Here is a 55,152-nt window from a genome sequence, read left to right as displayed (position 1 = left end):
GACCGCCGACGTCCGGCAGACCGTGCTCACCACGGACGCCGAACCGGGTCAGCGAGCGTTCTACGAGTCCCGCGGCTTCGTCGAGGCGCACGACGTCCAGCCCGCGCCGCTGCGGTCCTTCGTGCTGCTCCGCTGACCGTGGACGCGAGGTCAGGACTCGGGGTCGTCCATGAACTCGCGGACCTCCTGCGCGCACCGGCAGGACTCGGCGAAGCGTGCGGCCCAGCGCAGCGCCTCGTCACGGGTCGGGAGGTCGAGGATGCAGAAACCCCCGATGAAGGTCTCCTTGCCAGCCGGGACCGCGGGGTCGTGGACGGTGCCGTCGGTGTCGACGATCGCACCACTGGCGGCGTCGGGCAGTCCACCGCCGAACACCCAGACGCCGGCGGCCTTCGCTTCGCGCAGGACGGCGTGAGTGGCCTCGGACACCGCTTCGAGTTCGGACTCCGGGAACACCATCGCTCCCTCGTCGAACGAGATCAGGTACTTGGTCACGGGCGCGACAGTACGCTCGTCGCCGTGGACCAGCTCACCTCGACGGACCTCGTCGCCGCCGCGGCGGACCTGCTCCGGCGTCCGCTGGTGCTCGACCGGACGCTCACCGGCGGCCAGCACGCCCGGACCCTGCTCGCGACCGACACCGACGGGGGCGGTCAGGTCGTCGTCCGGTCGTTCCCGCACGGCGACGACGCGGTCGATCGTGAACGCGGTGTGCTCCCCCGCCTGGGCCCGCTCGGCGACCTCGTGCCGCGGCTCCTCGCCCACGGGACGGCGGGCGGGCACCCCGTCATCGTGACCACGGCGGTCCCCGGCACCGCGGCGGGTCCCGGGATCGACCTCGTGACGGCCGGCGAGCAGTTGGGCGTGGCCCTCGCGGCGATCCACGAGCTGGACCCGACAGGCCTCCCGGACGAGGACCGCCGACCGGTCCTCCGCGCCGGGCGCCTCGCGTCCGCCGCCCACGAGGCCTGGGCCGAAGCGGACCTCGACCGCGTGCTCACCCACGGCGACTTCTGGAGCGGCAACACCCTGTGGGTCGGCGACCGGCTCAGCGGTGTCGTCGACTGGTCGGGAGCGATGTCGGCCCCGCGCGGCGTCGACGTCGCGTGGTGCCGGCAGGACCTCGTGCTCCTCGGGTCGCCAGAAGCCGCCGACCGGTTCACGACCGCGTACGAACGGGCCGCGGGACGCCGGGTCCTGGACGTCCCCGCCTGGGACGTCATCGCCGCCGCGCGAGCCGACACGTACGTCGAGACCTGGGCACCGAACTACGCCGGGGTCGGGCGACCCGACGTCGACGGGGGTGTCCTGCGTCGGCGGCTGGACGCCTGGGTCGCGTCCCTCATCGGGTCGCGCGTCCAGCGCTGACGCACGCCGCGGGCCGACCGGGTCAGCGGACCGCAGGGTCGTGCACGGCCTCGAGCACCTCGGTGCCGAGGGTCCGCATCGCCTCGACGACGGCCAGGCGCCGCTGCAGCGAGGCGTCGTCGAACGTCACCGTCACGGCGTAGCTCACGGACGACCCCGGCCCGCGCAGGACTCCCGCCTCGGCACGGACCCCGGTGCTCGACCCGGTGACGGAGACGGCCTGGAGGCCGTGGTCGAGCGCCCGGTGTGCGAGCGGGTCGAGCCCGAACGACCCTGCGACGAGGGTGAGGTCGCTCGCGAGCGACAGCCAGCCGAGCACACGGTTCGACACCGCCTCGTCGACGACCTCGCCGAGGGCCAGTCCGCGCATCAGCCAGGCGAGCTCCCCGGTGGGTGCGACGGAGGCATCAGGGGCGTCGTCCGGACCACGGCGGTCCCGGACGCGGTCGATCAGTGCGGTCCGTTCGATCCCGAGGGACTCCGCTCGCTCGCGGACGGCGTCGATCCCGACGGTCGAGAGCAGCGCGTTCATCGCCCAGGCGTCAGCACTCGCTCCCACGAGCGTGGCGAGGTCGGAGACCTGCATGGTCGGCTCCTGCAGGAACTGCCACAGCCCTGCGCCGGTCGCGGTGTCGCGCGCCATCCGCTGCAGACGGTCGCCGTGCAGGCCGCCGTCCTCGAGCCGCGCCGCGACCTCGACCAGCAGCAGCACACGGCCGAGGCTCGCCACCGGCTGGACGAGCGTGTCGTCCACCGCCAGCAGCGCCTTCCCGGTCGACGTGTCGATGACCGAGGCACTGACCGACGCACCGTCCTTGGCGATCGTGCCCAGCGCCTCCAGGGTGGCCCCGAAGCGCTCGTCCGCTCCCCCGCGGTGTCGACCGCGCGCACGACCGTCGGCGCCGCCGACGTGCTGTCGGCGGCGCGACCGCCGTGCCGCTCCTGGATCGGACGACGGAGCCGCGTCCGGCTCGGTCATCACCAGATCGAGACGCGCTCGGCCGGGTCGAGGTACATCGCGTCCCGCTCGGTCACGCCGAAGGTGTCGTACCAGACGTCGATGTTGCGGACGACCTGGTTGCACCGGAACTCGTTCGGCGAGTGCGGGTCGATGCTCAGCAGGCGCGCGGCCTCTTCCGGGCGGATCGCCATGCGCCAGGCCTGCGCCCAGCTGAGGAAGAAGCGTTCTGCGCCGGTCAGGCCGTCGACCACCGGCGGCTCGGCCCCGTCGAGGGACAGCAGGTACGCCTTCCACGCGATCGACAGCCCGCCGAGGTCGCCGATGTTCTCGCCGATCGTCAGGGCCCCGTTGACGTGGCCGTCCGGCACCTCGGTCGGGACCAGGGCGTCGTACTGTGCGATGAGGGCCTTGGTGCGCTCCTCGAACGCCGTGCGGTCGGCCTCGGTCCACCAGTTCTCGAGCCGGCCGTCGCCGTCGTACTGCGAGCCCTGGTCGTCGAAGCCGTGCCCGATCTCGTGGCCGATGACGGCGCCGATCGCACCGTAGTTCGCGGCGGCGTCGCGGCCGGCCTCGAAGAACGGGAACTGCAGGATCGCCGCGGGGAACACGATCTCGTTGAAGCCGGGGTTGTAGTAGGCGTTGATCGTCTGCGGCGTCATGAACCACTCGTCGCGGTCGATCGGCTTCCCGATCTTGCCGAGCTCGCGGTCGACCTGGAAGCTCGCGATGGCACGGACGTTCCCGATGAGGTCGTCCGGCGCGACCGTCAGCGCCGAGTAGTCGCGCCACTTGACCGGGTAGCCGATCTTCGGCGTGAACTTGTCGAGCTTGTCGACGGCGCGCGCCCGGGTCTCGTCGGTCATCCAGTCCAGCGCGGTGATGCTGTGGCGGTACGCCTCGACCAGGTTCGCGACGAGGTCGTCCATCGTCGCCTTCGAGGTCTCGTCGAAGTGCTCCTGCACGTAGATCCGGCCGACGGCTTCCCCCATCGCCCCCTCGACGAGCGAGACGCCGCGCTTCCAGCGCTCGCGCTGCTTCGGCGCACCCGTCAGGGCGGTGCCGTAGAACGAGAAGTTGGTCGCCGAGAAGGCGCTCGTCAGGTACGCCGCGGAGGCGCGGATCACCTGCCAGCGCAGCCAGTCCTTCCACATGGCCAGCGGTTCGCGCTGCAGCAGCTCCGCGAGACCGGTCACGTACGAGGGTTCCCGGACCACGACCGTCTCGAAGGCTCCGGCGGGAGCGTCGATCGCGTCCCACCACTGTCGGAGGTCGATGTCCCGCGCCAGCGCGGCGACCTCGGACCAGGGCAGCTTGTTGTAGGTCGCCTGGCTGTCACGCGTGCGGACGTTGTCCCAGTGCGCGGCGGCGAGGGCGGTCTCGAGTGCGATGACGTTGTCCGTGCGCTCCCCGCCGTCGGCGAACCCGGCGAGCGGGAACATCGCCGCGACGAACTCCCGGTACTTCGTCCGGATGTCGGCGAAGCGTTCTTCGCGGTAGTACGACTCGTCGGGCAGACCGAGGCCGGACTGCTCGAGGAAGACGATGTAGGACTCGGGGTCCCCCGGGTCGTTGTCGACGAAGAGCTGCAGGAAGCTCGGCAGACCGAGCCGCTCGAAGCGCCCGACCATCCGGACGACGTCGGCGGTGGAGTCGATCGCGGCGATCTCGGCGAGCAGGGGTTCGATCGGCGCGGTGCCGAGGGCTTCGAGCCGGGCTTCGTCCGTGAACGAGGAGTAGAGGTCGCCGACCTTGCGCTCCTCGGTGCCCGGTGCGGCCTGCTGCGACCGCTCGATGATGTCCCGCACGGCGATCTCGGCAGCCTCGGCCAGCACCGTGAAGGAGCCGTACCGCGCCTTGTCGTCCGGGATCGGCGTCGCGTCGATCCACGAGCCGTTGACGTGGCGGTACAGGTCGTCCTGCGGGCGGACCCCGGCGTCCAGTTCGTCGATCTGGATCCCGGAGGCGCTGTGGACCCCGGAGGTGCTTGCGACGTCGGTCATGCGGTCCACGATAGCCACCGTCGCCCTGGGGCAGGCCGATCCGGGTCGTCACCTGTGGACGGCTGCCGCTACGGTCGTCGCATGGGACTTCCGTGGAAGCTGCACGGGGACGGCAAGACCGTCTCCGCGACGACGATCGTGGCGCCGGACGAACGGCTCGACTGGGGTCGGACGATCGGCCTCGGCGTCCAGCACGTCGTGGCGATGTTCGGCGCGACCTTCCTCGTGCCGCTGCTGACCGGCTTCCCGCCGTCCACGACGCTGCTCTTCAGCGGCATCGGCACGATCCTGTTCCTGCTCATCACGGGGAACCGGCTGCCCAGCTACCTCGGGTCGTCGTTCGCGTTCATCGCCCCGATCGCGGCGGCGACGAAGATCGGCGGCATCCCGCTCGCACTCTCCGGCATCATCGTGGTCGGGGCGCTCCTGGCGATCGTGGGCGCCGTCGTGCACCTCGCCGGCGCCGGCTGGATCGACCGTCTGATGCCGCCGGTGGTCTCCGGCGCGATCGTCGCCCTCATCGGCTTCAACCTCGCCCCGGCGGCGCGGGACAACTTCACGAAGGCACCGGTCGTCGCGGTCATCACCCTCGCGGCGATCATCCTCGTCACCGTCCTCTTCAAGGGGCTGCTCGGCCGCCTGTCGATCGTCATCGGCGTCGTCGTCGGCTACGTCGCGGCGCTCATCGGCGGCGAGGTCTCGTTCGACGCGGTCGCCAAGGCGGACTGGATCGGCCTGCCGCAGTTCACCGCACCGGCCTTCGACCCCGCGCAACTCGCGATCTACCTGGCGTTCGTCCCCGTCGTCCTCGCGCTCGTCGCCGAGAACGTCGGGCACGTGAAGGGCGTCGGGCAGCTGACCGGCCGCGACCTCACACCGCTCACCGGGCGGGCGCTCTTCGCCGACGGCATCTCGACCGTCCTGGCCGGGTTCGGCGGCGGCTCCGCGACCACCACCTACGGCGAGAACATCGGCGTGATGGCGGCGACCCGGGTCTTCTCGACCGCCGCGTACTGGGTGGCCGCGATCGTGGCCGTCCTCCTCGGGCTCTCGCCGAAGATCGGTGCCGTCATCTCCTCCGTGCCACCGGGGGTCCTCGGCGGTGCGACCACCGCGCTCTACGGCCTCATCGGCGTGATCGGCATCAGGATCTGGGTGGAGAACCGGGTCGACTTCGCCAAGCCGAAGAACCAGCTCACCGCCGGCATCGCCCTCATCATCGGCATCGCGGACTTCACGTTCTCGTTCGGTGAGGCCAGCTTCGGCGGCATCATCCTCGGTACCGTCGCCGCGATCGTCGTCTACCACGTGATGGACCTCGTCGGCCGGGCCCGCGGCACCGACGAACCCTCCACCGAGGTCGCCGACCCCGCACACGCCGCCACCGGCGCCGTCCCCGCGGAACCGCGCCGCGACTGACGCGTGTGGTCGGCTCGGACCGGCCCGTCACCCGAGGACGTGGGACCACCGGACCGGAGGCGCGGGGCGGCGCCGACCCGCGCCTCCCGTCCGTCACGGGGTGACGTCTCCCCCGCTCGGTGACCCCGTCGTGTCGGCAACGCCGACAGAATGGGTCGATGCCCCGACCGACGCGACCCGCTGTGAGCGCTGAGCGGCGCGCGGTCGACCGCGACATCGTGCGGCTCGCGGTGCCCGCGCTCGGAGCCCTCGTGGTCGAGCCGCTGTTCCTGCTCACGGACACCGCGCTCGTCGGGCACCTCGGGGCGACACCGCTGGCGGCCGTCGGGCTCGCGAGTGCCGTGCTGCAGACGGTGGTCGGGCTGCTCGTGTTCCTGGCGTACTCGACGACCCCGGCCGTGGCGCGCGCGCTCGGCGGTGGCGACCGTCGCGGAGCCGTGCACGCGGGAATCGACGGGATGTGGCTCGCGCTCGGGCTCGGGGTGGTGCTGGCGCTCGTCGGGTGGCCGCTCGCCGGGCCGCTCGTCGAACTGTTCGGTGCTTCGGCGGAGGTCTCGGCCGCGGCGACCGCCTACCTGACGCTCTCGCTCATCGGCCTGCCTGGCATCCTGGTGGTGACCGCCTCGACCGGACTGCTGCGCGGGCTGCAGGACACGAAGACGCCGCTCGTCGTCGCGACGATCGGGTTCGTCGCGAACGGGCTGCTCAACGCCGTCCTCATCTACGGCGTCGGCTGGGGCGTCGAGGGGTCCGCCGCCGGCACCGTCATCGTGCAGTGGGCGATGGCCGTCGTCTACGTCCGGATCGCGGTCCGGGCCGCTCGGTCGTCGGGGGCGCCGTTGCGGCCGGGTGCCTCGGGTGTGGCACGGGCGTTGCGGTCCGGCGCGTGGCTGTTCCTCCGGACCGCGTCGCTACGGGTGGCGATGCTCGCGACCGTCGGCGCGGCCGCCGGACTCGGGACCACCGGGCTGGCGACGACGCAGGTCGGGCTGACGGTGTTCTCGACGCTGGCGTTCGCACTCGACGCCCTCGCGATCGCCGGGCAGGCATTGGTCGGGCACGGGCTCGGTGCGCGGGATCCCACGCGGGTGCGGCTGGTGACGCGGCGGCTCGTGCTGCTCGGGATCGCGGGTGGTGTGGTGCTCGGGGTGCTGACCCTGGCCGTCAGCGGGGTGCTCGGGCCGGTGTTCTCGGACGCTCGCGTGGTGCAGGACGCGCTGCCGATCGTGCTCGTGCTCATCGCGGTCGGGATGCCCGTCGCGGGGTACGTGTTCGTGCTCGACGGGGTGCTGATCGGCGCCGGGGACGCTCGGTACCTGGCGATCGCCGGCGGGGTGAACCTCGTGGTGTACCTGCCGCTGCTGTGGTGGGCCGGTGGGACGCTCGCGGGGCTGTGGGCGGCGTTCGCGCTCGGGTACATCGGGGTGCGGGCGGTGACGCTCGGGGTGCGGGCGCATCGGCGGGGGTGGGTGGAGCAGGCGTTGAGGCGGTGAGGTCCGAGCGGCGTCCAGACGCCGTGGTGGGCCAGCGGCCGACGCTTCCGGTGCCGTCGCAGCGTCGCGGTCAGCCGGCGCGCGGAGCCGGCGGCGGGCCCGTCGTGTCCCCCACCCGCAACTCCGACGTGAACGACGCCGCCTGCGGCTCCGCCCCCTCGAGCATGGCCAGCGCAGCACGGGCGGCAGCCTGACCCTTCTGCACGAACGGCTGCACGAGCGTGGTCAGCTGCCGGATCGGCGAGCGGTGCAGCAGGCTGTCGTCCACGGTGATGCCGTCGAACCCGACCACGCTGACGCCCTCGGGCACACGGAGTCCCGCGTCGAGGGCGGCCGAGATCACCCCGACGGCGATCAGGTCGCTCTGCGCGATGACGGCGGTGGGCCGAGGGCCGTCCGGGGCGAACAACGCGGTGCCGGCGAGACGCCCCTCCTCCACCGAGCTGCCTTCGGTCTCGATCGCGACCGCGTCCGGGTAGACCTCCCGCACACCACGCAGCCGTTCGAGCGTCGTGAACGCGATCCCCGAAGCGAGACGGTCCTCGTCGATCGGCCCCCGTCGGCGATCGGCGTCGAGCGCGAGCGTCACGACCGTGACGTCGGTGTGTCCGAGGTCCCGCAGGTACGAGGCCGCACGGCGTGAGGCATCGCGGTTGTCGAGCTGGACGGGGACCGCCCCTTCGATCTCGTCCGCCTCGATGGCGACGACCGGGATCTGCCGGCGCCGCAACACTGAGACGGCGGGGTCGATCCGCACGTTGCACCCGACGAGCACCACGGCGTCCATCGGAGCGTCGACCAGTGGCCCGGCGCCCTGCTCGTCGTCGAGCGGACTCCGCACGAGCAGCAGGGACGCACCGGCGGCACCCGCGACCTCGGCGATGCCGTCGAGCGTCAGGACGTTGACCGGGTCACGGAACGCATCGCTCAGGCGCTCGTCCATCACGACGCCGATGACACCGGAACGACCACGACGGAGGGAACGTGCGCGGGGGTCGGGGCCGCCGTAGCCGAGCTCGGCGGCGGCTGCGAGCACGCGGGCCTTCGCGTCCTCGGACACCGGGCCGAGGCCGCTGAACGCCAGGGACGCCGTGGACGGCGCGACCCCGGCGGCACGCGCGACCGCGGCGAGCGTCGGGCGCGACGGACGAGCAGCGCCGCCGCGGGAACGCGACGCGCCGGATGCTGTTGCCGGTTCGTCCATCGCCCGTTAGCGTAGCCGGATCGCGGGGTCGAATCGATTCGACCCGAGCGCGACACGCACCGCACCACACGCACCGCAGCACGATGGGAACCACCATGACGACGCCGTCCACCCGCACCGTCCCGACCACCAGGGCCTGGATCACCGCGGTGTTCGTCGTGTTCACCCTGTCCGGCCTCGACATCGCGACGTGGCTCGGCCGCATCCCCAGCGTGCGGGACGCCCTCGGGGCCAGCACGTTCGAGATGGGCATGCTCGTCCTCGGCATGGCGGTCGGCTCGATCGCCGGCCTGACCTTCGCCGGGCACATCGTCGCGAAGCTCGGTGCCCGCCGCGGTGTCCAGGTCGCGGCAGCGTGCCTGGCGGTCGGCATGGTGTTCGCCGGTGTCGCGGTCACGCTCGGCTGGGGCTTCGCCGCGATCTGGATCGCGCTCATCGCCTTCGGGTTCGGCAACGGCCTGTGCGACGTGTCGATGAACGTGTCCGGCGCTGCAGCCGAGAAGGCCGGCGGGCGCACGATCATGCCGCTGTTCCACGCCGCGTTCAGCCTCGGCACCCTCGCCGGCGCGGGCCTCGGAGCACTGGCCGAGAAGCTCGAGATCCCGGTCTCCCTGCACTTCGTCGTCCTCGTCGTCGTCACGAGCGCCGCGTTGCTCGTCGCCGTCACGAAGTTCCAGGACGAGCACCGCTTCGAGGACCCGGTCTCCACCGACACCAGCCCGATCGCGGCACCGCTCACCCGGTGGCAGGTCTGGGCGCAGCCGTCCACGATCTTCATCGGCGTGATCGTGCTGGGCATGGCGCTGGCCGAGGGCTCCGCGAACGACTGGCTGCCGCTGGCGATGATCGACGGGCACGGGCTCGACAACGCCGCCGGGTCCGCCGTGCTCACCGTGTTCCTGGCCGCGATGACCGCGGGCCGGGTCGCCGGCAGTCCGCTCATCGACAGGTTCGGCCGGGTGCCGGTCCTGCGGGTCAGCGCGGCGGTCGCGGTGGTCGGCCTCGGCATGCTCATCTTCGTCGACGACGTCCCGCTCGCGATCGTGGGCGTCGTGCTCTGGGGCCTCGGTGCCAGCCTCGGGTTCCCGATGGGCATGTCCGCCGCGGCCGACGACCCCCGGACCGCGGCGGCCCGGGTCAGCGCCGTCGCGACGATCGGCTACGTGGCGTTCCTCGCCGGACCGCCGCTGATCGGGTTCCTCGGCGAGCACATCGGGCTGCTGCACGCGCTGCTCATCGTCTTCGTGTTCATCATCGCGGCCGGGCTGGCCTCGGGTGCGGCCCGTGAGACCGGCGCCGCCGCCCGAACGGTCCTCCGGACCACGAAGACGACGGGCGCGACCGCGACGACCGAGACCGCAGGCAAGGACGGCACGGCGGACCGGGCGGACAGCAACCGCCGCTGACTCAGCCGCCGTCGCCCGCCCGCGCCCGCGTCGCCAGGTGCAGCGCGAGCCGGGTCTCCGGGTCGGACAGGTCCACGCCGAGCAGCCGCTCGACCCGCGCGATGCGGTCGGCCACCGTGTTCCGGTGCACGCCGAGCACCGCCGCGGTCTCGGCGATCGACGACTCCGCGTCGAGGTAGGCGGCGAGGGTCGCGAGGAGCGCACCCCCACCGCGCTCGAGCGGGGCGAGCAGCTGCCGCGACGCGGGCAGGAACGTGTCGGTCTGCGTCCACGCGAGCAGCAGCTGGGCGAGCCCGAGCCGGTCCACGTGCACGAAGTGCCCCGACTCCGGGCGGCTGGCGGCGAGGCGCGCGGCGTCACCCGCCTCCCCCAGCGTCCGGACGAGCCCGGCAGGGCCCGCCTGCAGACTGCCGACACCCACGTTGGTCTCCACGGTGGTGCGGAGTGCGTTCTGCGCGCGCCGCAGCCGACCCGCGATGTCGGCCACCGCCTCCCGGCCGGGTTCCTCGGATCCCGACTGCCACAGCACCCAGCCGTCCGCCTGTTCGACGACGACCGGGTCGAGCCCCTCGGCACGCACGGCGGCGTCGACCTGCTGCCGGAGCGCGACGAGGTCGACGCCCTGCCGCGCGACCACCCGCGCACCGACGTGCCAGGCGTCCAGGCGCCACCCGGCAGCGATCGTGCGCTGGACGAGCTGCGGGGCCGGGGCACCGTCGGCGGCGCGCAGCTCGTCGAGCATCGCCATCCGGTACCGCGCGTCGCGCTCGTCGTCGAGCCGGGTGAGCAGCAGCCGGTGCCCGACGGCGACGGCCGCGACACGGAGCGCACTCGCGACGACCTGCTGTTCGGCGGCGATGGGGACCGGCAGGCCGACGGCCAACCATGCGCGCGGTCCGATGCCGGTGCCGACCGGGATGGCGACGAGTGTCTCGTCCGCGCCCTCCGCGGTGAGGACGTCGCTCGTTCCGGCGCGGCGGACGAGGACGGCTCGGGCCGCGGCGTCGACGGCCGAGCCCCGGAGCGCCAGGCCGGAGGCGTCGAGGAACCGCACCGGGTGGCCGAGCGTCCGGTCGAGTCGTGCGAACAGGTCGTCGAGCTCGGGGCCGGCGTCGAGCGCGACCCGCGAGGCGTCGAGGGCGGCGCGGGCCGCCGGCCCCATCCCGGTGCCGATGAGTTCGTGCAGGCGGACCGAGGCCGCCCAGGGGTCCGGGGTGGCGAGGACGGCGACGCCCAGGCGGTCCGCGAGGGTCGTGGTGCCGGGTCCGAGCTCGACGGCCCCGTCGACGACGAGCAGGGTCGTGCGCGAGGCGGACGCCCGTCGGAGCAACACGTCGAACCGGGCGTCGGCACGGCCGACCGGCGTGAGCAGCACGACGACGTCGTCACCCTGCGCGAGGGAACGGCCGACTTCGTCCGGGGTCCCCACGATCCCGCGGACGCTGCGGACCGGAGCCGTGCCGGGTCCGACGAGCAGTCGCGTGCCGCTCGGGAGGAGCGGCAGCAGGTCGGCGACGGCGTTCACCGGACCGGCTCCGGCACCACGTCGGCGTCGATGCCGAAGGCCCGCGGCGCCACGCGCTCGGTGCGGGCGGGGTCCGCCCACCACCACGGCGCCGACGGCAGCACGAGGACGGCGAGCTCGTTGCCGATCCGTGTCCGGTCGGTCGCGACGGGCTCGAGCGACCGCGCGTCGACCACCGTGATGATGCTCGGGGTGCTGGCGACCGGCAGGCCGTCGACCAGGCAGTGCACGTACTCGCTCCCCGCCTCGACCCGTGCGACCGCACCCGTCGCAGCATCGCGGACGGCCATGCTGCCGCGGACGAACGCGAGGGCGTCCCCCTCGCGCTGCACGTCGATGACCCGCCCCTGGGCGACCACACGGCCGCCGACGAGGGCGGCGAGCTCCGTGGCGTCCCGTGCGGCACCGGCGGCACGCCCGAGCCGGAGTGCCCGCTGCACGCTGCCGACGACGGCCCGCTCGCGGAGCAGCGCCACCGGGAACGGTCCGATCGCGAAGGCCGCCCAGCCGCCGCTGTGCGAGACCGCCTCGCGCCACACCGTCTCGAGGTCGAGCGGGTGCTGGGCGTCGACCACGATCCGCAAGCCGCTCGTGGTCGCCGCAGCGGCCGTGATCGTGGTGGTCCGGCCGTCGAAGACCGACAGCTGGTCGATGCGCGGGACCGCGCGGCCGACCAGGTCCGCGTCGACGAGCGGCAGTCCTGCGGCGTGGGCGGTGAGAGCGGCAGCCGGTCCGGTCACCCCGCCGATCTGCGCGGCGACGACGGCATCCGCACGGGTTCCCGTCCAGCGTTCGACCGCTGCGAGGGCAGCGGGCAGCTCCTCGCCGCTCGGCATCTTCTCCTCGAGCACCGTCGTGGACCCGATGAGTCCGACGGCCACCACCGACCCGAGGGCGGTGTCGTCGAGGCCGACGACCGGCACGCTCCGGTCGCCGAGTGCGAACCGGAGCGCGCTGACCATGTGGTCGACGCGCCCGCCACCGCCGCAGCCGAGCAGGGCGGTGCCGCGTCCGAAGACGGCCGCGTCGTCGGCCTGGAGGCCCGTCACGCCGCCGCCCCGCCGCTCACCCTGGTCCATGGGTCCATTCTGGTGCCGTGGTCGCGCTGTGCTCCCGGCCGAGCGTCCGACTCAGGGCGCGGCAGCGGCCACCGCGACGGCCGGACGGACGTGCTCGTGCAGGTCCTCGACCGGGACGAACGGTTCGTCGAGTCCGAAGCACGACGGCCCGAACACGGCGAGCGCCTCCGGGGTCCGCATCAGGTCGGGCGTCGAGATCCCGATCACCCGGACGCGCTGCCCGAACCGCAGGCGCTCGGTGGTGATCGGCTCGGCCGTCTCGGCGTCGAGGACGCAGATGAGATCCGGCACGACCGCCACGAGTCGGCCGTCCCGCCGGGCGACGAGGTTCTCGTTCTGGAACCGGAGCTCGAGCTCGGAGCCGTCCGCTCCCTGCACGGTCGCACGACCGCGGGCGAAGCCGTCGACGGTGCGTCGCTCGACGTCGACGACCTTGCCGTCGAACAGCTCGCGCAGGTGCGTGTAGATCGTCGCGCCGAACGCCTCGGCGAGGGCGTCGATCGGGTCGCGGTGGGTCTCGCGGGCGAGCCGGATGGCCCGGCCGACGGCGAGCGCGAGGGACAGAGTACGCGGGACGGCGGTCTCGCGGACCTGGCGGCCCGACATGGCGTACTCGGCGATGTAGGCGACGCCGCCGAGCCGGATGGTGACCCCGCGGGCGAGCCACTCCATCTGCTTGTTGTCCGTGCCGGTCTCGATGATGACGCCGTGGCCGTTCTCGTCGCTGATCGCCAGCGGGCTGCCGGGGACCCCGTAGACCGAGAACGTCTCCATCTGCAGCTCGGGGAACGCGCGGCCCATGCCGTCCGCGTCGACCACGGGCAGCCCGCCGGTCGCGCCGACGAGCAGCGGGATCATCGAGTTGATGCCGCCGCACTCGATCGGCATGGTCGCGGAGGCGGTCCGGCCGAGGTGCGCCTCGAGCCGCCGGAGCGCACCGAGGGGTTCCGGTCCGGCGGGGATCCGCTCGAGCACCACGGTCGGGGCGCCCATCTGCGCGGTCGGGATCACGAGGGCGTCGTCGTCGACCTCGGACGGGTCGAGGATCGTGACCGGCCCGTGCTGCTGGATCGCGGCGCGGACGAGGAGCATCCCGATGGTGGGGTCGCCCCCGCCGCCGGTGCCGAGCAGGGCCGCCCCGCGGGCGAGGTCGGGCAGGTCGTCGACGTCGAGGATCCAACTCATCGGGTCTCCTCCGTCGTCGTCTCTCCGGGGCTCGTGGTGCCGTCGTGCCGGACCGCGGGGGTGTCGTAGCCGAAGTACCGCGGGCCGGCGAGGCGGAGGCCGTCCGGGGTGTGCCAGCGCTCGTCGGCCGGGGCCGTGACGATCCGGATGCGCGCGCCGAACCGGAGGGCCTCGGTGGTGATCGGCTCGCCGGTCTCGGCGTCCAACGTGATGATGAGGTCCGGGGTCGTGGTGCGGACCTGGCCGGCCACCTCGACCAGCAGGTGCTCGTTCTGGAACCGGAGCACCGCCTCCAGGCCGGCGTCGCCACCGGAACCGGCGATGCGGGCGGTCCCGCGCGCGAACCCGGTCACGGTCTTGCGCTCGATGTCGGCGACCTTGCCCTCGAAGACGACCGTGCCACCGAGCACCTCGGTGACCGCTGCGACGGGGTCCGCGTTCTCGCTGCGGGCGCGGACCAGGGTCTCACCGAGCCAGACGCTCAGAGACAGGCTGCCCCGGACGAACGACTCCTTCACCTGTGCGCCGGACATGGCGTACTGCGCGGTGATCGCGGAGCAGCCCATCTCGACCGTGGCGGTGCGGGCGAGCCGTTCCGCCCAGCGGTTGTCCACCGTGTCGAAGACGACGGTGTTGCCCTTCTCGTCCGCCAGCGCCATGGGGGTCGCGCTGATGCCGGACAGGGTGGGCAGCACCATCTGCACCTCGGGGAAGGCGCGGCCCATGCCGTCGCCGTCGACGAGCGGCAGGCCGAGCTCGGCGGCCGCGACGATCGGCGTCGTCGAGTTCACGCCGCCCACCTCGATGCAGGCGAGGTGTGTCGGGGTGGTGCCGAGGAACGCCGCGAGGCTCCGGATCGCCGCGGCGAACTGGTCGGCGGACGGGAGCTTCTCGACCATGACGGTCGGGGCACCGATCATCGCGACCGAGAGGACCACGGCGTCGTCGGGCAGGTCCTCGACCTGGACGATCTCGACCGGGCCGTGGGCGCGGACGGCGGCCTCGGCGAGGAGTCGGCCGATGTACGGGTCACCGCCGCCGCCGGTGCCGAGGATCGCGGCACCCCGGGCGAGGGCGGAGACGTCGGCACCGATGGCGGTGAGGGGCGCGCTCGTGGGCCGCGTCGCGGTCTCGATGGTGGTCATCGGACCAGCGCCCCGAGTGCGAGGTCGCCGACGGCCTTCGCGCGGATCCGGGTCGCGTTGCCCGGCAGGTACGGGATCGGGACCTCGTCGAAGTCCACGATGTCCACCGAGCCGGGGTCGGCGCCGGCCGCGATCGCTCGGTCCACCGCCTCTTGCCGCGCCTCGTCGACCACCGCCGAGCGCCGGCCGTCGCTGATCGCGTAGACCTTGTCGATCTCGCCGCTGACCTGCGCGATCGCCGCGCCGATGGCGTTCGCGACCGAGTAGTGCTCCGGGCGGTGCACGGTGCCGAGCCCGGGGAGCGTGTCCGGCAGGAGCACCGAACCGCCGCCGACCGCCACGACGGGCAGCGGGTCGGACGAGGTGCGCATCCGCTCGACGATGTCGGCGACGCGCTCGGCGATGACGTCGAGCGCGCGGGCGGCGACCTCGGCGGGGACACCGGCGACGAGCGAGGGGTCGCCGATGACGCCGCGGCCACCGCGGACGGCGACGTCGGTGGCGGTCAGGGTCGTGCCGCCGAAGACCAGACCCTCCTCGGTCAGGCGGTAGCCGACGGAGTCCGGGCCGACGATGCTGCCGTCCTCGCGGATGCGGGAGCCCCCGCCGATGCCGACGGACAGGACGTCCGGCATCCGGAAGTTCGTGCGGATCCCGGCGACCGCGACCTCCCCCGTGGCCTCGCGCGGGAAGCCGGCGGTCAGGACGCCCACGTCGCTGGTGGTGCCGCCGACGTCGACCACCGCGCAGGTGTCGAAGCCGGACAGCACCGCGGCGCCGCGCATCGAGTTCGTCGGGCCGGAGGCGAACGTCGCGACCGGGTAGCGGCGGGCGTACTCGACGTCCATCAGGGTGCCGTCGTTCTGGCTGAGGAAGAGGGGCGCGTCGATGCCGCTGCCCGTGACCGAACCGGACAGGCCGTCGACGATGCGGTCGGCGAGCTCGCGGAGCGCCGCGTTGATGATCGTCGCGTTCTCCCGCTCGAGCAGGCCGATGCGACCGATCTCGGACGACAGCGAGAACGCCACGTCCGGCCCGAGCTCGGCGGCCAGGATCTCCTGCGCGCGCTGCTCGAACTCGTCGTTGATCGGCGAGAACACCGACGAGATCGCGACCGATCGGATGCCCGCGGCGGCGATGGCCCCCGCGTGGCGCTTGAGTTCCTCGGGGTCGAGCTCGGAGATCACGCGGCCGTCGAACTCGTGGCCGCCGTGGGCCAGGAACGGCTGGGCGTGCACGGCCGACACGAGGTGCGCGGGCCAGTCGGTGAAGGGCGGCAGGGACGCGGTCGCCGGCAGACCCAGGCGGACCGAGGCGGTGGGGGCGAGTCCGCGGGCCTCGACGAGGGCGTTGATGAAGTGGGTGGTGCCGATCATCACGCCGTCGATGTCCGCGGAGCCGAAGGCGTGCTGCTCGCGGAGTCCCTCCAGCGCGGCGACGATGCCCGAGGTGACGTCGGGGGTGGTGGACCGCTTGACCGCCGCGCGGACGGTGCTGCCGTCCATCAGGACAGCGTCTGTGTTGGTGCCGCCGACGTCGATGCCGATGCGCATGGGAGTTCCCTTCGGTGGTGCGGTGGAGCGGTGGTTCGTGGGGGCCGGGGGCCTGGGCCTTGGTCCTTGGGCCTTGGGCCGGGGACCGGCCGCGCCGTCACGCGGATCAGGTGCGCGACGGCACGACCGGCCGTTCGGGGCGGCCGGGGCGGGGTCAGGTGGTGGGCTCGGCGGACGTCGCCGGGGCCACCGGGGCGGCGGCGGGGGCCGGGGCCGATGCGGGGGCCGGGGTTGCCGCGGGTGCCGAGGCGCCGGTCACGGTCGTGCTCGCCGGTGCCGTCTCGGTCCGGCTGACGCCGACCCCGCGGACGAGGCCGATCTTGCCCGCGACCACGTAGAGCACGAAGGCGATGACGACGGAGTTGATCGACGGGATCCCGACGGCGACGAAGTACCCGATGAGCGACGCGATCGCCCAGATCACCAGGGTCGCCGGCACCCAGGTCGGCGAGGTCGCCGGGATGTTCTCGGCGTCGCTCAGCTCGCGGCGCCAGCGCTTCACGACGAAGTACTCCGCCACCATGATCCCCGCGATCGGCGGGAAGACCACGCCGAGCACCGAGAGGAACGGCGTGAGCGCCCCGAGGAAGCCGACCGCGGCGAGGACCGATCCGACGACACCCATCACGAGCGTCACGAGGCCGCGGTTCACCTGCCTGCCGAACACCGCGTCGATGAAGTTCGTCACACCGAGGCTCGAGCTGTAGATGTTCCAGTCGTTGATCTTGAACGTCCCGAGCAGGATCACGAGGATGCCGACCCAGCCGACGCTCGACGTGATCACGCGGGTGATGTCCGCCGAGCCGACGGCGTGTGCGAGCAGGACGCCGGCCAGGCCGATGACGTACTCGCCGAGCGTCACGCCGAGCACGGTCTGCTTGACCACGTCGCCGATCGACCGGTTGAAGCGGGTCATGTCCGGCGTGATGACCGCGCCGACGATGAACCCGCCGGCGACGAGGGTCGTCCCCGCGACGAAGCTCAGGTGCGGGCCGGCCGGGGCCCGAGCGGCGAGTTCGGCGATCGAGTGCCGGCTCAGCTCGACGACGACCGCCCAGCCGACCAGGACGAGGAACAGCGGCACGGTGATGTTCGCCAGCCACTGCATCGAGTGGAACCCGCGCAGGACGATCGCGGTGACGAGCAGCCCGAACACGAGCGACCACGCCCACGCGGGCAGGATCGGCAGGATCGAGACGAGCCCGGCGGCCGAGACGCCCGACTGGATGCCGAACCAGCCGATCAGGCTCAGGCCGATCGCCAGCCCGACCAGCGCCGAGCCGGCCTTGCCGAACCCGGTCCAGCGCGCGATCACCGAGGTGTTCAAGCCCTCCTTGACGCCGATGACGCCGACGAGCACCGAGACGATCTCGAGGATGACGGCACCGAGGGTGATCGCCCAGAAGGCGTCCCAGAAGCTCATGCCGAAGCCGAGCGTCGCACCGAGCAGGAACTGCGAGAGCGCCGAGATCTGGCCGAACCGCTGCACGGCGACCTGGAACCAGCCGTAGCGCGCGGACGTCGGGACTCGGCTGAGCGAGTAGTCGTCGACGACGACCGACTCGGAACGGGGGGTTCGTGGTGCTGACACTGCGGTATCGCTGGCCATCGTGGCTCCTCGGGGAGGGGTGTCGGCGTGGGCCGATCGGGGTGGCAGCCACGGTAGAACGACCGATGGACGCGGTACATGTGCAGAACGTCGTTACGACCATGTGAATCCGGGCAACCTGCACGGAAGGTGCCTCCGGTCCGGTCGGCGATGCGGTGGCGGTTAGGCTTCCGGGGTGCGTCTCGTCATCGCCCGCTGCTCCGTCGACTACGCCGGTCGGCTGTCCGCCCACCTGCCGCTCGCGACCCGTCTGCTCATGCTGAAGGCCGACGGTTCGCTGCTCGTGCACTCCGACGGCGGCAGCTACAAGCCGCTCAACTGGATGAGCCCGCCCTGCTCGATCGAGATCACCGAGCCGGACGACGAGCAGTCGAGCGCCGGGATCACCCAGGTGTGGACCGTCACGCAGAAGAAGACGCAGGACAAGCTCATCGTGTCGATCCACGACGTGGTCGCCGACGAGAGCCACGACCTCGGCGTGGACCCCGGCCTCGTGAAGGACGGGGTCGAGGCGCACCTCCAGCAGCTCCTCGCCGAGCAGATCGAGCTCCTCGGGGACGGGCACACCCTGGTCCGCCGCGAGTACATGACCGCCATCGGTCCGGTCGACATCCTCGCGCGGGACGACGCCGGCGCGAGCGTCGCGGTGGAGATGAAGCGGAACGCCAACATCGACGCGGTCGAGCAGCTGACGCGGTACCTCGAGCTGATGAACCGCGACCCGCTGCTCCGTCCCGTGCAGGGCGTGCTCGCGGCGCAGACGGTGGCGCCGCAGGCCCGCACGCTGGCCGAGGACCGCGGGATCCGCGTCCTCGTGCTCGACTACGACGCGATGCGCGGCATCGAGGGCGGGCACACCCGCCTCTTCTGAGCGCGTGCGGGCAGCCCAGGAGGCGCGGCTCACCCCCGCCGCGTCCGTCCCGGTGCGCGCCGGTAGGCTGGGCAGGACATGACCAGCCCGTTCAGCGCCATCCTCTTCGACCTCGACGGCACCATCAGCGACTCCGCTCCGGGCATCCTCGAGAGCCTCACGTACACGTTCACGAAGGTCGGCGTCCCCGTGCCCGACCACGCGACGCTGATGTCGTTCGTGGGCCCGCCGATCATGGACACCTTCCGGACGGCCATGGGCATGGACGCCGCGCAGGCCGAGCACACGCTCGCCGTTTACCGCGAGCACTACTTCTCCCACGGGGCGCTCGACTCCGCGATGTTCCCCGGCATCGACGTCGTGCTCCGCACCCTGCACGGAGCGGGCCTGCCGATCTCCACCGCGACGAGCAAGCCCGAGACGCCGGCGACGTACATCCTCGAGCACTACGGGCTCACCGGGGTCATCGACATCATCACGGGGGCGAGCGACGACGAGGTGCGCTCCTCGAAGGCCGACGTGGTCGAGGAAGCGCTGCGCCGGCTCGACGCCCGCGGCTTCGACGTGTCGCGCCCGGTGCTCGTCGGGGACCGCCTGCACGACGTCGAGGGTGCGGCCGTGCACGGAGTCCCTGTGGTCTTCGCGGAGTGGGGCTACGGCTCCCCCGCCGAGGCCGCGGGCACCATCGCGCAGGCAGCGACCCCGCTCGACCTGCTGCCGATCCTGCTGCCGTCGTCATGACCGGCGCGGCTGGTGACCGGGCGCGCGCGGGCCTCCGCGGCGCAGCGTGGCTCCTCCCCGCGGCGATCGTCCTCGTCGCGCTGAACCTCCGCGGCCCGATCGTCGCCCCCGCCCCGGTGATCGGGGACATCCGGGTCGACCTCGGTCTCACCGCCACCGTCGCGGGGCTGCTGACCACCATCCCGGTGCTGTGCTTCGCCCTCGCGACGCCGTTCGCCAGCTGGGTGATCGCCAAGGCCGACCCCGAGCGGGCGCTGTCCCTGTCGCTCGTGATCGTCCTCGCGGGCACCGTCGTCCGGTCGACACCCTCCGCGGCGTCGCTGCTCATCGGCACGGCGATCATCGGCATCGGCATCACGATCGGCAACGTGGTCATCCCGGTGGTGATCCGGCGCGACACCTCCCCGGAGCGCGTCGGACTCGTGACGGGCGTCTACACGTCGGCGCTCAACGTCGGGTCGATGATCACGTCGCTCGGCACCGCGCCGATCGCCGCCGCCTGGGGGTGGCCGGTCGCGATCGCGGTCTGGGGCGTGCTCGCCGTCATCGCCGGGCTCGCGTGGACGTACGCCGTCGGTGGCCGCGCCGCGTGGCTGCGCCCGGTCCGCTCGAGCGAGCCCGTCCCCGTCACCGGACCGATCGACCAGGTGCTGGGCACCGGCGCGATCCGGACGATTCCGTCGTCGACCGCGCCGGTCGAGCCCGTCCGACCCGCCCGTCGGCTCATCACGTGGGGCCTGACCCTCGCCTTCGGCGGGCAGGCGTTCTCGTACTACGCGCTCACCGCCTGGATCCCGACGCTCCTGCACGACGAGATCGGCTTCTCCAAGGCGTCGTCGGGCGCGAGTTCCTCGGTGTTCCAGATCCTCGCGGTCGTCGGTGCGCTCGGCGTGCCGGTGCTCGCCGCGAGGTGGCGCCCCCGCGCGATCATCTCCCTCGTCGCGTTCCTCTGGCTCGCGATGCCCCTCGGGCTCCTGTTCGCCCCGCAGCTGTGGCTGGTCTGGTCCGTCCTCGGGGGCGCTGCCCAGGGTGGCGGGATCACCGTGATCTTCATCGTGATCGTCCGGATCGTGTCGAGCGACGCCGACGCCCGCCGGATGTCCGCGTTCGTGCAGGGCGGCGGGTACCTGCTCGGTTCGGCGGGGCCCCTCGTCGCCGGGTCCCTGCACGGGGCGACCGGGGCGTGGACGGCTCCGCTGCTCGTCGTGCTCGTCGCGGTGCTGACCCTGGGGATCGTCGGGACGATCGCGGCGCGACGCGTGCCCTGAGCCGGCACGTGCCCCGGACCGGCACCGCGTCGGACGTGCGTCCCGGGGCGGAGGCGAGCCGCGCCTCCCGTCCGCGCGTCCGCGTTCAGCCCTCGAGCACCTCGCGCAGGGACAGCGGCCGACGGCCGGTGACCCGCTCCACGTCGCCCGACACCCGCGCAAGCGCACCCTCGGCGATCGCCGTGTAGGTGCTCACCCACGCGTCGGCCTGCCACGGCTCGGGGTGCCACTTCGCACGTGAGGCGTACGCCTCCTCCAGCGTCTCCGGCTGGTACGTGACCGTTCGGCCCCGGACCTCGGACACCGTCGCGGCCGCCTGTGCCAGCGTGATCGCCACCGGCCCGGTCAGCTCGTACGTCCGGTCCAGGTGCGCCGACGGGTTCCGGAGGACCTCCGTCGCGACCCGCGCCACGTCCGCCCGCGCGACCGCCGCCATCGCACCGTCGCCGGCCGGGCCGCGGATGACGCCGTCCTCGCCGACGAGGTCCTCGACGAAGTCCAGGTAGAACGAGTCCCGCAGGAACGTGTGCGCCATCGAGGTCGCCCGGATCGCCTGCTCCGTCGCCCAGTGGTCGCGCCCGAGCGTGAACGTCGCATCGGCCGCAGCGCCCGCGAAGGACGTGTAGACGACGTGCCGGACCCCTGCCGTCGCCGCGGCGGAGACGAACTTCCGGTGCTGGGCGAGGCGGTCCTCGGCCTCCGCCGCCGAGACCATGAGGAGCACGTCCACGCCCTCGAGCGCCGCACGGCTCGCGTCCGCGTCGTCGAACGAGGCGACGGCGACGTCCGCTCCGGGGAGCTCGGGCGCACGTGCGGCGTCCCGGACGAGCATCCGGAACGGCACGCCGTCGTCCGCGAGGGCGCGCGCGACGGCGCCGCCGATGTTCCCGGTGGCACCGGTGATCGCGATGGTCATGGTCGCTCCTGTCGTGGTGGTTCCGTTGGTCGTCGGGTCAGGTCCGTACGGTCCTGGAGGCACGGCCCACCGTGGACGCGACCCTCGCGGCGTTCACGCCGTCGACCTCCACCGCCCAGCTGCGGGCCGCCTCGTGGTCGCGTCCGTGCCGCATGTGCCGACCGACCAGGCGGTCGACGCGGACGGCGTCGTCGACCACGCAGAACCACGTCTCGGTGAGGAGGCCCAGGAGCGCTGCCCACGGTTCGGTGTCGTCGAGGAGGTAGTTGCCCTCCGACACCACGAGCCGGGCGTCGGGCGGGACGGGGATGCTGCCGGCGACGGGCTCGTCGACGCGGCGGTCGAAGTCGGGCGCCCAGACGGTGGGTCCGTCCGCGTCTGCCACCCGGCGGACCAGCGCCACGTACCCGTCGCCGTCGAACGTGTCGATCGACCCCTTGCGCCCACGACGCCCGAGGGCGTCGAGCGCTGCGTTCGACAGGTGGAAGCCGTCCATCGGCACCTGCACCGCGGTTCCGGCGCCGAGCGACGCATCCACCGCGGCGACGATCCGCCGGGCGAGGGTGGACTTGCCCGCACCCGGTGCGCCGGCGATCCCGAGGACCGTCCGACGTCCCCTGCCGGCGAGCAGCACCGCACGCTCGACCGCTTCGTCGACGGACATCTCGGGGTGGGGCACGGGTTCATCCTGACAGAGCGCACCGACGGGCGCCGCCGGTGGTTCACTTGCCGCATGGTCGATGCGACGAAGGCGTTCAGCGGGTTCTCGGTGCGTGACGTGCCCGAGGCGAAGGCGTTCTACGAGGACGTCCTGGGAGTCGGGGTCTCCGAGGACCACGGCATGCTCTCCCTGCACCTCGGCGACGGTCACCACGTGCTCGTCTACCCGAAGGGGCCCGCGCACGAGCCGGCGTCCTTCACGGTGCTCAACTTCCCGGTGCCGGACGTCGACACCGCGGTGGACGAGCTCGCCGCGAAGGGGGTGTCGTTCCTGCACTACGAGGGGATGACCGACGACAAGGGCGTGAACCGGAAGGGCGGCCCGCTCATCGCGTGGTTCACCGACCCGTCGGGGAACGTCCTGAGCGTCATCCAGGAGTAGCCGAGAAATACGGTATTCGGAAAAGTCGCATTCTGCGAACTCACGGTCCTACCCTCGGTCCTCCAACCGACGAGAGGACCATCATGACCATCCGAGTGGAGATCGCGGATCGCGACGAGCTGCGTGCGCGGCGTGCCGAGTTGTACCGGAAGTGGAACCTGGACGAACGCGAGTTCGCACCGATCGAGAGGTGGCGCGACCTCGACGTCGAGGAGTACTACGCGCGCGAGGACCTCGACGGCATCTCGTTCCTCCTCGGCGAGCGATGATGCGTGACCTGCTGGACGCTGCTTCTGTCCATGTGGACCGGATGCAGACGCTCATCGACGCTGCGCTGCCCGAGCACGACGTGCAGCTCTGGGCGCGCGCCGTCGAGCCGGACGGGTCCGCGCTCCTCCGGGACGCCGAGAGAGACGGCAACTTCGCGTCGATGCGGCTCCTCGCAGGTGGAACACACGTCGCGTCCTTGGCACTCTCGATGCGGTTCCGCTGGCAGCCGCACCACGAAGCGCTCGTCGTGGCCGAGAGCAAGTACACGCTGGTCCTGACCGGGGATCGCCAGCCACTCGCACGGTTCGAGTACGAGGAAGTCCTCACGTCCACACCGCGGTCGCACTGGCACCTGCATGCGGAGCGCGGCGCCTTCAGCGCCCTGCTCTCACGGACCGGAGACCGCGGCACCGGGCGGCGTGACTCGACCCGACTGTCGTCGCTGCACTTCCCGCTCGCCGGGCCGCACTTCCGCCCGAGCCTGGCGGACGTCGTCGAGTTCGTCATCCTCGAGTGCGGCGTCGATGCGCTGCCCGGCTGGGAGCGGGCACTGCACGAGTACCGGAAGGACTGGCGCCGCGACGAGGCCGCAGCGACGGCCCGGCAGTTCTCCGCCGAGACCGCCGAGACACTGCGCAGCCTCGGGTGGCAGGTCCGGCCGCCCGTGCGCGGGGACCTGCCGGCGCCGTTCGTGAGCGTGCTGAGGAAGTAGGCGGTTCAGACCGCGAGCGGGTCCGCCTCGCCCGCGTCGTGCACCCGGGTCGGACCCGTGTCGAGCGCCGACGCCGGCTCCGCGGCCGCGGTCCCCTGCCGGAGGGAGGCCGCGAGACGCTGTGCGAACCGACCGACCGCTTCCGCCTCGGTCTCGGTCAGCCCGTCGGTCACGTCGATCACCGGCCCGTTGATGTGCCCGTACGCGCGAGCGAGGTCGTCGCGTGCTGCTTCCGTCGGTGCGATGACCACCCCGCGCCGGTCGACCGGGTTCCGCCGCCGTTCCGCCCGCCCGTCGCCCTCGTTCCGTGCCCGCCGGTCCGCGGACGAGCACGCCGGCCCGGTCAGCGGGTCAGGGCACCGGCCCACCCGAGGGCGATCGGCACGACGAGACCATGGCGGTGGTGGGGTAGCTCGGCGATCGGCACCCACGCGGCTTCGTCGGTGGAGCCGTCCTCCTCGGACCGCAGTGCCCCGCCCGTGATCGTGGCGCGGAACACGACCTGCACGGCCTTCATCGGGCGACCCGTCGCGTGGATCCGCCGCTCAGCGGGGACGATGTGGTGCCGGACACCGAGCAGCGCGCCGACGGACGCCTCGAACCCGGTCTCCTCGCGGATCTCCCGCACGACGGCCTGCTCCACCGACTCGTCGAACTCGACCCCGCCGCCAGGGAGGGTCCACGTGCCGGCCTCGGGGAACCGGAGCTTGGCGAGGAGCACGTGGTCGCGGTCCGTGATCACGCCGTAGGCGGCGAGCCGGGTGTCGTAGTCCGTGTACTCCATCAGCCGACCATGCCAGTTCGCTGCTGGACCGGCGCCGAGCCGCGCCGGGACGCGCAGGTCAGACGGTCGCTGCGGCCGCGGCCCAACCGGCCCGCATCCGTGCCACGGCCCGGTCGAACCCACCGAGTGCATCGACGTCGTCGCGGAGCATCGACTGCAACTGGAGTCCCTCGTACAGGGCGACGAGCTGCTCGGCCGCGTGCCGGGGCGAGGTCCCGCGGGGTTCGCGCCCCGCGACGACGTCCCGCACGAGAGCGAGGGTGACGTCCTCGAACGAGTGCGTGTACTGGCTGCGGAACCACCCGGCCGCCGGGTGCTCGGGGCTCGACGCAGCGCTGAGGAGGGCGATCCGGAGCCGGACGAGTGCCGGTTCGTCGCGGCCGGCCTCGAGTCGGGCGCGGAGGTAGGCCACGGCGCCGGACCGCTCGGCGACGACCCAGAGCGCACGGCGGTTGCCGTTGTTCCAGCGGTCCATGACGGCGACGACGAGGAGTTCCCACATCGGGTAGACCCGGCGGACCTCGGACTCGGGGACCTCCGCGTGGGTGGCGACCTCGGCGGGACCGACCGTGTGGAAGTCGGCGACGCGGTAGGCCGCGATCGCGCCCGTCACGATGCGGGCGCGCAGGTCGGCATCGGATCCGGGCATGCCGTCGATTCTCCGGGCCACGACCACCGGCCCGCGACCGCCAGTTCTGGGGACGGACGCGCACGGGCGCCCGCCCGCCCCGACCGACGCCCACCGATGGGCGGACCGCCGGACCGCTCCGCCGGACCCGCCCGGTTTCAGCCCCGGTCGAACGTCAGCGTCTCGTCGTCGGCCGCCGTCACCCGCCCGGTGCGGGCGAACTCCGCCCAGATCGCCCGGAAGGCGGGCCCGCGGCGCTCGACCTCGGCCCAGTCCTGCTCCGTCACGAACCGGGACCCCGCCCACGCCGCACGCCCACCGAGGAGCAGGGGCAGGTCGCTCATGTGCACCGCTCCCGTCGGCTTCGTCGTCACGCCGCGGTGCAGTCGGTACGTGGTCGCCCGACCGCCAGCCGCTCGGTGCCGCGCGGCGAACCGTCGGACGTCGCGCCCGTAGATGACCTCGGACAGCGGCCGCACGAGGAGCCACCGGAGGAGCGGCCGCACGATCCGGGACCGGGCGATCGACCGGAGTCCGGGGACGAGCGGCACGTACATCCCGGTCTCGTCGTCGCCGGAGCCGATGAGGACGTCGATCCCGGGGGCGACCGCACTCCAGGCCGCGTCGAGTCCACGCTCGGCGGGCAACGGCGCGAAGCCGTACTGCGTGCCGTACGGCATCCCGCCCGACAGACCGAACGGTGCAGCGGCCCGTTCCCCGAGCGCCTGCCGCTCGAGCACGGCGTCGAGCGACAGGTCCGGCCCGACCACACCGACCGCACGGAGCATCGCGCGGTTCATCCGTGCGCGTCCGCGCGAGAGCCCGAGCGGAGCGCTCTGGATGATCGCCCGCCGGAACAGTCCGGCCGCCCCGTCGCTGATCATGAGGTGGGCAGCCGCATCGCCCCCGGCGGACTGCCCGGCGACCGTCACGAGCTCGGGGTCACCACCAAACGCGGCGATGTTCGCTCGGACCCAGCGCAGTGCCGCGACGAGGTCGAGGAGCCCGAGGTTCGCCGGCACCGTGGCGCCGTCACCGAGGAACCCGAGGACCCCGAGCCGGAACGTCACGGAGACGAACACGACCCGCTGCTCGGAGACGAGGTCGTGCGCGTCGTAGATCGGCAGGTCTCCGCCGCCGATGACGTACGAGCCACCGTGGATCCAGACGACGACCGGGAGCCGTTCACCGGGCGCGACCTCGGCCGGTGCCGTGATCGAGAGGCGTTGGCAGTGCTCGTCGACCACGAGCCCCTCCACCGGGTGGAGCAACTGGTCGACGAACGTCGCCTGGGACTGCGGCGCCACGGGGGACGGGGTGGTCGCGGGGTACGGCTCGTCGAACACGGGCCAGGGCTCGGGTGGTGCGAAGCGCTCGGCTCGTGCGTAGGGGATCCCGAGGGCGCGGACGACGGTGCCGTCGGCGATGCCGGTGATGCGTCCGGCGGGTGGGTCCCAGGTGAGCGGGTCGACGTCGAGCATCCGCCCACGCTACCCAGCGTGACCAGGACACGGCCTGGAGGGACGGGGCGGGCCCGCACCGAGCCTCCAGTCCGTCGTCAGTCGCGTCGCACCACCGGCCGCAACGATCCGGACGCCGCGAACGCCGCGACGAACAGGACTGCCACCAACCAGAGCGCACTGAGCGCTCCGACGTGTTCGGCGATCGCCCCGATCACGGGCGGCCCCGCGAAGTTCGCGAAGTACCCGATCGACGCGACCACGCTGACCCGGGCCGCGGGGTTCGGGCCGCTCTGCGCCGCCGCGGACATGCCGAGCGGGAACCCCATCGAGACGCCGATCGCCCAGAGCACCACGCCGACGAGGGTCAGCCACCAGCTGCCGCCGACGATGAACAGGACGGCGCCGACGATGCCGAGCGCGGTGGTCCAGCGGATGGTCGCCACGCGGCCGAGCCGGTCGACGACGGGTCCGGCGAAGACGCGGGTGGCCGCCTCGGAGACGGCGAAGACCGTGAAGAAGAGGGCTCCGACGGCGGCGGTCTGCCCGTGCCCGTCGGTGGTGGCGAGGGCCAGCCAGTTGTTCGCCGACCCCTCGCCGAGCTCGACCCCGAGCATGACGAGCCCGATGAGCAGGAGCCGCACGTCCGCCCAGCCACGTGCCCACTGCGCCAGGCGCTGACGCGAGGTGAGCGACGTGTCGTGCTCCTCGGCGCGCGTGCCGTCCGGGATCCCCCGCATCGCGACGACCCCGACCACGAGGATGACGACGGCCTGCCCGATCAGCTGCGCCGACGGGGTGACACCCAGCCATGCGCAGAGGGCGGCGATCCCGGCACCGAGGGCCGCGCCTCCCGACCAGGCCGCGTGCATCAACGGGAGCAGCGTGCGTCCGGCGAGCACCTCGATCGCCGTGCCCTCGATGTTCGCCATCACGTCGAGCGCGCCGATGCCCGCGCCGCCGACCACGAACCCGACCGTCGCGAGCGGGGCGGAGTGGAGCGCCGCAGCCGCACCGATGACCGCGATCGCCACGGGGACGAGCACGACGACCGCCGTCAGCGCGGGCCGGCCGCCGAGCCGACGGAGCAGCGGTGCCGCGCTGAGCAGGCCGCCGATCGACCCGACTGTGACCCCGCCGAGCATGAGCCCGATGGTGCCGACGTCCACGCCGAGTTCGACGCGGAGCTCGGGGAGGCGCGGGCCCCACGCAGCCAGGCTCACCCCGCCGATCGCGAAGGCGACGACGATGGCGTTCCGCCACCGGGCGAGCTGTCTGCGGTCGACGTCGACCCCGAGCTGGTGCATCCCGCTATCGAACCCGCTTGATGGGGATCACCACAAGGGCGCCGACGATCGCGATCACCCCGGCGGCCCAGCACATGAGGGTGTAGTTGTCCGCCGCGCCGCCGGACCCGATCTTGAGGAAGAACAGCGCGACGGCGGGCGCGAGGGACTGCGGCAGGGCGTTGGCGATGTTGATCACGCCGAGGTCCTTGCCGGGCCGGTCGGCGTTCGGCAGCACGTCCACGACGAGTGCGGTGTCGATGGCGGAGTAGATGCCGTAGGCGAAGCCCATGACGACCTCGGCGACGTAGAAGCCGTGCACGGAGTCGGCGTGCGCGAGCACCACGAGTCCCACGGCGAAGAGCGCCGTCGAGCCGCCGACGAAGACCTTGCGGCGGCCGATCCGGTCCGATGCCCAGCCGGAGAGCGCCGCGCTGACGAGCAACGCGATCGTGTAGAGGAGCACGCCGAAGGCGACGGCGGCCGTGGCCTCCTTCGCGTCGTCGATCCCGAGGTGCTGCTCCATGTACAGCAGGCGGTAGGTGGTGAACATGAACGTCGCGAAGATGATGAGGAAGCGCGACCACCAGGCGAACGCGAAGTCCGGGTTCTTGACCGGGTTCGTCCAGAACGACGCGACGAGGTTCCGGAACGTGAACTTCTTGACCGTGTAGGTCGGCAGGTCGTCCCGGGCCACGACGGCGTAGACGGCGACGAGGATGATCGCGAGGATGCCGGGCGCGATGAACAGCACGGGCAGGTTCGCGACGAAGAACACCGACAGGTAGGTGCCGGCGAGCACGGCGATGTTCTGCGCGAGCGCGATGATGCTCGACGAGCGGCCGCGCTGGATCTGCGGGACGTTGTCGGCGAAGCTCGCGAGCAGGGTGGCGAGCGTGGCGTTGGCGGCGAGCTGGGCGAGCAGCCACGCGAGCGTTAGGTTGAGGACGTCCGGCGAGTACGCGATCCAGGCGAGTGCGGCGGCGAAGACCACGACGCCGCCGAGGAGCCAGGGTCGCCGGCGACCCCAGCGCGTGCGGGTCCGGTCGGACAGGGCACCGGCGAGCGGGTTCATGACGAGGGCGCCGAGCGCGCCGATCGGGAGCACCGAGCCGATGACGTTCGCGGCGTCGTCCCCGACCAGGGCCTGCGCCTTGAGCTGCATGCTGACGTAGACCGGGGCCATGAGTGCGACGAAGAGGCCGAACTGCCCGAGGAACAGCGCGATCTGGTAGCCGACGCCGACCTTGACGGTGCTGACCGGTTGGGTGATCCCCTCCTCGGGGTTCAGCAGGACCGGGCTACCGGGTTCGGGTGTGCTCATGACGCCTCCTTGAGTCGATGCTTGCCGTCGAAAACCGTGTCATGCACGGTTTTGACTCGCTGAGCATACAACGACACGTGTCGCTCGCGACACTCCGAGCCGTCACGCGGCGCAGCAAAAACTACACAGCGGGTGGTTTCTGCGGTAGCGTCGTACTCGATCTCGCCGTGGAGCATCGCTCCGAGGCGGCCGCGACCCCCAGAAGGAGCCTTGCGCACCATGCCCATCACCTCTGTGCAGCTGTACTCGCTGCGTGACGCCATCGCTGACGACCTCGACAAGGCCATCGCCCGGGTCCGCGAGATCGGCTACGAGAACGTCGAGCCGTACGCGTTCGTCGAGCGCGCCGCCGACCTCGAGCGCGCGTTCGCGGCCACCGGCCTGAAGGCCCCGTCCGGTCACGTCGCCGTGATCGACGCCGACGACACCGCCCCGATCTGGGACGCAGCCGAGCGCCTCGGCATCGAGACGGTCATCGACCCGTTCATCCCGACCGACCGCTGGCAGACCGCCGACGACGTCGCCAAGATCGCCGAGCGCGTCAACGTGCTCACCGCCGAGGCCGCCGGTCGCGGGCTCAAGTTCGGCTACCACAACCACCAGTGGGAGTTCACGAACAAGGTCGACGGCAAGACCGTCTACGAGCACTTCGTGTCCCAGCTGTCGCCCGAGACCGTGCTCGAGGTCGACACCTTCTGGGCGACCGTCGGCGGCGCCGACGCCCCCGCCGTGTTGAAGTCCCTCGGCGACCGCGTCGTCGCGATCCACGTCAAGGACGGCAAGGTCGACGGTGACATCCGCACCGCGCTGCCCTCGTCGGAGAGCGCCCTCATCGTGCCCGAGGCGCTGCAGCGCGCCTTCGAGAACCAGACCCCGGCCGGCCAGGGCGACGTCGACGTGCCGAGCATCCTCGCCGCCGCACCCCAGGCCATCCGCGTCGTCGAGTTCGACGCCTACTCGGGCGACGTCTTCGAGGGCATCGCCGAGTCCCTGACCTGGCTGAAGGCCAACGACAAGTGAGCCGTGTCGGGATCGGCATCATCGGTGCCGGCAACATCTCCACGCAGTACCTCGAGAACCTGACGAAGTTCGCCGACGTCGAGGTCCGCTTCGTCGCCGACGTGCTGCTCGACCGTGCTGCCGCGCAGGCGGCCACGTACGGGGTCGCCGCTTCGGGGACGGTCGAGGAGCTCCTCACCCGTGACGACGTCCAGATCGTCATCAACCTGACGATCCCGGCGGCGCACGCCGAGGTCGACCAGCAGATCGTCGACGCCGGCAAGCACGTGTGGAGCGAGAAGCCGATTGCGACCGACCACGAGTCGGCGGCGGCGGTGCTGGCATCGGCCGCTTCCAAGGGCCTGCGCGTCGCGACGGCGCCGGACACCGTGCTCGGCGCGGGCATCCAGACGGCGCTCCGGGCCATCGCCCGCGGTGACATCGGCGAGCCGCTCTCCGCGACCACCCTGTTCCACGTCCCCGGGCCCGAGGCGTGGCACCCGAACCCGGACTTCCTGTTCGCGACCGGCGCCGGACCGCTGTTCGACATGGGGCCGTACTACGTGACGACCCTCGTGCACGCGTTCGGCACCGCCAGCCGCGTGCAGGCGGTGTCCTCGAAGTCGCTCGACCGTCGCACGATCGCCTCCGGCCCCCGTGCCGGTGAGACGTTCCCGGTCGAGGTCCCGACGCACCACGCGGCCCTGATCGAGTTCGCCGGCGGGCAGTCCGCCCAGTCGACGTTCTCGTTCCAGCACGCCCTGCCGCGCATGGGCTTCGTCGAGATCAACGGCACGCTCGGCACGATCTCGCTCCCGGACCCGAACACGTTCGAGGGCTCGTCGCAGCTCTGGCGGTACGGCCAGGACGAGCCCGAGACGCTCGAGGCCGTCGGCTCCACCTGGGGTCGTGGCACGGGTGTCGTCGAGCTCGCGCGCGCCATCGCCGAGGACCGTCCCGAGCGGGCATCGGGTGCCGTCGCCCTGCACGTCCTCGACGTGCTGCTCGGCATCCGGGACGCGGCCGAGTCGGGTTCGGCGGTCGACATCACGTCGACCGTGGACGCGATCCCGCCGCTGCCGGAGGACTTCGACCCGGCGGCCGCGGTCCTCACCGCGGAGTAGCCCGGTTCGACAGGACGGCCGGCCCCGACAGGGGTCGGCCGTTCTGCGTGTTGGGCGGGGTGGGCCTGGAGGCGCGGCTCGCCTGACCTCGCTGGCCCGCCTGCCAGGATGGGCGCGTGTGGACGCGACGGAGGCGGGCTTCCCTCGGGCTCGTGGTGTGTGGCGTCGTGGCGGTCGCGTCCGTGGCCCACGCCCGCTCGGTCGCGATCGAGGAGCGTTTGCCGCCGTCCGACGCCTCCGCCGAGCAGGTCCTCCGGGTGTACCTCCGAGCCGCGACGATGCACGACTGCACGGTCACCGAGGCGCTCACCGCGGACAGAGGGTCGAAGGACCTCGCCTGGTGTGGCGGCCGTCACCCGTCGTCGTGGTTCGATCACCATCCGGACCTCGTGTCGTACCGGCACATCGGGGCGGCGTCGCACGTCGGTGCCGGAGCGACCGGGACGGTCGCGGAGGAGTGCATCCCGGTCGACATCACCGAGACGAACATGACCGGCTCTGATCCCGGCACGCTGCCGGGCTGGCAGTTCTGCTTCCGCCACACCCCGGACGGATGGCGGCTGACGGACGAGGGGTACGGCTGATCGAAGCCTGGAGGCGCGGCTCGCCTCGGTCTCGCCGCCGCGGGCCGCCTCGGAGGAGGATGGCCCCATGAGCAGTGCGTTCACGACGGGGTTGCGCATCGTCCGTGCAGAGCGATCGCGGTTCCTCGCCCCGGTGCGCCTCCGTCGCCGGACCGTCCTGAGCGGCACGGTCGCCGGAGTGGTCGGCGCCTTCCTCGTCGTCGCCGACCGCTTGTGGAGCTTCCTCGAGGGCCCGTGGCCGCTGCACGTCCTCGCCGTGGTCGTCCTCGCGGCCGCGCTCGGGTGCTTCGTCGCCGCCTTCGTCCCGGTCGGCGGCGGCACGGCGACGACCGCGGCCCCTCCGACCGGCGACTGGCGCCGGAGCGAGCGCATCGACCGGCAGTTCGCGGCTCGCCCACCGGAGGTGCTCCCGGCGGACCGGGACCTCGTCATCGACCGTGCGGAGCGGGCGATCGGACCTGCCGTCGTCGCGGCCAGCCGGTTCGTCTGGCTCCCCGTCGCGTGGATCGTCGCCTGGGCCGGCCTGGTGGCCTCCGGCCTCGCCGACGTGGACCGGCTCACGTTGCTCCTGGTCCCACCGGTGTTCGCCGTGCTGCAGTCCGCGTCGTTCGTCGCCGCCGTGACCGGAGCGGGGAGGGCCGACGCTGCACGGCGGCGCGCGCTCGCGGTTCCCTCGGTGCCGGCCGTCCCGGCGCCGGACGGTCGGCGGCGTGACCCGCGGGGATCGAAGGTCGAACTGCCGGACGGGTGAGCGCTACGACCGGTCGGCGACGGTCGTCACACCGGGGGCCGCCGCAGGGGGCACGATCTGCTCGAGCAACCGCAGCACCTTCTCGCCGTCGACCGCATCGGGATCCAGCAGCCACTGCACCTGCAGCCCGTCGGACGCCGCGATGCTCAGGGACGCGAGGTCGACCGGGTCCAGGTCGGCCCGGATCCGCCCGGACGCCTGGTCCGCCTCGATGAGCACCGCGAGGTCCGCCCGGAGTCGGGTGAACCGTTCGCGCATGAACGCACGGGTCGCCGGGTGTCCCTCTTGCACGGCGTCGGCAGCGAGGGTCGTGTAGAGCTGCACGAGACCGGGCACCGCGCGGTTCCGGGACGCGCTCTCGCGCATGTCCCCGATCGCCGACTTCATCCGGTCCGGCGCGCCCTGCTCGCGGACCTCGTGCTCGCGGTAGACGGCGAGCAGGAGCTCGTCCCGGCTCGGGAAGTAGTGCCGGAGCGCGGCGTGGGTGATGCCGAGCGTCTCCGCCACGGACCGCAACGACGAAGCGTCGACGCCGTGGTCCGCGACCATGCGGATCATCTCGTCGAGGATCTGCGCCCGCCGCTCGTCACCCTTGCGGTACCCGCCGCGCCGCGGCTGGGTCCCCTCGTCGTCAGCGGGGTGTGTCATCCCCCCAACTTACCGCTGGAAGGTTTTCTAGGAGTCGTACGGCTCCGCGAGCCCGTCCGGGTCGACGGTGTACTCGTCGACCGGGGCGGGTGCGCCGTCTGCGAGTGCTTCGGTGATCTGTTCGAGGCAGCGTGCGAGGACGTCGTTCTCCTCGTTCGACAGGTGGTCCATGACCTCGACCACGGCCTCGTGGAAGCGGGCGTAGGACGCGTCGATCTTCTTCGCGGCCTGGACCGTCGGTTCGAGCACCTGGGCTCGTCGGTCCGTCGGGTGCGGGGCACGAACGAAGTCGCCCTTGTCCACCAGGCCGTCGACGATCTTCGTCACGGAGGCGTTCGAGACGTTGAGCATCACGGCGAGGTCCTTGGGGCCCATCGGCCGGCCGTCGCGGTGCGCCTGGAGCATGTACCGCACGGCGAGGAACTCGTTCTTCGTCAGCCCGCTCTCGGAACGGGCCTGCTCGAGCTGCTGTTCCTCGGCGTGCTGCAGGCGAAGCAGGGCGTCGACGGCGACCTTCGCGGAGCGCGACCGGGGTTCCCGGGCGTAGAGGTGCATGTGCTCGCGGCGGACGACGGTCAGGGGCATCTTCGGTGCGGTTCTCTCTGCCTGACGAAAGGGGTGGGCTCCTGGATGCTACGCGGCGGGCGCGTGGAAGAAGTCGGCGTACGAGGGTTCGGACCGGCTGGAGAGCAGCGACGGGTCCTGGATCCGGCGCTCGACGTAGGCGTCGATGACGGCGGGGTCGGTCAGGCCGACGCGGGTGTGGCTGCCGACGAGCCGTGTCTGTCGCGGCATCCCGGTGTACGTGCTGTGCATTGCGATCCCGCCTTCCTGCGTCCTTGCTGTCCCCTGCGGACGATCGAAAGTGTTTCACAACGTGAACGATCAGCGCAACGAACTATTCGAGTTCTGTACGGTTCGCGCACCGAATTGTTCAGTGGGATGAACTACATCCGTGTAGTTCACCCGGCGACCCGGGAGGATGGACGCATGACGTACATCGCTGCCGACGACCGCTACGACGCCATGCCCTACCGGCGGACCGGACGATCCGGGCTCGACCTCCCGCTGCTGTCGCTCGGGTACTGGCACAACTTCGGGGACGACAAGCCCTTCGAGACACAGCGGGCCATCAGTCGCCGCGCGTTCGACCTCGGCATCACGCACCACGACCTCGCGAACAACTACGGACCGCCGTACGGCGCGGCCGAGGTGAACTTCGGCCGCCTCATGCGGGAGGACTTCCGGCCGTACCGGGACGAGATGGTGATCTCGACCAAGGCCGGGTGGGACATGTGGCCCGGGCCGTACGGCCAGGGCGGTGGCTCCCGCAAGTACGTGCTCGCTTCGCTCGACCAGTCGCTCCAGCGCACGGGCCTGGACTACGTCGACGTCTTCTACTCGCACCGGCTCGACGCCTCGACGCCGCTGGAGGAGACGATGGGCGCGCTGCACACGGCCGTCCAGCAGGGCAAGGCGCTGTACGTCGGCATCTCGTCGTACGACACCGAGCGCTCCCGCCAGGCCGCCGCGATCCTCCGCGACCTCGGCACGCCGCTCCTCATCCACCAGCCGTCCTACTCGATGCTCAACCGGTGGATCGAGACCGAGGGGCTCGTCGACGCGGCCGGCGAGGAGGGCTTCGGCGTGATCGGCTTCACGGCGCTCGCGCAGGGGCTGCTCACCGGTCGGTACCTGGACGGCGTGCCGGCGGACTCCCGTGCCGCCGCGGGCAAGTCCCTCGACGCCGACTGGATCACACCCGAGGTCGTCGAGCACCTGCGCGCGCTGAACGGCATCGCCGAGGAACGCGGGCAGACCCTGGCGCAGCTCGCGCTCGCGTGGGCGCTCCGGGACGAACGGGTCACGAGCCTCGTCATCGGCGCGTCGCGGGTGGAGCAGCTCGACCAGAACGTCGCCGCGCTCGACAACCTGTCCTTCACCGACGACGAGCTCGCCCGCATCGACGAGCACTCGGTCGGCGTGCTCGACGTCGACCTGTGGTCCGGTGCCCGGTCCGGCCAGGTGAGCTGAGTCAGGCCGTCCGGGTCGCGCCGACCTCCGAGCGATTTCCGAGCGAGTTTTTGGCACTCTCAAGGCTCGAGTGCTAGAACGTTCAGCAGTTGAGTCGAGGGGACTCAACAGCAGACACGAAGGAGTTGATTCCGATGACGATGAACTTCGACCCGTTCCGCGAGCTCGATCGACTCGCTGGCTCCCTCCTCGGTGCAGCCGGGCCGCGCTCGATGCCGATGGACCTCTACCGCACCGGCGACCACTACGTCCTCGACGTCGACCTCCCCGGCATCGACCCGGGCTCGGTGGACATCGACGTGGACGGCTCGGTGCTCACCATCCGCGCCGAGCGGACCCTCGGTGCCCCGGAGGGCTCGCAGTGGATCACCCGGGAGCGTCAGCCGGGCACGTTCGTCCGGCAGCTCACCCTCGGCGACGGTCTCGACGCCGCCCGGATCACGGCGGGCTACGACAACGGCGTGCTGAGCATCACGATCCCGGTGAAGGAGTCCGCGAAGCCGCGCAAGATCGCCGTCAGCGTCGGTGGCGGTTCCGAGCAGCTCGCCGTCGGGGCGGGCTCCGACGAGCACTGACCGGCATGGGGGTCCTGGTGAACGCGGTGGCGGCGATCGTCGTCGTCACCGCAGCCCTCACGCTGACGAGCCTCGATCGGCGGACGGCGGCACTCCTCGGCGCGACCGGTAGCCTCACCGGGACGTTCCTGGCCTGGGTGGTCGCTCCGGGGTCGTGGGGTTCGTCCCCGCTCCTGCCGTGGGCGGCCGCCGTCGCAGGGACGGTCCTCCTCATCGCGGGGTGGAGCGCCGTGCGGGCGTACTCGGGACTGTTCGAGCCGCCCCGGCGGTGAGGACGAGAGTACCGACAGCGGGAGGCTCGGCGCACCACGTGCGCCGAGCCTCCCGCTGTGTGCGACTACTCCTTGTTGAGCTTGTCCTGCACGAGCCCGGCCGTCTTCTCGACGACGTTCGGGATCTCGGTCGTGCCGTAGAGCCGCACGTCCGGGTGCGTGGGCGGCGGCATCGGCACCGAGGTGGTGGGGCCGTCGTGGTACGAGTACTCGCCATTGCCGTCGAACGAGGGGCCGCTGGCCCAGGGGCCGTCGGCAGCCGCGGCGCCGTCGGAGAAGTTGAGGTACTGGTAGTGGACCTCCTGGTTCTCCTTCGACTGCGGGAAGTTGCTCGGGACCGGGAAGCCCTCCATGCCCTTCTCGCGGAGTTCCGCAGCAGCGGTCGCCCACATGTTCTGGTGCATCGTGTCGCGGGCGATGAGGAAGCTCAGCAGGTCCCGCACGCCGTGGTCGTCGGTCATGTGGTAGAGCCGTGCGGCCTGCACGCGCCCCTGCATCTCGGCGTTCTCGTTCGCCGTGAAGTCGGCGAGGAGGTTGCCGCTGGCGGTGATGTACGAGCCCTGCCAGGGGTTGCCGTTGCTGTCCACCGGCCGGGCACCCGCACCGGCGACGATCGCGTGCTGGACGTCGGTGCCGCCCACGATCGCGGCCACGGTCGGGTCGTCCTGCAGCGCGTCCTCGGTGATGCCGAGGGGGCTCTTCTCGAGCAGCTGCGCGATCATCGTCGCGAGCATCTCGACGTGGCCCATCTCCTCCGCACCGATGCCGAACACCATGTCGCGGTACTTGCCCGGGATGTGCATGTTCCACGCCTGGAACTGGTACTGCAGCGCGACGGAGATCTCGCCGTACTGGCCGCCGAGGACCTCCTGCAGCTTGCGGGCGTAGATCGCGTCGGGCTTGTCCGGCGTGCTCTTGAACTGGAGTTCCTGCTTGTGGAAGTACAAATCGTGCTCCTTGCGTTCGGTGGTTCCGGGTGTCAGAGGATGGGCGTGCCGCCGGTGACCGCGATGCGGGCTCCGGAGACGTAGCTGCCGTCGTCGCTGGCGAGCAGCACGTAGACCGGTGCGAGCTCGGCCGGCTGTCCGGCGCGGCCGAGCGGCGACTGCGTGCCGAACTGCTCGACCTCCTCGGGCGGCATGGTCGCGGGGATGAGCGGTGTCCAGATCGGGCCGGGGGCGACGCTGTTGACGCGGATGCCCCGCTCGCCGAGGAGCTGGGCGAGGGCGGCGGAGAAGTTCGCGACACCGGCCTTCGTGACGTCGTAGGGCGCCAGGTTCGGTTTCGGGTTGTCGGAGTTCACCGAGCTCGACCCGATGATCGAGGACCCGGCGCCGAGGTGGGGCAGTGCGGCCTTCACGAGGTGGAAGTAGGCGCTGAGGTTCGTCGCGATGGTGTGGTCCCACTCCTCGTCGCTGATCTCCTCGATCGTCTCGTGGGTCATCTGGTACGCGGCGTTGTTCACGAGGACGTCGAGGCCGCCGAGTTCCGACACGGCCTGCGCGATCACGGAGCGGCAGTACGCCGGGTCGCTGAGGTCGCCGGGGAACAGGACGGCCTTCCGGCCCGCTTCCTCGATCCAGCGCTTCGTGTCCTGGGCGTCGTCCTCCTCCTCGGGGAGGTAGCTGATCAGGACGTCCGCACCCTCACGGGCGAAGGCGATCGCCACGGCCTTGCCGATCCCGCTGTCGCCGCCGGTGATGACCGCGCGCTTGCCCGTGAGCTTGCGAGAGCCGCGGTACGACGTCTCGCCGTGGTCCGCCTGCGGCGTCAGGGCCTGGTCGCTGCCCGGTGGCTGCTGCTGGTCGGTCATGGGTCCTCCTGGTCCGTCGTGCGGTCGAGCTGGTGACGGGGCCCACGGTCGGCCCGGGCCGCTGGGCGGCCGTCCGGAGTGGACCGAACACGCGGTTCGTCTGGCCGGATCGCGCGGGGTCCCGAAGGTCGAGCGGTGCTGTACCCCTGCGGCAGACGACCGCGGACATCGCCGCGGCGCGGTGGCAGGATGACGGTCACGGGCGGGGCTGGTGACGCCATGGCGGAAGTCGATCGCTTCCGCGCGACCAACGATCAGGAGGAACGCCATGAGCACGAGCACCACTACTGCTTCGGTCACCGCGAAGACCCTGCTCCGCATCGCCCTCGGAGCCGTGCTCGTCTCGCACGGCTCCCAGAAGCTCTTCGGTGCCTTCGGCGGCGGCGGCATCGAAGGCACCGCCCAGGGGATGCACGCGATGGGCTTCCGTCCCGCGCGGCGCAACGCCGTCCTCGCCGGTCTCGGCGAAGCAGGGTCGGGCGCCGGACTCGTGCTCGGACTGGCGACCCCGATCGCTGGCGCGGGCGCCGCGACGACGATGGGCGTCGCCTCGAGCGTGCACACCCCGAACGGCTTCTTCAACGCCGACGGCGGGCTCGAGTTCCCGGCGTACCTCGGGTTCACCGCGGCGATGTTCGCGCTCGGCGGCCCGGGCCCGGTCTCGCTCGACCACGCCACCCGGCACGTCTTCGACCGCCCGTGGCTCCGGGCGCTCGCGCTCGCCGCCGTCCCGGTCGCCATCGCCGTGCAGGTTGCGCAGCGACGGAAGGCCCTGGCCGCGGACGCGGCGACGCCACCGGCCGACTCCCCCGCCGAGACCCCGGAGGCGCAGGGGTCGACGGACCCGAAGGGCGCCTGAGCTCCGGACGGACACGCCGCCGCAGACAGGCATAGCGTGGGCGCGTGGACCTCGAACTCACCAACCGTGTCGCGCTCGTCGTCGGAGGGAAGGGGTACATCGGCGCCGCCGTCGCCGATCGACTCCGTGCCGAGGGGGCAACGGTCGTCGTCGCCTCCCGCAGCGCCGGTGACGACCCCGACAGCGTCGCCGTCGACACCGCCGACCAGGCCTCGGTGGACGCCGCCGTCGCCCGCGTCCTCGAGCAGCACGGGCGCATCGACGCGCTCGTCGTGACCGCCGCCCCGAGCGCGGGCACGCTCGACCCGGCGAAGAGGTCGGACCCGGAGCAGGTCCTCACCGCGATCGACGGGAAGGCGCTCGGTTTCCTCCGGGTCGCGAACGCCGTGCTCCCGTCCCAGCGCGCTGCTGGCTTCGGGCGTGTTGTCGTGGTGAGCGGGCAGAACGCCTACCTCTCCGGCAACATCACCGCGTCCCTCCGGAACACCGCCGTCAGCGTCATCGCGAAGAACCTCGCCGACGAGGCCGCCGGCACGGGCGTCACGGTGAACGTCGTCAACCCCGGCACGGTGACGAACACCCCGGCCGCCGAGGTCCGGCCGGGCGGCCCCGGCGACTCCAGCCCGCAGCAGATCGCGGACCTCGTCGCGTTCCTCGTGTCGCCGCGCTCCGTCGTCTCCGGCGAGTCGATCTCGATCGCGCACCGCGTGCTCGGCCAGATCACGATCTGACGGACTGGAGGCGCGGGTCGGGCCCGCACCGCGCCTCCAGTCCGGCGGACGGTCACCGCGACCGACGCGGGTTCACCCCGTCAGGTGAGCCGGTCGGTACTCGCGCCCGATGTGCCGAGCGGTCGCGTTCCCGATGCTGACGGCATGCACCAGCAACGCCTCCACGTCATCGCCACCATCGTCGTCTGCGCCGCGACCCTCACGGTCGCCGGCTGCGCTGCCGCGTCCCTCCCCGGACCCGACGGAACCGGTGCCGGGAGTCGCGGGACCAGCACGTCGGACACGTCGGCGGCGCCCGCGGACCCGCCGACCGACGGCGGCGGCGGCGGCCACACCGTCGGCGATGCGGACGGCCGCATCGGCACCAGCGCGACGATCGACGAGCTCGCCGGGACCCCCGCCGTCGCGAACCTCGACGCCGACCTGCGCCGCGCGGTGGTCCGCGCGACCGAGGCAGCCGCCGCGGACGGCGTCGAGGTCCGCATCAACTCCGGCTGGCGCAGCACGCGCTACCAACGCACGCTGCTCGACGCGGCCGTCCAGGAGCACGGGTCGCTCGAGGAGGCTCGCCGGTGGGTGAACACCCCGGAGCGTTCGACCCACGTCCTGGGCCGCGCAGTCGACGTCGGCCCGGTCGACGCGGCCGCGTGGATGCAGGAGCACGGGAGCGACTTCGGGCTCTGCCAGACCTACGAGAACGAGTCGTGGCACTTCGAGCTGTCGACGACGCCGGGCGGGACCTGCCCGACGATGCTCCGCGACAGCTCCGAGGGGTGAACGCGTTTCAGCCGGTCGGATGAACGCCTTCCCCCTCACGCCCGATGCCCGGAGCCCGTCCCCTGCCGGAAGCTGGTGCCATGGAGTCCTCGACGAAGCACACGATCGCCACGCTGATGCTCTGCGCCGCCATCGTCGCGGTCACGGCCACGGCACTCATCGCCATGTCGCCGATGCCGTGACGACCGCGCCGCGCCCCCGTGCGATGATCGTGCCGTGACGGAACGGCGCACGTTCATCCGGCCGCTCGCCGCCCGCTCGATCGTCATCGACGTGGCATGGGCGGTCGTCGCGGCGTTCGTGTTCCTGCTCCCCATCGACCTCGAGCTCGAGCAGGCGAGCTTCTTCGCGGTCCTCGCTGCCGCCGGGGCCATCGCGCTCCGCCGGGTGTCGCCGTCGTCGGCCATGCTCATGGTCGTCGTCCTCGGGATCGTCCAGGTCGGCGGCGGCGAGCGCCCCTCGCTCGTGGACCTCGCCATGTTCGTCGTGATCGGCACCGCGGCGGTCGTCGGGACCCGGACCGAGGTCATCCTCTCCGGGGTGCTCGCGTTCGTCGCCGGGATCAGCGCAACCGTCTACCTGGCCTTCACGGGGTTCCGGTTCCTGGTGCTCATCACCGGTCCCCGCGACCAGGCGTTCCTCGCGATGGCCGCCCCGGTCACCGCGCTCCTGGGGGTCTGGGCCGGCGGGGTCGCGGTCCGCGCGTTCCGCTCCCGCGACCGCGAGTCCGAACGCCGCGCCGACGCCGAGGCCGCGGCGTCCCGCGCCGAGGCCGTCGCGACCGAGGCCGAGGCCACCGCCACGCGTGCGATCGACGAGGCCGAGTCCGAACGCATCCGCGCCGACATCGCCCGGGACGTGCACGACGTCGTCGGACACTCCCTGGCGGTGATCATCGCGCAGGCGGACTCGGTGCCGTTCCTCGACGACGAGGCCCGGATCCGCGAGGTCAGCGCCACCATCGCCAGCACCGCCCGGAGCTCCCTCGTCGAGGTCCGCCAGGTGCTCGGCCACATCGACGGTTCCGGGGCGTCGACCGACCCGGGGTCCCTCGACGAGATCGTGCAGGGCATCCGCGAGGCCGGCGTCGACGTCGACCGGTCCGTGCGGGGCCGCCCCGTGACGCTCGGCCCCGAGAGCGGGACCGCCGCGCGCCGGGTGCTCCAGGAGATGCTCACGAACGCGCTCCGGCACGGCGCTCCGGGGATGCCGGTGACCGTGCGGGAGACGTGGCGGTCGGCCGACCTGGTGCTCGAGGTCGAGAACGTCGTGCCGCCGGTCGCCGTCGGGACCGGGCCCGTCACGCTCACCGCCGGGCCCGTCACGACCACCCGCGGCTCCGGCCGGGGGCTCACCGGCATGCAGTCCCGGCTCCACGCGCTCGGCGGCTCGTTCGACGCCGCCGTCCTGGACGACGTGTTCTCCGCACGCGCCCGCATCCCGTTCGACGTCCTTGGGGGGACCATCCGATGACCGATCCGATCCGCATCCTGCTCACCGACGACCAGGCGCTCTTCCGAGCGGGACTCCGCGTCGTGCTCGACGCGCAGGACGACATGGTCGTCGTCGGTGAGGCGTCCGACGGGGCCGAGGCGCTCCGGCAGATCCCCGAGCTCCGGCCCGACGTGGTGCTCCTCGACATGCGGATGGCCGGCACGGACGGGGTCGAGACCGTCCGGCAGCTCTTCTCCGGCGCCGTGCCCGGTCCGTTGCCCCGGGTCATCGTGCTCACCACGTTCGGGCTCGACCCCGCGGCCGCGACCGCGATCCGGCTGGGCGCGAGCGGGTTCCTCCTCAAGGACACGACGCCGCCGTTCCTCTTCGCCGCCGTCCGAGCGGTGCACGAGGGCAGCTCGGTGATCGCGCCGAACGACCTCTCGCAGCTCTTCGGCGCCGACGTCGAGCGGGCCCCCGCGCCGCAGCCGCCGGAGTTCCAGACGCTGACCGACCGGGAGCGCATCGTGTTCGGCTGGGCGTCGCGGGGGTTGTCGAACGCCGAGATCGCGGCGAAGGAGTTCGTCACCGAGTCCACGGTGAAGACGCAGATCTCGAGCGTGCTGGGGAAGCTCGCGCTGCGGGACCGGGTGCAGCTGGTGGTCTACGCGCACGACCACGGGCTGGCCGGCACCCGCGACGGGTCCTAGCCCGCGGACGCTTCCGCCGCAGCCTCCTCGTCCGGCAGCGCGGTGTCGAGCGCCTGGACCTCGTCGAGGACCGCCGCGATCGCCGCGGGGTCGTGCGCGAACCGACCGAGGAACAGCCCGCCGATGCGCCCCCGGCCACGGGTGAGCAGCCCGGGCCCGGCGCTCCCGCCGTAGATCGCGACGCTGCCGGCCAGTTCGGGTCGGTCGTCGAGGTGCTCCTCGATCCCGCCGAGGACCGCGACGACGTGCTCGTCCGGAGCTGGTGCCGGGGCCCCGATCGCCCAGACCGGCTCGTACGCCACGACGAGCGGCCCGGCGATGCCGTCCGCGGTGGCCGTCGCGACGGCCCGGTCGAGCTGTCCGGTCACGTCGGCGACGGCGCTCGCACTGGAGGAACGGATCGCCTCCCCGACGCAGAGCAGCGGCCGCAGGTGGTTGCGGAACGCCGCGTGCACCTTCGCCGCGACCCGCTCGTCCGTCTCGTGGAACAGGGAGCGCCGCTCCGCGTGGCCGATCTCGACGAGGTCGACCCCGATCTCGCGGAGCTCCGCCCCGGAGACCTCGCCGGTGTACGCGCCCTCGTCGGCCTCCGCCAGGTCCTGCGCGCCGAGGAGCACCCCGGAGCCGGCCAGCACGTCGCGCACCGGGACCAGGGCAGGGAACGTCGGCGCCACGAACAGCGTCGCCGCCCCGGAGCGCACGGCGGGGTGCCGCTCGGCGATGTCCCGGACCTCCCGCGCCCAGGCGAGGGTGCGGGCGTGCGAGAAGTACATCTTGAGCGACACCCCGACGAGCGTCACGTCGCGTCGACCCCCTCGGCGTCGATGCCCTCGGCAGCCGACCCGTCGTAGCCGCAGATCGCCGCGACCTTCTCGGCGCTGGCCGACGACGGGTCGAACTCGTAGCCGAGCCACTCCTTCGCCATCCGCCGGGCCACCTCGAGTCCGACGACCCGCTGCCCCATGCAGAGCACCTGCGCGTCGTTGGAGAGCACTGACCGCTCGACGCTGTAACTGTCGTGGGCGGTCACCGCTCGGATGCCGGGCACCTTGTTGGCGCTGATCGCGACCCCGAGCCCGGTGCCGCAGATCAGGATCGCCCGGTCGGCCTCGCCGTTCGCGACCATCCGGGCGGCGTCGACGGCGATGTGTGGGTAGGCGGTGTGCCCGTCGGCGTCGACCCCGACGTCGTGGACGGAGGCGACGCGGTCGTCCGCGGACAGGTCCCGCTTGATCGCCTCCTTGTACTCGTAGCCGGCGTCATCCGAGCCGACGACCAGGCGGAACGTCATGATCTTGCCCCTTCCTCGATGACCGGGGTCACCGTCTCGACGATCAGTGCGAAGGACACCGCTCCGGGGTCCTTCGTCCCCACCGCCTGTTCGGCGTGGGTCTTGGCGCGGCCCTTCCGCGGCACCAGGTCGGCGGTGGCGTCGGCGGCCTCGTGTGCGGCCGTCACGGCGGACCGCCACGCGTCCGGGACGGACGCACCGCGCTCGACGGCGGCGGCGAACGCGTCGTCGAACGGCACGAGGGCGTCCACCATCGTCTTGTCGCCGGGCACCGCGCCGAAGGCGAGGACGGCTTCGGCGGCGGCGTGCACCGCGCTCTGGACCTCCGCCGCCGACGGACGCGAGTCGTCCCCGATGCCGCGACCCAGTGCCTCCAGGGCGGCGCCCCAGACGGCACCGGACGTGCCACCGGCCTTGTCGGACCACGCGTCCGCGGCGATCGCGAGCAGGCCGCCCGCGCCGACGTCGCGGCCGAGCGCCTCCTGCGCGGCGGCGTCGGCGGCGTGCGCGCCACGCTGCATGCCGATCCCGTGGTCGCCGTCCCCGGCGACCGCGTCCAGTTCGCCGAGTTCGTCGACGTGCTCGTCGAGGACCCGGCGGACGGCGGCGAGCGCTCCGGCGAGGCGCACCGCGACGGCCTGCGACTCGGCCGAACCGGTGCCGACCACGATGCCGTCGTCGGCTTCCAGTTCGGACTCCGGGAGGCGCTCCGCGGCGACCGCTCCGCCCTTCCGGAACGCGGGCGTGTCCGCGGGTGCGGCCCAGAGCCGTTCGAGTTCGTCGTCGAGCCAGAACAGCGTCAGCGAGACACCGGCCATGTCGAAGCTCGTGACGAGCTCGCCGACCTCGGGTTCCACGGTGACGACCCCGGCGTCGTCGAGCAGCCGCTGCACCGAGCGGTAGACGACGAAGAGCTCCTCGTACTTCACGCTGCCCAGTCCGTTGAGGATCGGGACGACCCGTGCGCCGTCGGCCGTGACGCCGTCCGGCAGTTCCTCCAGCAGCCGCTCCACGAGGAGCGCAGCGAGTCCGTCCGCCGTCGGCACGTCCGTCTCGTCGATGCCCCGCTCGCCGTGGATGCCCATGCCGATCGCCATGCGCCCCTCGGGCACCTCGAACAGCGGTTCGTCGGCGCCGGGGAGCGAGCAGCCGGAGAAGGCGACGCCGAACGACCGGGTCCGGTCGTTCGCACGCGATGCGACGGCGGTGACCTCGTCGAGCGTGCGGCCCTCCTCGGCCGCCGCACCGGCGACCTTGAAGACGCAGAGGTCACCGGCGATCCCCCGCCGTTCGGACGCGAGCTCGGCCGGGGCGGAGACCACGTCGTCGGTGACCACGACCGTGCGGACCGGGATGCCCGAGGCCTCGAGCGTTCGAGCCGCGGCGTCGAAGTTGAGGACGTCACCGGCGTAGTTGCCGTACGAGAAGAGGACGCCGCCGCCGTGTTCCGCCGCGCGCGCCACTCCGGCGACCTGCTGCGCGCTCGGACTGGCGAAGAGGTTCCCCATCGCCGCGCCAGCCGCCAGGCCGGGTCCGACGAGACCGCCGAACGCCGGGTAGTGCCCGGAGCCACCGCCGATCACGACGGCGACCGTCCCGTCCGGCGAGCTCGTGGCGCGGGCGACCCCGCCGTGCACCCGGCGGACCCACCGCTGGTTCGCGACGACGAACCCGTCCGCCGCCTCGTCCGCGAAGTCCGCGGGGTCGTTGAAGAGCCTGGTCATGCGTTCGTCTCCTTCGACGTCGATCCCCGCGGCGACGTCGTCGTCGCCACGTGCGAGGTGTCGAGCAGATCATCCGCCTTCGACCCTCGGAAGTACTTCGTGCAGAAGATCATCACCGCGGCCACGAACGCCAGGACCCCGAGCGACACGATGCCGAACGCCCCGCTGTCCGTCGGGACGACCTCGTTGATCGCGGTGCGCATGATCGGGGCCACGAACCCGCCGAGGTTGCCGAGGGAGTTGATGAGCCCGATGCCCGCGGCCGCTGCTGCGCCGGTGAGGAACGCCGTCGGGTACGCCCACGTGATCGGTCCGACGGCGAGGAAGCTCGCGACCGCGAGGGTGATGAACACGATGCCGAGGATCGGCTGCCCGTTCGCCCCGGCCCACGCCGACCCGAGGATCGACAGGCCCGTCGTGACGTAGAACACCGTGCCCCACCGCCGACGGCGGCCCACGGTGTCGGCGTTCGAGCCGACGAGGTAGCAGGCGACGAGACCGACGAGCCACGGGATCGCCGCGACGAGTCCGACCTGCCAGCCGACGTCCTCGCCGAGGAGCGAGGACACCTGCTGCGGGAGGTAGAACGTCGTCCCGTACACGGCGACCTGCAGGCAGAAGTAGATGATCGTGAAGTACCAGACCCGGCCGCTCGCCAGCGCCTTCCAGATGCCGGTCGGGCCGTCCTCGCTCCGGGCGGTGTCCTCTCGGGCCATCGCCGCCGTCAGGGAGGCCTTCTGCCCGTCGTCGAGCCACTTCGCCTGCTGCGGACTGTTCGTCAGGAACACGACGGCCGCGATGCCGGCGAGCACGGCGAGGAGACCCTCGCCCGCGAACATGACCTGCCAGCCGTGGAACGGGGTGGCCTGGTCGCCGAAGCTGATGAGGCCGCCGGACAGCGGGGCGCCGATCATCTGCGAGAACGGCTGCGCGAGGTAGAAGATCGCGAACATCCGCACGCGGACCTTGTTCGGGAACCACTCGGACAGGTACATGATCACGCCGGGGAAGAGTCCCGCCTCGGTCACCCCGAGGACGAACCGCAGGACGATGAACATGGTGTCGTTCGTGGTGAACGCGAAGAGCGCGGCGACGATGCCCCACGTGATCGCGATGCGGGCGAGCCAGAAGCGCGCCCCGAACCGCTTGAGCAGCAGGTTCGACGGGATCTCGAAGATGGCGTAGCCGATGAAGAAGATGCCGGCGCCGAGCGCGAAGGCTCCGTCGGAGATGCCGCGGTCGACGCTGAGCGCCTCCTCCGCGAAGCCGACGTTGGTGCGGTCGAGGAACGCGACGAAGTAGAGCAGGACGAGCATCGGCATGAGGTGCTTCGTCGCCTTGCCGATGGCGGACTGCAGGGCTGGATCGCGCGTCGATCCGAGCGCGGGGGCATGGGGAAGTGACACGGGTTCGCTCCTTTGCGAGCACGGTGGTCGTGGGTCGGGGTGGTCGGCTCTAGTGCATGTAGAGACCGCCGTCGACGTTGAGCGTCTGGCCCGTGACGAACCCGGCGTCCTCGCCGATGAGGTAGGCGATCGCCGCCGCGATGTCCTTCGGCGTCCCGATCCGGGGCAGCACCCCGTCGGCTGCCATCGCGGCCTTCCGCTCCTCGGAGAGCGTGCCGCCCATGATGTCGGTGTCGATCGGGCCGGGGGCGATCGCGTTGACGGTGACGCCGTGCGGGCCGAGCTCACGGGCGAGGCCGCGGGTCAGGCCGATCACGCCGGCCTTGGCGACCGTGTACGGCGTCTTGCTGAAGGTCCCACCGCCGCGCTGGGCGGAGACGGACGACAGGTTGACGATACGTCCGTACCCGTTCCGGACCATCGACTCCGCGGCGCGGAGGCTGGCGAAGTGCACGCCGTCGAGGTTGATGCTCAGGACGCGGTGCCACTCCCCCTCGGGCAGGTCGAGGTAGGCGTGCGCCGACGAGACGCCCGCCAGGTTCACGAGCGCGGTGATCGGGGGCAGCTGCGCCTCGATCGTGTCGAAGGCCGCGCGCACGGCAGCCTCGTCGGCGACGTTCGCGCCCGCGCCCACGGCCTGGACGCCGTGCTGCTCGCGGATCTCGGTCGCGACCTGTTCACTCGCGGTCTGGTCGAGGTCGATGATCCCGACGTTCCACCCCTGCTCGGCGAGGTGGTGGGCACTCGCCCGGCCGATGCCGCGCGGAGAGGCGGCTCCGGTGAGGACGACGGTGCGGCCCTGGTGCTGGTCCTGGTCCTGGTTCTGGTTCTGGTCGCTCATGGTCGTCCCGTCAGTGGATGGGCGCCGGGCCGAGCTCGTCGAGGAGCTTCTGCATCGCGACGTACGCCTTGTTGCGGTAGGCGACGAGTTCGGGCGTGCGGTCGGCCGGTACCTCGAGGTAGCCGGCGCCGGACTTCGTGCCGAGCTCGCCCGCGTCGACGTGCTGCTGCAGCGACGGCGGGGTCGCGAAACGCTCGGGCCAGCGGGTCTGCAGCGACTCGAAGCAGAACGCGTAGACGTCGAGCCCGGCCATGTCGGCGATCGCGAACGGGCCGAAGAACGGCAGGCGGAAGCCGAACGTCGTCCGGACGATCGTGTCGATGTCGTCGGGGCCGGCGATGCCCTCGTCGGCGATCTTCGTCGCTTCCTCGAAGAGCGCGTACTGCAGCCGGTTGAGGACGAAGCCGGTGGAGTCCTTCACGCGTGCGGACTGCTTGCCGGTCGCGGCGACCACGGCCTCGCCGACCGCGATCGCGTGCTCGTCGGTGGCCGGGTGCGGGATGAGCTCGACACCCGGGATGAACGGCGCCGGGTTCGAGAAGTGCACCCCGAGGAACCGCTCCGGTCCGGTGACGGCCTCGGCGAGGGACGCGATGAGGATCGTCGAGGTGTTCGAGCCGATCACGGCGTCGGGCCGGGCTGCCGCGCTGATCCGGCGGAGGGTCGCGTGCTTGATCTCGAGCTTCTCGGGCACGGCCTCCTCGATGAAGTCGGCCGTCGCGACCGCTTCCTCGATGGAGTCGGCGGCGCTGAGGTGCGCGTCGACGCGCGACACGGCGTCCGCGGGGAACAGGCCGTCCGCGACGAACTGCTCCGTCTCCGTGATCAGCCGGGCCCGGTTGGACGCGGCGATCTCGGCCGAGACGTCGGCGATCCGGACGGTGTGGCCGGCGAGGGCGAGGACCTGGGCGATCCCGCCACCCATGTAGCCGGACCCGACGACGGCGATGTCGAGGGTGCTCATCGAGTTGCTCCTTGCTTCGTCGCCCCGACCACCGAGGTGGCGAGGACGGACCGGATGTACTGCTGGTTGGTGGCGCAGACGCCGAGGCTGTCCCCGCCGTACTGCTCCGTCATGACGATCCCGCGGAACCCGTCGGCGACCGCGTCGCGGAGGACCTGGCGGTAGTTGATGAGCCCGGTCTCCATGGTGCTCGGCGCACTGGTCGCCCAGCTGCCGTCGGCCGACTCGTCCCGCGTGTAGTTCTTCACGTGCAGGTAGTTCGTGTACGGCAGGGTCTTCGCGAACAGCTCCTTCCAGTCCTCCACCGGGCGGTGCAGGCGGATGAGGTTCGCGACGTCCGCGTTGAGGCCGACGTTGTCCAGGCCGATCTCCTCGACCAGCCGCACGGCGCTGTCCGCGGTGCCGAGGTAGGTGTCCTCGTACAGCTCGAGGGCCATCGGCAGGCCGACGCTCGCGGCGTGCTCGCCGAGTTCCCGCAGGCGGCGGACCGCTGCGGCACGCACCTCGGCGTCGTCCGGGTCCTCCGGGCCCTGCGCGGTCCAGAACCACAGCGCGCGCCGCTGGGCCTCGTTGAACGGCTGGTGCAGTCCGGTCGAGAAGACCTGCATGCCCCACTCGGCCGCGGCGTCGATGGTCCGGTGCGCGTAGGCGAGGTTGTCCTCCTCGTGCCCGGGCTGGACGACGCTCTTGCGCTGCAGGTGCACGGAGGGGATGCCGACGCCGTGCGCCTTCGCGATCGCGAACAGCTCGTCGCGCCGGGACCGTTCGAGGTCGGCGGGGCGGATGTGGCTGTCGGCGAGTTCGGCGAGCGTGAACCCGACGGCCTCGATCTGGGCGAAGACGTCGTCCCACACCTCGGGGTCCGCGTCGTGGAAGGCCACGCCGTCGCGGGTCACCTGGGGGAAGCCGTGCAGACAGGTCGCGATCGGCCAGGTCTCGTCGGTCCAGGTCGTCGGGTCCCAGTCTTGGGTCACCCAGTCCTGTGGTGCTGCCACGTGCATGCTCCTTCGCAGTCGTGCGGTTCGGTTCGGCGCTGAACCTCTTTCCTATAGGAAAGATACTCGCTCAACAGCGATCCGCAACCCCCGCTGGCGATCCGCAACCCCCGCTGGCGATCCGCAACCCCCGACGGCGATCCGACCCCCGACCAAACCGGTCCGCGCCGCACTCCGAAAGAGCCGGGCCGAGGATCAGGACGCCCGTCCGGTTGACCCGAACCTCGGGACGGGCGTCCGTCGGCTCAGGCCGTGTGCGACGCGTCGGCGCGCGAGCGCAGGCGGACCGCGTCGATGTGGTGACGCATCGCGGCGACGGCGGACGCCGGGTCGATGGCCAAGGCGTCGAGGACCGCGCGGTGCTCCTGCACGGCGCGGTGGGTGTCGTCGCCGCCACCCTCGACGATCTGCCGCATGCGGTGCACCCGGGTGGTGATGATCTCGGACATCTCCTCGAGGAAGGGGTTCCGCGTCGCGTCGAAGACCAGCTGGTGGAACTGCCAGTCACTCCGGAAGAACCGTGCCATGAGCTCCTCGGACGCGTGCACCGCTCCGACCGTCGCGATCTCGTCGGCGACCGCGGCCTGGTCGGCGAGCGCGGCCTCCAACCGGGACCGCAGCGCGGGCACGTCCCCACGGCACGCGAGCTCGACGGCGCCGCTCTCCACGATGAGCCGAGCGTCGAAGAGCGCTTCGAGCTGGTCGCCCGCGAGGGGCGGCGACACCCGGTAGCCCTTGTTCGCCTCACGCGTGACGAGGCCGGTCCGCTCGAGCTGGACGAGCGCTTCCCGCACCGGCGTCGGCGACACCCCCAGCGACCGCGCGAGACCATCGATCGACAGGCGCATGCCGGGTTCGACGTCGTGGCCCATCAGCACCTCGAGCACCCGGTCGTAGACCCGGTCGCGCAGTCCGAGCTGGGTGATGCGCTCCGTCCCGAAGCCGGGCATGGTCGTCGACATGGGTCGATCCTAGAGAATCGACGAATCAGTACAGCGCGTCGATGCCCATCAGGTCGCCGAGGCCGAGCGTGCGCTGGCCGGTCTCGCACGTCGTCGACGCGGGCTTCATGACGAGGCCGCTGTTCTGCGCGGTGTGCCCGAGTCCGTAGGCGTGACCCCACTCGTGCGTGGCCACACCACGGAGGTCGAACTTCGTGCCGGAGCACGTCGTCGTCGCCGACCACGCCGCCGCGGTCGTGTACCGCTGGTCGACCTCGACGGCCACGCCGGACCGCGACCAGACGCAGGTCACCGCGAGCGTGCCGGCGCGGAGCGAGCCCCAGGCCGCGACGCTCGTCCCGCTGGAGGTGCCGCAACCACCGGTGGCGGTCACGCCCGAGGCTTGGGTGGTCGTGCCGAGGTACCGGTCGGCCGCGGTCGAAGTGACCTTCTTCCCGCAGGTGGCCAACGCGCCGGTCCAGGCGTCCGATCCCGCCCGGATCGCCGTGACGCTGCCGGTGCCCTTCTGCCCGGTGGCGTTGTAGCGCCAGTCGACCCGACTCCCCCAGCGGAAGCCGGTCCGGGTGTACGTCTTGTTGCTGCAGCTCGACGGCGCACTCGCGCTGGTCGCCGAGGTCGCAGCCCCGGCGGTCGCGCGGGTCGTCGCGGTCCGCTGCTGGAGGGCGGCTCGCTCGAGGCGCACCGCGGCCGGGGCCCCGGCCCACCGGTCGTCGATGCGGACCGCGACACCGGACCGACCGGTGTTCGTGACCGACACGTCGCCCGGGTCGACGGCGCCGGACGCGGCGACCGGCAGCGCCGCCACGGTGGTGCCGCTCGGCGGGACGGCGAAGCGTCGCCCGTCGGGCAGGACGACGGTCCCGGACGACACCGCACACCCGCTGGCGAGCGCCGCGACCGTGATCCCGTCCCCTCGGCACGACGGGCTCGCGGCGGTGGCCGCGGCCCCTCCGGACGCGACGGTCACCGCGACGAGCGCGACCCCCAGCACGACCGCCCCTGCGGTCACGAACGACTTCCGCACGACCTGATCCTCCCGATGTCCCCTGCGCCACGCAGTCCCGTGCACGGCGCAGACAGTGTGCAGAGTGCCCGACGGAGGGGTCAACCCCCCGAAGTGGCCGGTGCACCCCTCGGCGTGGTGTGCGTCGACCGGGCACCATGGGTCGGATGGGACCACGCTCCGCAGTCGTCGTCGGGTCCGGCATCGCCGGTGCCAGCACGTTCTTCGCCCTCGCCCGCCGCGGCGTCGAGACCACCCTCGTCGACGACGGCGCGGCCGGTCAGGCGACCGCGGCGAGCGCCGGCATCCTGCAGCCGTGGTCGTCCGCGATCGACGGTCCGTTCGCCGACCTGTACGTCCGCGGGGCCGCCTTCTGGCCCGAGGCACTGTCCCGGTTGGCCGAGGTCGGGGTGACGCACACCGACCACCGGCGCAGCGGCGCCCTGGTGGTGAACCGTGACGCGTCGGCGGTGGACGCGGCCGAGGAACGGGTCGAGCGGCGCCGGCAGGCCGAGCCGGACGTGGTCGGCCGGGTCGAGCGGATCGGCGGTGACCGGGCGCGCGAGCTGTTCCCGCCGCTGGCTCGCGGGCTCGACGCGCTCTGGATCGAGGGCGGCGGTCGTGTCGACGGGCGGACCGTCCGTGACGCCCTCGTCGAGGCCGGCCGTCGGCACGGTGGCCGGACCGTCACCGCCCACGCGACGCTGCTCGACGACGGACGGGTCCGACTCACCGACGACCAGGAGCTGCTGGCGGACGCGGTCGTGCTCGCCGGGGGCGCCTGGACGAACGAGCTGCTCGGTGCCCTCGGTCTCCGGGTACCGGTGGCGCCGCAGCGCGGCCAGATCACCCACCTGACGCTCCCCGGCGTCGAGACCACGCACTGGCCGTCGGTGCACCCGCTCTCGCACCACTACCTCGTCGCGTTCGACGGGTCACGGGTCGCGGTCGGGGCCACCCGTGAGACGGGGAGCGGCTTCGACCCCCGCGTCACCGCCGCCGGGCAGCTGCAGGTCCTCCGCGACGCCGTGTCGATCGCCCCCGGGCTGGCGGACGCGACCGTCCTCGAGACCCGCGTGGGCCTCCGTCCGCTCGCGGACGACACGATGCCGATCGTCGGCGCGGTCCCCGGACACGAGCGGCTGTTCGTCGCGACGGGCTACGGTGCCGCCGGGCTCACGATGGGGCCACTGCTCGGCGACGCCCTGGCCCGGCTCGTCCTCGGCGACCGGGTCCCGGAACTCAACCTCCTGCGTCCTGCACCGACGCCGGCGTCGGCGCCCCGGCACTGAACCCGCTCAGGGCACCTGCACGAAACGCGGTGCTCCCCGGTCCCGCAGCCGGAAGCCGAGGTGCTGGTAGAGCCGGATCGCACCGGTGTTCCCCGCCGCGGCGTGCATGAGCGGCGTCTCACCGCGCTCCCGGATGCCCGCCGCGACGTCGAGCACGAGCCGTCGCCCGAGTCCCTGCCCGCGGAACGCGGCGTCGGTGCACACCGCACTGATCTCGGTCCACCCCGGCGGGTGCAGTCGCTCCCCGGCCATCGCGATGAGCCGTCCCTCGCGCCGGATGCCGACGTACCGACCGAGCTCGATCGTGCGCGGCAGGAACGGCCCCGGCTTCGTCCGGGCGATGAGCTCGAGGATCTCCGGGACGTCGTCCGGCGTCAGCTCGATCGCCTCCGGGTCCCGCGCGCCCTCGATGGTCTCCCCCGTGAGCTGCACGCCCCCGGCGCTCTCGACGCGCTGCCACCCGTCCGGCAGCACGGCATCGGGCCCGACGCTGAACACCGCACCGGAGCCGAGCAGCGCCCGGACGTCCTCCCAGTCCTCGGGTGTCGGCCGCGCCGGGATCCCCGTCCACACCGACACGTCCGGCAGGTACCGCGCGATCTCCCCGCGGCGCTCGGCGAACCGCGCGTGGTGGCCGTCGAGCGAGGCGAGCGCCGGGTTGTCCAGCACCCGCGTCGGCGTCCCGTCGTCGGCGATCGTCAGGTCGAGCGTCCGGATCGCCGCGCCGCGGGCGTCTCCGCCCCGGAACCCGAGGTCCTCCAGCCGGCGTCGGTCGCCGTCGGCCCACCCGCTCGTGTCGGCCACGACCGCAGCGGCGTACCGGTTGCGCGCGCGGTCGACGACGGTGTCGACGTCCGTGACGGAAGCGAGGGCGACCTCGCCGGGACGTGTCAGCTCGGTCGGTCGGGTGCTCGTCGTCATGTGGACATCCTCCGACGGCGTGACCGGCGACGACGGATCGTTGCACCGCGTGACGTCGCACCCGGCACGCACGCCGGGCACGCCCACCCTCACCCCAACCGCGACGCCACGAACGCCACCATCCGCCGGACGAGCACCGCTCGGGACGCCTCCCGCCGGTAATCGTGCCCCTCCCCCTCGAGCTCGAGGTACTCGACGTCGTGCGACCGCTCCCGCAGGGCAGCGACCACCTGGTGCGCCTCACCGACTGGGACGTTCGTGTCGAGCTCGCCGTGCACGACGAGGACCGGCGCCGTGACGTCGCCGATCGCCCGCATCGGCGACAGCGCCTCCAGGAGCGCGGCGTCGTCCACCGGGTGCCCGTACTTCGTCGCCGCCGCGGCAGCGATCCACGGCTCGGTTTCACGGTAGAAGGTCGCGAAGTCGCTCATCCCGCAGACGGCGACCCCGGCCGCGAAGACGTCAGGCGTGAAGGCCAGGGACGCGAGCGTGGCGTACCCGCCGTAGGACCGCCCTTCGACGGCGACCCGTGAACGCTCCGCGTACCCGTTCGTCACGAGGAACCGTGCTGCGTCCACGACGTCGGCGAGCGCGTTCCAGCGCAGCCCGAGGTCGTCGGCGTGCACGAAGTCCCGCCCGTACCCGGAGGACCCTCGGATGTTCGGGGCGAACACGGTGATCCCGGCGGCGGCGAGCGCCTGGTGCTGCGGGGAGAACGTGGGTCGCTCCTGCGACTCCGGCCCGCCGTGCAGGTGGACGAGCGCGGCAGGGACGGGAGGGACGGATCGCCCGGCGTCGTCGACGTGCGGCCCCGACGTGGTCGGCTCCACGGCCCGGTACAGCCAGCCGGAGACCTCCAGCCCGTCCCGCGCCGCGAAGCGCTCGAGCGTCGGGACGACCAACGGCGCATCGGGGAGCTCCGGGACGCCGGTGACGCGACTCCAGGTGAGCGCGTTCGTGTCGAGTCGCCAGAGCTCCCGCGGTCGGGTCGGGCCCTCGACGGCGAGCAGCACGCTCCGGCCGTCCCGGCTGAGCACGGGGTCGGTGACGACGTCCCCGGGGAGGTCCGGGACCGGTGTCCGCGAGGCGTCGTGCGTGTTGATGAGATCGAGCTCGCTCCGGCCGTCGACGTT

General features: G+C 72.4%; 58 protein-coding genes (2 of these 58 cut by a window edge). 24 read left to right on the top strand and 34 right to left on the bottom strand.

Annotated features, from left to right (window positions below):
• Positions 1-136: the 3' portion of a GNAT family N-acetyltransferase gene (locus tag FS825_RS07505; RefSeq protein ID WP_260981073.1), read on the top strand. The gene continues 281 nt to the left of window position 1, outside the view; only the last 136 of its 417 coding nucleotides appear in the window; the start codon falls outside the window, past its left edge; it ends in the stop codon at positions 134-136.
• Between the two features lie 14 nt (positions 137-150).
• On the opposite strand, the gene FS825_RS07500 is transcribed toward FS825_RS07505, so the two are convergent.
• The gene (locus tag FS825_RS07500; RefSeq protein WP_144711819.1) at positions 151-495 is read right to left on the bottom strand and encodes a YciI family protein; all 345 of its coding nucleotides are present in this window, start codon (positions 493-495) and stop codon (positions 151-153) included.
• 24 nt (positions 496-519) lie between these two features.
• On the opposite strand from FS825_RS07500, the gene FS825_RS07495 reads away from it, so the two are divergent.
• The gene (locus tag FS825_RS07495) at positions 520-1,368 is read left to right on the top strand and encodes an aminoglycoside phosphotransferase family protein (RefSeq protein ID WP_186377113.1); all 849 of its coding nucleotides are present in this window, start codon (positions 520-522) and stop codon (positions 1,366-1,368) included.
• A gap of 22 nt (positions 1,369-1,390) precedes the next feature.
• Here the strand turns inward: FS825_RS07495 and FS825_RS07490 are convergent, their stop codons facing one another.
• Both FS825_RS07490 and FS825_RS07485 read right to left on the bottom strand, forming a co-directional pair.
• A complete protein-coding gene (locus FS825_RS07490; RefSeq protein ID WP_144711818.1) occupies positions 1,391-2,347 on the bottom strand; it encodes a serine hydrolase in 957 nt (318 codons plus the stop codon).
• Positions 2,347-4,329, bottom strand: a complete 1,983-nt coding sequence (locus tag FS825_RS07485) for a M13 family metallopeptidase (protein WP_144711817.1) — start codon at positions 4,327-4,329, stop codon at positions 2,347-2,349. Before FS825_RS07485 ends, FS825_RS07490 begins: the two co-directional genes overlap by 1 nt.
• Before the next feature lie 81 nt (positions 4,330-4,410).
• Between FS825_RS07485 and FS825_RS07480 the strand changes: the two genes are divergently transcribed.
• Together FS825_RS07480 and FS825_RS07475 are read left to right on the top strand one after the other, a co-directional pair.
• The gene (locus FS825_RS07480) at positions 4,411-5,748 is read left to right on the top strand and encodes a uracil-xanthine permease family protein (RefSeq protein WP_144711816.1); all 1,338 of its coding nucleotides are present in this window, start codon (positions 4,411-4,413) and stop codon (positions 5,746-5,748) included.
• A gap of 158 nt (positions 5,749-5,906) precedes the next feature.
• Entirely contained in the window at positions 5,907-7,241 is a 1,335-nt protein-coding gene (locus FS825_RS07475) for an MATE family efflux transporter (RefSeq protein WP_186377112.1), read from the top strand.
• 70 nt (positions 7,242-7,311) lie between these two features.
• Here the strand turns inward: FS825_RS07475 and FS825_RS07470 are convergent, their stop codons facing one another.
• Entirely contained in the window at positions 7,312-8,445 is a 1,134-nt protein-coding gene (locus tag FS825_RS07470) for a substrate-binding domain-containing protein (RefSeq protein WP_144711815.1), read from the bottom strand.
• A gap of 95 nt (positions 8,446-8,540) precedes the next feature.
• On the opposite strand from FS825_RS07470, the gene FS825_RS07465 reads away from it, so the two are divergent.
• On the top strand, positions 8,541-9,851 hold the full coding sequence (locus FS825_RS07465; protein WP_260981072.1) for an MFS transporter: 1,311 nt from the start codon (positions 8,541-8,543) through the stop codon (positions 9,849-9,851).
• A gap of 1 nt (position 9,852) precedes the next feature.
• On the opposite strand, the gene FS825_RS07460 is transcribed toward FS825_RS07465, so the two are convergent.
• From FS825_RS07460 to FS825_RS07435, 6 genes are all read right to left on the bottom strand, one after another.
• The gene (locus tag FS825_RS07460; RefSeq protein ID WP_144711814.1) at positions 9,853-11,376 is read right to left on the bottom strand and encodes a PucR family transcriptional regulator; all 1,524 of its coding nucleotides are present in this window, start codon (positions 11,374-11,376) and stop codon (positions 9,853-9,855) included.
• The gene (locus FS825_RS07455; RefSeq protein WP_144711813.1) at positions 11,373-12,455 is read right to left on the bottom strand and encodes a DUF917 domain-containing protein; all 1,083 of its coding nucleotides are present in this window, start codon (positions 12,453-12,455) and stop codon (positions 11,373-11,375) included. The genes FS825_RS07460 and FS825_RS07455 overlap by 4 nt, the downstream gene beginning before the upstream one ends.
• Before the next feature lie 51 nt (positions 12,456-12,506).
• Positions 12,507-13,640, bottom strand: a complete 1,134-nt coding sequence (locus FS825_RS07450; protein WP_144711812.1) for a DUF917 domain-containing protein — start codon at positions 13,638-13,640, stop codon at positions 12,507-12,509.
• Positions 13,637-14,785, bottom strand: a complete 1,149-nt coding sequence (locus FS825_RS07445) for a DUF917 domain-containing protein (RefSeq protein WP_186377111.1) — start codon at positions 14,783-14,785, stop codon at positions 13,637-13,639. The genes FS825_RS07450 and FS825_RS07445 overlap by 4 nt, the downstream gene beginning before the upstream one ends.
• Positions 14,782-16,338, bottom strand: coding sequence for a hydantoinase/oxoprolinase N-terminal domain-containing protein (locus FS825_RS07440; RefSeq protein WP_144711811.1), 1,557 nt, complete (start codon positions 16,336-16,338; stop codon positions 14,782-14,784). Before FS825_RS07440 ends, FS825_RS07445 begins: the two co-directional genes overlap by 4 nt.
• Positions 16,339-16,492: 154 nt before the next feature.
• Positions 16,493-17,947: a purine-cytosine permease family protein gene (locus tag FS825_RS07435; RefSeq protein WP_260981071.1), complete on the bottom strand. Its 1,455-nt coding sequence runs from the start codon at positions 17,945-17,947 to the stop codon at positions 16,493-16,495.
• 175 nt (positions 17,948-18,122) lie between these two features.
• Here FS825_RS07435 and nucS point away from each other — a divergent pair, with 175 nt between their 5' ends.
• From nucS to FS825_RS07420, 3 genes are all read left to right on the top strand, one after another.
• Complete coding sequence (nucS, locus tag FS825_RS07430; RefSeq protein ID WP_144711810.1) at positions 18,123-18,818, top strand: endonuclease NucS; 696 nt, start codon at positions 18,123-18,125, stop codon at positions 18,816-18,818.
• A gap of 78 nt (positions 18,819-18,896) precedes the next feature.
• A complete protein-coding gene (locus tag FS825_RS07425; RefSeq protein ID WP_144711809.1) occupies positions 18,897-19,559 on the top strand; it encodes an HAD hydrolase-like protein in 663 nt (220 codons plus the stop codon).
• Complete coding sequence (locus FS825_RS07420; RefSeq protein WP_144711808.1) at positions 19,556-20,827, top strand: MFS transporter; 1,272 nt, start codon at positions 19,556-19,558, stop codon at positions 20,825-20,827. The genes FS825_RS07425 and FS825_RS07420 overlap by 4 nt, the downstream gene beginning before the upstream one ends.
• 85 nt (positions 20,828-20,912) lie before the next feature.
• Here the strand turns inward: FS825_RS07420 and FS825_RS07415 are convergent, their stop codons facing one another.
• Both FS825_RS07415 and FS825_RS07410 read right to left on the bottom strand, forming a co-directional pair.
• Positions 20,913-21,743 (bottom strand): SDR family oxidoreductase, encoded by an 831-nt coding sequence (locus tag FS825_RS07415; protein WP_144711807.1) that lies wholly within the window; start codon positions 21,741-21,743, stop codon positions 20,913-20,915.
• A 37-nt stretch (positions 21,744-21,780) separates the two neighbouring features.
• Positions 21,781-22,407: a nucleoside/nucleotide kinase family protein gene (locus tag FS825_RS07410; RefSeq protein ID WP_144711882.1), complete on the bottom strand. Its 627-nt coding sequence runs from the start codon at positions 22,405-22,407 to the stop codon at positions 21,781-21,783.
• 69 nt (positions 22,408-22,476) lie between these two features.
• On the opposite strand from FS825_RS07410, the gene FS825_RS07405 reads away from it, so the two are divergent.
• The 3 genes from FS825_RS07405 (at position 22,477) to FS825_RS07395 (ending at position 23,827) form a co-directional block, all read left to right on the top strand.
• Entirely contained in the window at positions 22,477-22,845 is a 369-nt protein-coding gene (locus tag FS825_RS07405) for a VOC family protein (RefSeq protein WP_144711806.1), read from the top strand.
• A gap of 83 nt (positions 22,846-22,928) precedes the next feature.
• A complete protein-coding gene (locus tag FS825_RS07400) occupies positions 22,929-23,114 on the top strand; it encodes a hypothetical protein (protein ID WP_144711805.1) in 186 nt (61 codons plus the stop codon).
• 41 nt (positions 23,115-23,155) lie between these two features.
• Positions 23,156-23,827, top strand: coding sequence for a hypothetical protein (locus FS825_RS07395; protein ID WP_144711804.1), 672 nt, complete (start codon positions 23,156-23,158; stop codon positions 23,825-23,827).
• Positions 23,828-23,832: 5 nt separating this feature from the next.
• Here the strand turns inward: FS825_RS07395 and FS825_RS07390 are convergent, their stop codons facing one another.
• From FS825_RS07390 to FS825_RS07365, 6 genes are all read right to left on the bottom strand, one after another.
• Positions 23,833-24,078, bottom strand: a complete 246-nt coding sequence (locus FS825_RS07390) for a hypothetical protein (RefSeq protein ID WP_144711803.1) — start codon at positions 24,076-24,078, stop codon at positions 23,833-23,835.
• Positions 24,079-24,170: 92 nt separating this feature from the next.
• On the bottom strand, positions 24,171-24,611 hold the full coding sequence (locus FS825_RS07385) for an NUDIX hydrolase (RefSeq protein ID WP_144711802.1): 441 nt from the start codon (positions 24,609-24,611) through the stop codon (positions 24,171-24,173).
• Between the two features lie 58 nt (positions 24,612-24,669).
• Positions 24,670-25,260 carry a TetR/AcrR family transcriptional regulator gene (locus FS825_RS07380; protein ID WP_144711801.1) on the bottom strand — a complete coding sequence of 197 codons (591 nt, stop codon included), beginning with the start codon at positions 25,258-25,260 and terminating at the stop codon, positions 24,670-24,672.
• Between the two features lie 137 nt (positions 25,261-25,397).
• Entirely contained in the window at positions 25,398-26,720 is a 1,323-nt protein-coding gene (locus FS825_RS07375; RefSeq protein ID WP_144711800.1) for a carboxylesterase family protein, read from the bottom strand.
• Between the two features lie 77 nt (positions 26,721-26,797).
• Positions 26,798-28,006, bottom strand: coding sequence for an MFS transporter (locus tag FS825_RS07370; RefSeq protein ID WP_144711799.1), 1,209 nt, complete (start codon positions 28,004-28,006; stop codon positions 26,798-26,800).
• A 4-nt stretch (positions 28,007-28,010) separates the two neighbouring features.
• Entirely contained in the window at positions 28,011-29,309 is a 1,299-nt protein-coding gene (locus tag FS825_RS07365) for an MFS transporter (protein ID WP_144711798.1), read from the bottom strand.
• A gap of 219 nt (positions 29,310-29,528) precedes the next feature.
• Between FS825_RS07365 and FS825_RS07360 the strand changes: the two genes are divergently transcribed.
• The 4 genes from FS825_RS07360 to FS825_RS07345 all read left to right on the top strand — a co-directional run bounded on the left by FS825_RS07360 (position 29,529) and on the right by FS825_RS07345 (position 32,767).
• Positions 29,529-30,329 carry a sugar phosphate isomerase/epimerase family protein gene (locus tag FS825_RS07360; RefSeq protein ID WP_186377110.1) on the top strand — a complete coding sequence of 267 codons (801 nt, stop codon included), beginning with the start codon at positions 29,529-29,531 and terminating at the stop codon, positions 30,327-30,329.
• Positions 30,326-31,432: a Gfo/Idh/MocA family protein gene (locus FS825_RS07355; protein ID WP_144711797.1), complete on the top strand. Its 1,107-nt coding sequence runs from the start codon at positions 30,326-30,328 to the stop codon at positions 31,430-31,432. Before FS825_RS07360 ends, FS825_RS07355 begins: the two co-directional genes overlap by 4 nt.
• A 167-nt stretch (positions 31,433-31,599) precedes the next feature.
• The gene (locus FS825_RS07350) at positions 31,600-32,016 is read left to right on the top strand and encodes a hypothetical protein (RefSeq protein WP_144711796.1); all 417 of its coding nucleotides are present in this window, start codon (positions 31,600-31,602) and stop codon (positions 32,014-32,016) included.
• Between the two features lie 67 nt (positions 32,017-32,083).
• Positions 32,084-32,767 (top strand): hypothetical protein, encoded by a 684-nt coding sequence (locus FS825_RS07345; protein WP_144711795.1) that lies wholly within the window; start codon positions 32,084-32,086, stop codon positions 32,765-32,767.
• Between the two features lie 3 nt (positions 32,768-32,770).
• Here the strand turns inward: FS825_RS07345 and FS825_RS07340 are convergent, their stop codons facing one another.
• The 3 genes from FS825_RS07340 to FS825_RS07330 are packed head-to-tail and all read right to left on the bottom strand — an operon-like array spanning position 32,771 to position 34,231.
• Positions 32,771-33,415, bottom strand: coding sequence for a TetR/AcrR family transcriptional regulator (locus FS825_RS07340; protein ID WP_144711794.1), 645 nt, complete (start codon positions 33,413-33,415; stop codon positions 32,771-32,773).
• Positions 33,416-33,442: 27 nt separating this feature from the next.
• Entirely contained in the window at positions 33,443-34,000 is a 558-nt protein-coding gene (locus tag FS825_RS07335; protein WP_144711793.1) for a MarR family winged helix-turn-helix transcriptional regulator, read from the bottom strand.
• A 48-nt stretch (positions 34,001-34,048) separates the two neighbouring features.
• Positions 34,049-34,231 (bottom strand): hypothetical protein, encoded by a 183-nt coding sequence (locus FS825_RS07330; RefSeq protein ID WP_144711792.1) that lies wholly within the window; start codon positions 34,229-34,231, stop codon positions 34,049-34,051.
• A gap of 174 nt (positions 34,232-34,405) precedes the next feature.
• On the opposite strand from FS825_RS07330, the gene mgrA reads away from it, so the two are divergent.
• The 3 genes from mgrA to FS825_RS07315 all read left to right on the top strand — a co-directional run bounded on the left by mgrA (position 34,406) and on the right by FS825_RS07315 (position 36,296).
• Positions 34,406-35,449 (top strand): L-glyceraldehyde 3-phosphate reductase, encoded by a 1,044-nt coding sequence (gene mgrA / locus FS825_RS07325; protein WP_144711791.1) that lies wholly within the window; start codon positions 34,406-34,408, stop codon positions 35,447-35,449.
• A 134-nt stretch (positions 35,450-35,583) separates the two neighbouring features.
• Positions 35,584-36,024, top strand: coding sequence for an Hsp20/alpha crystallin family protein (locus tag FS825_RS07320; RefSeq protein WP_144711790.1), 441 nt, complete (start codon positions 35,584-35,586; stop codon positions 36,022-36,024).
• 5 nt (positions 36,025-36,029) lie between these two features.
• Entirely contained in the window at positions 36,030-36,296 is a 267-nt protein-coding gene (locus tag FS825_RS07315) for a hypothetical protein (protein WP_144711789.1), read from the top strand.
• Positions 36,297-36,361: 65 nt separating this feature from the next.
• Here the strand turns inward: FS825_RS07315 and FS825_RS07310 are convergent, their stop codons facing one another.
• Positions 36,362-37,243, bottom strand: coding sequence for a manganese catalase (locus FS825_RS07310; protein WP_144711788.1), 882 nt, complete (start codon positions 37,241-37,243; stop codon positions 36,362-36,364).
• A gap of 32 nt (positions 37,244-37,275) precedes the next feature.
• A complete protein-coding gene (locus FS825_RS07305; RefSeq protein WP_144711787.1) occupies positions 37,276-38,109 on the bottom strand; it encodes an SDR family oxidoreductase in 834 nt (277 codons plus the stop codon).
• Between the two features lie 268 nt (positions 38,110-38,377).
• Between FS825_RS07305 and FS825_RS07300 the strand changes: the two genes are divergently transcribed.
• The 5 genes from FS825_RS07300 to FS825_RS07280 all read left to right on the top strand — a co-directional run bounded on the left by FS825_RS07300 (position 38,378) and on the right by FS825_RS07280 (position 42,620).
• The gene (locus FS825_RS07300; RefSeq protein ID WP_144711786.1) at positions 38,378-38,968 is read left to right on the top strand and encodes a DoxX family protein; all 591 of its coding nucleotides are present in this window, start codon (positions 38,378-38,380) and stop codon (positions 38,966-38,968) included.
• A 44-nt stretch (positions 38,969-39,012) separates the two neighbouring features.
• Entirely contained in the window at positions 39,013-39,699 is a 687-nt protein-coding gene (locus tag FS825_RS07295; RefSeq protein WP_144711785.1) for an SDR family NAD(P)-dependent oxidoreductase, read from the top strand.
• Between the two features lie 144 nt (positions 39,700-39,843).
• Complete coding sequence (locus FS825_RS07290; RefSeq protein ID WP_144711784.1) at positions 39,844-40,476, top strand: M15 family metallopeptidase; 633 nt, start codon at positions 39,844-39,846, stop codon at positions 40,474-40,476.
• A 216-nt stretch (positions 40,477-40,692) separates the two neighbouring features.
• Complete coding sequence (locus tag FS825_RS07285) at positions 40,693-41,949, top strand: sensor histidine kinase (protein ID WP_144711783.1); 1,257 nt, start codon at positions 40,693-40,695, stop codon at positions 41,947-41,949.
• The gene (locus FS825_RS07280) at positions 41,946-42,620 is read left to right on the top strand and encodes a response regulator (RefSeq protein WP_144711782.1); all 675 of its coding nucleotides are present in this window, start codon (positions 41,946-41,948) and stop codon (positions 42,618-42,620) included. Before FS825_RS07285 ends, FS825_RS07280 begins: the two co-directional genes overlap by 4 nt.
• Here FS825_RS07280 and FS825_RS07275 read toward each other — a convergent pair.
• The 9 genes from FS825_RS07275 to FS825_RS07235 form a co-directional block, all read right to left on the bottom strand.
• Positions 42,617-43,420 (bottom strand): triose-phosphate isomerase family protein, encoded by an 804-nt coding sequence (locus FS825_RS07275; protein WP_144711781.1) that lies wholly within the window; start codon positions 43,418-43,420, stop codon positions 42,617-42,619. The two genes, FS825_RS07280 and FS825_RS07275, sit on opposite strands and share 4 nt — an antisense overlap.
• Entirely contained in the window at positions 43,417-43,911 is a 495-nt protein-coding gene (locus FS825_RS07270) for a ribose-5-phosphate isomerase (RefSeq protein ID WP_144711780.1), read from the bottom strand. The genes FS825_RS07275 and FS825_RS07270 overlap by 4 nt, the downstream gene beginning before the upstream one ends.
• Positions 43,908-45,635, bottom strand: coding sequence for a dihydroxyacetone kinase family protein (locus FS825_RS07265; protein ID WP_144711779.1), 1,728 nt, complete (start codon positions 45,633-45,635; stop codon positions 43,908-43,910). Before FS825_RS07265 ends, FS825_RS07270 begins: the two co-directional genes overlap by 4 nt.
• The gene (locus FS825_RS07260) at positions 45,632-47,041 is read right to left on the bottom strand and encodes an MFS transporter (protein WP_144711778.1); all 1,410 of its coding nucleotides are present in this window, start codon (positions 47,039-47,041) and stop codon (positions 45,632-45,634) included. Before FS825_RS07260 ends, FS825_RS07265 begins: the two co-directional genes overlap by 4 nt.
• Before the next feature lie 49 nt (positions 47,042-47,090).
• Entirely contained in the window at positions 47,091-47,882 is a 792-nt protein-coding gene (locus FS825_RS07255) for an SDR family NAD(P)-dependent oxidoreductase (RefSeq protein ID WP_144711777.1), read from the bottom strand.
• A gap of 10 nt (positions 47,883-47,892) precedes the next feature.
• Positions 47,893-48,846 carry a 3-hydroxyacyl-CoA dehydrogenase family protein gene (locus FS825_RS07250; RefSeq protein WP_144711776.1) on the bottom strand — a complete coding sequence of 318 codons (954 nt, stop codon included), beginning with the start codon at positions 48,844-48,846 and terminating at the stop codon, positions 47,893-47,895.
• A complete protein-coding gene (locus FS825_RS07245; protein ID WP_260981069.1) occupies positions 48,843-49,841 on the bottom strand; it encodes a sugar phosphate isomerase/epimerase family protein in 999 nt (332 codons plus the stop codon). The genes FS825_RS07250 and FS825_RS07245 overlap by 4 nt, the downstream gene beginning before the upstream one ends.
• Positions 49,842-50,086: 245 nt before the next feature.
• Positions 50,087-50,803 (bottom strand): GntR family transcriptional regulator, encoded by a 717-nt coding sequence (locus FS825_RS07240; protein WP_144711774.1) that lies wholly within the window; start codon positions 50,801-50,803, stop codon positions 50,087-50,089.
• Between the two features lie 25 nt (positions 50,804-50,828).
• A complete protein-coding gene (locus FS825_RS07235) occupies positions 50,829-51,827 on the bottom strand; it encodes a matrixin family metalloprotease (RefSeq protein WP_144711773.1) in 999 nt (332 codons plus the stop codon).
• A gap of 146 nt (positions 51,828-51,973) precedes the next feature.
• On the opposite strand from FS825_RS07235, the gene FS825_RS07230 reads away from it, so the two are divergent.
• Positions 51,974-53,098, top strand: a complete 1,125-nt coding sequence (locus FS825_RS07230; protein ID WP_144711772.1) for an NAD(P)/FAD-dependent oxidoreductase — start codon at positions 51,974-51,976, stop codon at positions 53,096-53,098.
• Between the two features lie 6 nt (positions 53,099-53,104).
• Here the strand turns inward: FS825_RS07230 and FS825_RS07225 are convergent, their stop codons facing one another.
• Positions 53,105-54,019 (bottom strand): GNAT family N-acetyltransferase, encoded by a 915-nt coding sequence (locus FS825_RS07225; protein WP_144711771.1) that lies wholly within the window; start codon positions 54,017-54,019, stop codon positions 53,105-53,107.
• Positions 54,020-54,108: 89 nt separating this feature from the next.
• A protein-coding gene (locus FS825_RS07220) for a S9 family peptidase (protein WP_260981068.1) crosses the window boundary here: on the bottom strand, positions 54,109-55,152 show its 3' portion. It continues 885 nt past the right edge of the window; only the last 1,044 of its 1,929 coding nucleotides appear in the window; its start codon lies off the right edge, out of view; its stop codon occupies positions 54,109-54,111.

This window comes from Curtobacterium pusillum, assembly GCF_007680845.1.
GTDB classification, from domain to species: Bacteria; Actinomycetota; Actinomycetes; order Actinomycetales; family Microbacteriaceae; genus Curtobacterium; species Curtobacterium pusillum_B.
Note: the sequence above shows the minus strand (reverse complement) of the source record. Positions and strands in the feature narration are given on the sequence as shown.

Bases quoted from the DNA above. Each gene is read 5' to 3' on its own strand.
- FS825_RS07490 (WP_144711818.1), bottom strand. From the start codon at position 2,347: ATGACCGAGCCGGACGCGGCTCCGTCGTCCGATCCAGGAGCGGCACGG.
- FS825_RS07485 (WP_144711817.1), bottom strand. From the start codon at position 4,329: ATGACCGACGTCGCAAGCACCTCCGGGGTCCACAGCGCCTCCGGGATC.
- FS825_RS07480 (WP_144711816.1), top strand. From the start codon at position 4,411: ATGGGACTTCCGTGGAAGCTGCACGGGGACGGCAAGACCGTCTCCGCG.
- FS825_RS07475 (WP_186377112.1), top strand. From the start codon at position 5,907: ATGCCCCGACCGACGCGACCCGCTGTGAGCGCTGAGCGGCGCGCGGTC.
- FS825_RS07470 (WP_144711815.1), bottom strand. From the start codon at position 8,445: ATGGACGAACCGGCAACAGCATCCGGCGCGTCGCGTTCCCGCGGCGGC.
- FS825_RS07465 (WP_260981072.1), top strand. From the start codon at position 8,541: ATGACGACGCCGTCCACCCGCACCGTCCCGACCACCAGGGCCTGGATC.
- FS825_RS07455 (WP_144711813.1), bottom strand. From the start codon at position 12,455: ATGGACCAGGGTGAGCGGCGGGGCGGCGGCGTGACGGGCCTCCAGGCC.
- FS825_RS07450 (WP_144711812.1), bottom strand. From the start codon at position 13,640: ATGAGTTGGATCCTCGACGTCGACGACCTGCCCGACCTCGCCCGCGGG.
- FS825_RS07445 (WP_186377111.1), bottom strand. From the start codon at position 14,785: ATGACCACCATCGAGACCGCGACGCGGCCCACGAGCGCGCCCCTCACC.
- FS825_RS07440 (WP_144711811.1), bottom strand. From the start codon at position 16,338: ATGCGCATCGGCATCGACGTCGGCGGCACCAACACAGACGCTGTCCTG.
- FS825_RS07435 (WP_260981071.1), bottom strand. From the start codon at position 17,947: ATGGCCAGCGATACCGCAGTGTCAGCACCACGAACCCCCCGTTCCGAG.
- FS825_RS07425 (WP_144711809.1), top strand. From the start codon at position 18,897: ATGACCAGCCCGTTCAGCGCCATCCTCTTCGACCTCGACGGCACCATC.
- FS825_RS07420 (WP_144711808.1), top strand. From the start codon at position 19,556: ATGACCGGCGCGGCTGGTGACCGGGCGCGCGCGGGCCTCCGCGGCGCA.
- FS825_RS07415 (WP_144711807.1), bottom strand. From the start codon at position 21,743: ATGACCATCGCGATCACCGGTGCCACCGGGAACATCGGCGGCGCCGTC.
- FS825_RS07410 (WP_144711882.1), bottom strand. From the start codon at position 22,407: ATGTCCGTCGACGAAGCGGTCGAGCGTGCGGTGCTGCTCGCCGGCAGG.
- FS825_RS07405 (WP_144711806.1), top strand. From the start codon at position 22,477: ATGGTCGATGCGACGAAGGCGTTCAGCGGGTTCTCGGTGCGTGACGTG.
- FS825_RS07400 (WP_144711805.1), top strand. From the start codon at position 22,929: ATGACCATCCGAGTGGAGATCGCGGATCGCGACGAGCTGCGTGCGCGG.
- FS825_RS07395 (WP_144711804.1), top strand. From the start codon at position 23,156: ATGCAGACGCTCATCGACGCTGCGCTGCCCGAGCACGACGTGCAGCTC.
- FS825_RS07385 (WP_144711802.1), bottom strand. From the start codon at position 24,611: ATGGAGTACACGGACTACGACACCCGGCTCGCCGCCTACGGCGTGATC.
- FS825_RS07380 (WP_144711801.1), bottom strand. From the start codon at position 25,260: ATGCCCGGATCCGATGCCGACCTGCGCGCCCGCATCGTGACGGGCGCG.
- FS825_RS07375 (WP_144711800.1), bottom strand. From the start codon at position 26,720: ATGCTCGACGTCGACCCGCTCACCTGGGACCCACCCGCCGGACGCATC.
- FS825_RS07370 (WP_144711799.1), bottom strand. From the start codon at position 28,006: ATGCACCAGCTCGGGGTCGACGTCGACCGCAGACAGCTCGCCCGGTGG.
- FS825_RS07365 (WP_144711798.1), bottom strand. From the start codon at position 29,309: ATGAGCACACCCGAACCCGGTAGCCCGGTCCTGCTGAACCCCGAGGAG.
- FS825_RS07360 (WP_186377110.1), top strand. From the start codon at position 29,529: ATGCCCATCACCTCTGTGCAGCTGTACTCGCTGCGTGACGCCATCGCT.
- FS825_RS07345 (WP_144711795.1), top strand. From the start codon at position 32,084: ATGAGCAGTGCGTTCACGACGGGGTTGCGCATCGTCCGTGCAGAGCGA.
- FS825_RS07340 (WP_144711794.1), bottom strand. From the start codon at position 33,415: ATGACACACCCCGCTGACGACGAGGGGACCCAGCCGCGGCGCGGCGGG.
- FS825_RS07335 (WP_144711793.1), bottom strand. From the start codon at position 34,000: ATGCCCCTGACCGTCGTCCGCCGCGAGCACATGCACCTCTACGCCCGG.
- FS825_RS07330 (WP_144711792.1), bottom strand. From the start codon at position 34,231: ATGCACAGCACGTACACCGGGATGCCGCGACAGACACGGCTCGTCGGC.
- mgrA (WP_144711791.1), top strand. From the start codon at position 34,406: ATGACGTACATCGCTGCCGACGACCGCTACGACGCCATGCCCTACCGG.
- FS825_RS07320 (WP_144711790.1), top strand. From the start codon at position 35,584: ATGACGATGAACTTCGACCCGTTCCGCGAGCTCGATCGACTCGCTGGC.
- FS825_RS07315 (WP_144711789.1), top strand. From the start codon at position 36,030: ATGGGGGTCCTGGTGAACGCGGTGGCGGCGATCGTCGTCGTCACCGCA.
- FS825_RS07305 (WP_144711787.1), bottom strand. From the start codon at position 38,109: ATGACCGACCAGCAGCAGCCACCGGGCAGCGACCAGGCCCTGACGCCG.
- FS825_RS07300 (WP_144711786.1), top strand. From the start codon at position 38,378: ATGAGCACGAGCACCACTACTGCTTCGGTCACCGCGAAGACCCTGCTC.
- FS825_RS07290 (WP_144711784.1), top strand. From the start codon at position 39,844: ATGCACCAGCAACGCCTCCACGTCATCGCCACCATCGTCGTCTGCGCC.
- FS825_RS07280 (WP_144711782.1), top strand. From the start codon at position 41,946: ATGACCGATCCGATCCGCATCCTGCTCACCGACGACCAGGCGCTCTTC.
- FS825_RS07270 (WP_144711780.1), bottom strand. From the start codon at position 43,911: ATGACGTTCCGCCTGGTCGTCGGCTCGGATGACGCCGGCTACGAGTAC.
- FS825_RS07265 (WP_144711779.1), bottom strand. From the start codon at position 45,635: ATGACCAGGCTCTTCAACGACCCCGCGGACTTCGCGGACGAGGCGGCG.
- FS825_RS07255 (WP_144711777.1), bottom strand. From the start codon at position 47,882: ATGAGCGACCAGAACCAGAACCAGGACCAGGACCAGCACCAGGGCCGC.
- FS825_RS07250 (WP_144711776.1), bottom strand. From the start codon at position 48,846: ATGAGCACCCTCGACATCGCCGTCGTCGGGTCCGGCTACATGGGTGGC.
- FS825_RS07240 (WP_144711774.1), bottom strand. From the start codon at position 50,803: ATGTCGACGACCATGCCCGGCTTCGGGACGGAGCGCATCACCCAGCTC.
- FS825_RS07230 (WP_144711772.1), top strand. From the start codon at position 51,974: ATGGGACCACGCTCCGCAGTCGTCGTCGGGTCCGGCATCGCCGGTGCC.
- FS825_RS07225 (WP_144711771.1), bottom strand. From the start codon at position 54,019: ATGACGACGAGCACCCGACCGACCGAGCTGACACGTCCCGGCGAGGTC.